43 protein-coding genes are annotated in these 45547 nt (G+C 47.3%); 10 read left to right on the top strand and 33 right to left on the bottom strand.

Annotated features, from left to right (window positions below; all coding sequences use genetic code 11):
- Positions 1-171: 171 nt before the first annotated feature.
- The 13 genes from flgN to flgB all read right to left on the bottom strand — a co-directional run bounded on the left by flgN (position 172) and on the right by flgB (position 11160).
- Entirely contained in the window at positions 172-648 is a 477-nt protein-coding gene (flgN, locus tag ACR2PX_RS11370) for a flagellar export chaperone FlgN (RefSeq protein WP_433999479.1), read from the bottom strand.
- A gap of 132 nt (positions 649-780) precedes the next feature.
- Complete coding sequence (gene flgM / locus ACR2PX_RS11365) at positions 781-1113, bottom strand: flagellar biosynthesis anti-sigma factor FlgM (protein ID WP_433999478.1); 333 nt, start codon at positions 1111-1113, stop codon at positions 781-783.
- Positions 1114-1231: 118 nt separating this feature from the next.
- Entirely contained in the window at positions 1232-2383 is a 1152-nt protein-coding gene (gene flgL / locus ACR2PX_RS11360) for a flagellar hook-associated protein FlgL (protein WP_433999477.1), read from the bottom strand.
- Positions 2384-2419: 36 nt separating this feature from the next.
- Positions 2420-4369, bottom strand: a complete 1950-nt coding sequence (gene flgK / locus ACR2PX_RS11355; RefSeq protein WP_433999476.1) for a flagellar hook-associated protein FlgK — start codon at positions 4367-4369, stop codon at positions 2420-2422.
- Between the two features lie 194 nt (positions 4370-4563).
- Positions 4564-4881 carry a rod-binding protein gene (locus ACR2PX_RS11350; protein WP_433999475.1) on the bottom strand — a complete coding sequence of 106 codons (318 nt, stop codon included), beginning with the start codon at positions 4879-4881 and terminating at the stop codon, positions 4564-4566.
- Between the two features lie 18 nt (positions 4882-4899).
- Entirely contained in the window at positions 4900-5982 is a 1083-nt protein-coding gene (locus tag ACR2PX_RS11345) for a flagellar basal body P-ring protein FlgI (RefSeq protein ID WP_433999474.1), read from the bottom strand.
- 8 nt (positions 5983-5990) lie between these two features.
- Positions 5991-6743, bottom strand: a complete 753-nt coding sequence (locus tag ACR2PX_RS11340; protein ID WP_433999473.1) for a flagellar basal body L-ring protein FlgH — start codon at positions 6741-6743, stop codon at positions 5991-5993.
- A 2-nt stretch (positions 6744-6745) separates the two neighbouring features.
- Positions 6746-7531 carry a flagellar basal-body rod protein FlgG gene (gene flgG / locus ACR2PX_RS11335; protein WP_433999472.1) on the bottom strand — a complete coding sequence of 262 codons (786 nt, stop codon included), beginning with the start codon at positions 7529-7531 and terminating at the stop codon, positions 6746-6748.
- A gap of 173 nt (positions 7532-7704) precedes the next feature.
- Entirely contained in the window at positions 7705-8445 is a 741-nt protein-coding gene (locus ACR2PX_RS11330; protein ID WP_433999471.1) for a flagellar basal body rod protein FlgF, read from the bottom strand.
- Positions 8445-9683 (bottom strand): flagellar hook protein FlgE, encoded by a 1239-nt coding sequence (gene flgE, locus ACR2PX_RS11325; RefSeq protein ID WP_433999470.1) that lies wholly within the window; start codon positions 9681-9683, stop codon positions 8445-8447. Before flgE ends, ACR2PX_RS11330 begins: the two co-directional genes overlap by 1 nt.
- Before the next feature lie 10 nt (positions 9684-9693).
- A complete protein-coding gene (locus tag ACR2PX_RS11320) occupies positions 9694-10344 on the bottom strand; it encodes a flagellar hook assembly protein FlgD (RefSeq protein WP_433999469.1) in 651 nt (216 codons plus the stop codon).
- Positions 10345-10348: 4 nt separating this feature from the next.
- Positions 10349-10774, bottom strand: a complete 426-nt coding sequence (gene flgC / locus ACR2PX_RS11315) for a flagellar basal body rod protein FlgC (protein ID WP_433999468.1) — start codon at positions 10772-10774, stop codon at positions 10349-10351.
- Positions 10775-10776: 2 nt separating this feature from the next.
- Positions 10777-11160 (bottom strand): flagellar basal body rod protein FlgB, encoded by a 384-nt coding sequence (gene flgB / locus ACR2PX_RS11310; protein ID WP_433999467.1) that lies wholly within the window; start codon positions 11158-11160, stop codon positions 10777-10779.
- A gap of 297 nt (positions 11161-11457) precedes the next feature.
- Here flgB and flgA point away from each other — a divergent pair, with 297 nt between their 5' ends.
- Positions 11458-12156, top strand: a complete 699-nt coding sequence (gene flgA, locus ACR2PX_RS11305) for a flagellar basal body P-ring formation chaperone FlgA (protein ID WP_433999466.1) — start codon at positions 11458-11460, stop codon at positions 12154-12156.
- Between the two features lie 261 nt (positions 12157-12417).
- Here the strand turns inward: flgA and ACR2PX_RS11300 are convergent, their stop codons facing one another.
- The 9 genes from ACR2PX_RS11300 to ACR2PX_RS11260 form a co-directional block, all read right to left on the bottom strand.
- Entirely contained in the window at positions 12418-13359 is a 942-nt protein-coding gene (locus tag ACR2PX_RS11300; RefSeq protein WP_433999465.1) for a flagellar motor protein MotB, read from the bottom strand.
- 44 nt (positions 13360-13403) lie between these two features.
- A complete protein-coding gene (gene motA, locus ACR2PX_RS11295) occupies positions 13404-14270 on the bottom strand; it encodes a flagellar motor stator protein MotA (protein WP_433999464.1) in 867 nt (288 codons plus the stop codon).
- A 3-nt stretch (positions 14271-14273) separates the two neighbouring features.
- Positions 14274-15071 (bottom strand): RNA polymerase sigma factor FliA, encoded by a 798-nt coding sequence (locus ACR2PX_RS11290; protein WP_433999463.1) that lies wholly within the window; start codon positions 15069-15071, stop codon positions 14274-14276.
- Between the two features lie 16 nt (positions 15072-15087).
- A complete protein-coding gene (locus ACR2PX_RS11285; RefSeq protein ID WP_433999462.1) occupies positions 15088-15585 on the bottom strand; it encodes a flagellar basal body-associated FliL family protein in 498 nt (165 codons plus the stop codon).
- A gap of 233 nt (positions 15586-15818) precedes the next feature.
- Positions 15819-17048 carry a flagellar hook-length control protein FliK gene (locus ACR2PX_RS11280; RefSeq protein WP_433999461.1) on the bottom strand — a complete coding sequence of 410 codons (1230 nt, stop codon included), beginning with the start codon at positions 17046-17048 and terminating at the stop codon, positions 15819-15821.
- A complete protein-coding gene (locus ACR2PX_RS11275; RefSeq protein WP_433999460.1) occupies positions 17048-17365 on the bottom strand; it encodes a hypothetical protein in 318 nt (105 codons plus the stop codon). Before ACR2PX_RS11275 ends, ACR2PX_RS11280 begins: the two co-directional genes overlap by 1 nt.
- Positions 17352-17759 carry a flagellar export chaperone FliS gene (gene fliS, locus ACR2PX_RS11270; protein WP_433999459.1) on the bottom strand — a complete coding sequence of 136 codons (408 nt, stop codon included), beginning with the start codon at positions 17757-17759 and terminating at the stop codon, positions 17352-17354. Before fliS ends, ACR2PX_RS11275 begins: the two co-directional genes overlap by 14 nt.
- A gap of 40 nt (positions 17760-17799) precedes the next feature.
- Positions 17800-19155 (bottom strand): flagellar filament capping protein FliD, encoded by a 1356-nt coding sequence (gene fliD, locus ACR2PX_RS11265; RefSeq protein ID WP_433999458.1) that lies wholly within the window; start codon positions 19153-19155, stop codon positions 17800-17802.
- A gap of 199 nt (positions 19156-19354) precedes the next feature.
- Positions 19355-20158: a flagellin gene (locus ACR2PX_RS11260; RefSeq protein WP_433999457.1), complete on the bottom strand. Its 804-nt coding sequence runs from the start codon at positions 20156-20158 to the stop codon at positions 19355-19357.
- Between the two features lie 278 nt (positions 20159-20436).
- Between ACR2PX_RS11260 and fliQ the strand changes: the two genes are divergently transcribed.
- Genes fliQ through flhB form a run of 3 tightly spaced genes read left to right on the top strand, consistent with a single transcriptional unit; the run spans position 20437 to position 22615 of the window.
- On the top strand, positions 20437-20706 hold the full coding sequence (gene fliQ, locus ACR2PX_RS11255; protein WP_433999456.1) for a flagellar biosynthesis protein FliQ: 270 nt from the start codon (positions 20437-20439) through the stop codon (positions 20704-20706).
- Positions 20706-21482, top strand: a complete 777-nt coding sequence (gene fliR / locus ACR2PX_RS11250; protein WP_433999455.1) for a flagellar biosynthetic protein FliR — start codon at positions 20706-20708, stop codon at positions 21480-21482. The genes fliQ and fliR overlap by 1 nt, the downstream gene beginning before the upstream one ends.
- Positions 21482-22615 (top strand): flagellar biosynthesis protein FlhB, encoded by a 1134-nt coding sequence (gene flhB, locus ACR2PX_RS11245; RefSeq protein WP_433999454.1) that lies wholly within the window; start codon positions 21482-21484, stop codon positions 22613-22615. The genes fliR and flhB overlap by 1 nt, the downstream gene beginning before the upstream one ends.
- Here the strand turns inward: flhB and ACR2PX_RS11240 are convergent, their stop codons facing one another.
- The 3 genes from ACR2PX_RS11240 to ACR2PX_RS11230 form a co-directional block, all read right to left on the bottom strand.
- Positions 22616-23821 carry a diguanylate cyclase domain-containing protein gene (locus tag ACR2PX_RS11240; RefSeq protein ID WP_433999453.1) on the bottom strand — a complete coding sequence of 402 codons (1206 nt, stop codon included), beginning with the start codon at positions 23819-23821 and terminating at the stop codon, positions 22616-22618.
- 123 nt (positions 23822-23944) lie between these two features.
- Positions 23945-24202 carry a hypothetical protein gene (locus ACR2PX_RS11235; protein ID WP_433999452.1) on the bottom strand — a complete coding sequence of 86 codons (258 nt, stop codon included), beginning with the start codon at positions 24200-24202 and terminating at the stop codon, positions 23945-23947.
- Positions 24199-25494, bottom strand: a complete 1296-nt coding sequence (locus ACR2PX_RS11230) for a motility associated factor glycosyltransferase family protein (protein ID WP_433999451.1) — start codon at positions 25492-25494, stop codon at positions 24199-24201. The genes ACR2PX_RS11235 and ACR2PX_RS11230 overlap by 4 nt, the downstream gene beginning before the upstream one ends.
- A 132-nt stretch (positions 25495-25626) precedes the next feature.
- Here ACR2PX_RS11230 and flhA point away from each other — a divergent pair, with 132 nt between their 5' ends.
- The 6 genes from flhA (at position 25627) to ACR2PX_RS11200 (ending at position 32747) form a co-directional block, all read left to right on the top strand.
- A complete protein-coding gene (flhA, locus tag ACR2PX_RS11225) occupies positions 25627-27750 on the top strand; it encodes a flagellar biosynthesis protein FlhA (protein ID WP_433999450.1) in 2124 nt (707 codons plus the stop codon).
- A 129-nt stretch (positions 27751-27879) separates the two neighbouring features.
- A complete protein-coding gene (gene fliM / locus ACR2PX_RS11220) occupies positions 27880-28860 on the top strand; it encodes a flagellar motor switch protein FliM (protein ID WP_433999449.1) in 981 nt (326 codons plus the stop codon).
- Entirely contained in the window at positions 28860-29270 is a 411-nt protein-coding gene (gene fliN / locus ACR2PX_RS11215; RefSeq protein ID WP_433999448.1) for a flagellar motor switch protein FliN, read from the top strand. Before fliM ends, fliN begins: the two co-directional genes overlap by 1 nt.
- A gap of 3 nt (positions 29271-29273) precedes the next feature.
- Positions 29274-29738 carry a flagellar biosynthetic protein FliO gene (fliO, locus tag ACR2PX_RS11210; protein WP_433999447.1) on the top strand — a complete coding sequence of 155 codons (465 nt, stop codon included), beginning with the start codon at positions 29274-29276 and terminating at the stop codon, positions 29736-29738.
- Positions 29735-30463 (top strand): flagellar type III secretion system pore protein FliP, encoded by a 729-nt coding sequence (fliP, locus tag ACR2PX_RS11205; RefSeq protein WP_433999446.1) that lies wholly within the window; start codon positions 29735-29737, stop codon positions 30461-30463. Before fliO ends, fliP begins: the two co-directional genes overlap by 4 nt.
- A gap of 496 nt (positions 30464-30959) precedes the next feature.
- On the top strand, positions 30960-32747 hold the full coding sequence (locus ACR2PX_RS11200) for an N-6 DNA methylase (protein ID WP_433999445.1): 1788 nt from the start codon (positions 30960-30962) through the stop codon (positions 32745-32747).
- Positions 32748-32750: 3 nt separating this feature from the next.
- Here the strand turns inward: ACR2PX_RS11200 and ACR2PX_RS11195 are convergent, their stop codons facing one another.
- From ACR2PX_RS11195 to ACR2PX_RS11160, 8 genes are all read right to left on the bottom strand, one after another.
- Positions 32751-34892, bottom strand: coding sequence for a neutral/alkaline non-lysosomal ceramidase N-terminal domain-containing protein (locus tag ACR2PX_RS11195; protein ID WP_433999444.1), 2142 nt, complete (start codon positions 34890-34892; stop codon positions 32751-32753).
- Positions 34893-35165: 273 nt separating this feature from the next.
- On the bottom strand, positions 35166-35510 hold the full coding sequence (locus tag ACR2PX_RS11190) for a hypothetical protein (RefSeq protein ID WP_433999443.1): 345 nt from the start codon (positions 35508-35510) through the stop codon (positions 35166-35168).
- A gap of 625 nt (positions 35511-36135) precedes the next feature.
- Positions 36136-36585, bottom strand: a complete 450-nt coding sequence (locus tag ACR2PX_RS11185; RefSeq protein WP_433999442.1) for a hypothetical protein — start codon at positions 36583-36585, stop codon at positions 36136-36138.
- A gap of 5 nt (positions 36586-36590) precedes the next feature.
- Positions 36591-37175 carry a type II toxin-antitoxin system MqsA family antitoxin gene (locus tag ACR2PX_RS11180; RefSeq protein WP_433999441.1) on the bottom strand — a complete coding sequence of 195 codons (585 nt, stop codon included), beginning with the start codon at positions 37173-37175 and terminating at the stop codon, positions 36591-36593.
- A gap of 13 nt (positions 37176-37188) precedes the next feature.
- Complete coding sequence (locus tag ACR2PX_RS11175) at positions 37189-37629, bottom strand: hypothetical protein (RefSeq protein ID WP_433999440.1); 441 nt, start codon at positions 37627-37629, stop codon at positions 37189-37191.
- An 84-nt stretch (positions 37630-37713) separates the two neighbouring features.
- Positions 37714-41412: a type I restriction endonuclease subunit R gene (locus tag ACR2PX_RS11170; RefSeq protein WP_433999439.1), complete on the bottom strand. Its 3699-nt coding sequence runs from the start codon at positions 41410-41412 to the stop codon at positions 37714-37716.
- A 13-nt stretch (positions 41413-41425) separates the two neighbouring features.
- Positions 41426-42769, bottom strand: coding sequence for a hypothetical protein (locus tag ACR2PX_RS11165; protein WP_433999438.1), 1344 nt, complete (start codon positions 42767-42769; stop codon positions 41426-41428).
- Entirely contained in the window at positions 42766-45120 is a 2355-nt protein-coding gene (locus tag ACR2PX_RS11160; RefSeq protein ID WP_433999437.1) for a type I restriction-modification system subunit M, read from the bottom strand. The genes ACR2PX_RS11165 and ACR2PX_RS11160 overlap by 4 nt, the downstream gene beginning before the upstream one ends.
- Positions 45121-45547 lie beyond the last annotated feature (427 nt).

Here is a 45547-nt window from a genome sequence, read left to right as displayed (position 1 = left end):
CATGGCAAGCTGGACATCAGAGCAAGGCGGAACGACGAGTAATAGCTAGCTATTGCGAGGAGTTCCAACGCAGGGCTGTTGTTCAGATTGCCAGCACAATAGCGTAGTTAGAATGTGCGATTGGTATAAGTTCAATCAATGCAGAGAAGAATGCCTGAAGGCTTGAAGCGTTCAGGCATTTAATCCCACCTGAGAACTTTTGACCGCCACAGGAATGCCTTCGGAGGAGTAGGTTGATAATCGATAGCAATGATCGTCGATCATACCAATCAAGCGCTGTGTAACCGTCCCCAAACGAGTCTGTACACGCCCGTTCAATTTGTTCAATTCCTGACAGTGACGAATACCTGATTCCAGTCTGGACCAACTGTCCAAACCGGTTTCTATTTCCTCTTCAGGCAACGTTGATAATAACTGCTTCATACCTGCCGTATCGTTGGAGAAACCCAGCTCATCGACCAGCTTTATTCTTAACTCGGTATTCTGCCGGATCTTGTTCAACAACCTGGACTGCTCCTTGATACTGAGCTCCAGTTTGGAAACATCTCGAGACAACAGTTGATAGTGTATCTGGCTGAGCAGATGCTCCAGCTCTATAAAGAAATGGCAGGCTTCACTGATGGTGTTGAGAACAAGGGCAGCACTCATAGGTCTTTTAACTCACTGTTTAGTGTGAAAAGTAGTTGTTTTCGCTCATGGCTGTTTTTCGCTCATTGCTGTTTTTCGCTCAAGGCTGTTTTTCGCTCAAGGCTGTTTATGATAAAAAATCAGGTACTGTCGCTACTGCTCTGGTTCGGAAGGATCCGGACTGTCCAGATCATGGTTGTGTAGCTCCAGCATTTTTTCCGCCAGCTTTTCCCTGTTTAGAGGCAATTTACCCTCCTTAATGGCCTGGCGAATCTCTTCTACCTTGATGACATCCACTTCCGGAGAGTCCATCAGTGCCTGCTGAAGATCATTCAGCAAAACGGCATCCGTACTCAACTCCAGTTGATCCAGATCGGTTGACTGCGTATTCCTGCTTTTGGTCGCAGCTTGAGTGCTTTTGGCTTTCTTTGCGCCCTTTACCTTACCAGAGCGGGAGCCACTGCCTACTCCGTTGATGTTCGACATGGATGGTTCCAAATGGAATCTTCATGACATAAAAATCGACTCTGAAGACGATTTCTTGACCCTGATCAGAATAACCATTGAGCCACCATGGCTGTTTATTGATGCGTTTCTGAAAAGCTCAACGGATGTAATTGAATAATGTCAGCCCCTGGATCATGGAATAGGATTGCTGACCGGCCTGAAGAACCACCTGTTGACGATTGAGGCGGCTGATAGCCTCGACATAGTCCAGGTCTTCAAGCTCCGACTTCAGGATATCGTTCATGAGCTTAAGATCTTCCAGACTGTCACTACTGTTATCCAAAGCATTCATTCGACCACCAATACTGGTTTGAACCTTACCCACTTTATCCATGGTGTTGTCGATGGCATGCAGCCAGCTGGCAAGCTCTGAAGGTCCTCCGGGGGCTTTAAGTGTGGCAGAAAGCTGTTCAAGCTCAGTAAAGGTATCTTCTGGAGTCAGTGAGATATTGAAGGCCCCTGCCGGCACTGCATCCAACTCCACAGTTGCCCCATTCAGAGTAATGGTTGATCCCGGAGTCCAGGGAGAAGTTGTATCTAGGGTGACATTGCCTGAATGATCGGTATAAGACACATCCAGATCGGTGCCGTTATAATCCAGAGTCACACTGGCATAGTGACCAAAGTTCTCCAGATTGGAAAGAGTGTAGCGATCCATATTGACGCTGCCGCTGTTAGTCGTACTGGCGAGACTGACATTGAAGAACAGATCGCGGGCAGTATCATTGGCGCTGACCGTGGTCGAGCTGTTGATATTGATCAGTCTCTGCTGATCATTCCCTCCATAGACATAACCGGGCCCAGAGCTTTGTATCGGCTTCGTTAAAGCATCGGTTCCTGAGAAAATATACTGGCCGTCGGCCTGCTGATAATTGGCCAGCCCTTTCAGTGCCTTGACCTGTTCATCCAACTCCAACGCGAGCGCAGTACGTTCGCCATCACCGTAGGTTGAATTACCCGCACTCACAACGATCTCGCGAACTCTCTGCAAAATGTTATTCATACTGTTGAGTGCAGTTTCTTCTTCTGACAGCCCGCGCTTCAGGGAGTTTATATTGCCCTTGTACTGATTGATTGCTGCCAGCTCCTGATCAATATGCAGAAGCTTAACCGCACTGATAGGATCATCTGAGGGTACCGACAACTTTTTGCCTGTACCCAGCTGATTCGACGTTACGGCCAATTGAGATGTGTTTCTCTGCATGTTTTGCAGCATCATATTGCTGAATTGCAGGCTACTGATTCTCATATCCTTTCATCCTTTACTGGCTCGCAGCTGTTTTCTTCAGAACATTCTCAGCAGAGCATCAAAGGTACTCTGAGCTATAGAAATCACTTTGGCATTGGCGCTGTATGCCTGTTGAAACCTCATAAGATCCACAGCTTCTTCGTCCAGGTTAACGCCACTGACAGCCCCTTTAGCCGCTTCAGCCTGCTGAAGCAGAGCCAGACTGGCAGAAGCTTCAGTTTTGGCTTGAGCAGTCAGAACGCCGACATACCCGACAATCTGTGTATAACTTTCAGACAGGCTCAGGTCACCCTGAAGAATATCCTTGTTCTGAAGCTCAAGTATCTTTTGCAGATTACCGTTATCTCCCGGACTGCCACTGTCAGAAAATGCCAGGCTTCTGGCACTCTCCATCACCACTTGCAGGTGAGCTGATCCTTCCTGTGTGGGTTGTAAAATAAAGCGGTCGCCAGCAGCCAGAGTGCCGTTATTCACCATAATCTTCAGACCATCAATCGTGATTCCGGTGTTCAGGTCTGTAGCATTTCCGACCCAGCTCTGGCCATCATTTTTGCGAATCAGGGTGTACTGATCGGGTGTCCCTGAGGTAATGCTCAAATCATAATCGCTGGTAGTGATCTGGCTGGTGTCACTGATTTCAACCAGCACCAGTCCAGAGCTACCTCCAGCTCTATTCAGTTCAACAGCGCGTGTTGCTGCAGGAGAGCCTGACAGGGGCAAAGATAAGCGATAACTGTCACCACTCTGCAAAGCGCCGTCATGGAGAGTAATTTCCAGCCCGTTAAATGAAAGGGTTCCACCCGATGCCAGGGTTGATCCGGCAGCAGGCACAGTAGTCACCACAGCATTGGATGCGTCATACACTGTAAAGGTGCCACCAGCCCCCACATCCAGCCGGTATTGCTGATCTTCAAGCAGACTGCTGTCAGCCACTGACATGCCCATAAGAGCATCACCAGACCCAGTGGTCTTCACGATACGATCTTTCTGAGACAACCAGTTAATGTCGTTGAACAGATAGTTGCCGGGTGTTCCTGAATTGCCGTCGAGATCCGTTCCCTGGGCCAGAGTTGTATTCATCTGATCACTCATCGCCAGAGCAACACGCCCCAGCTGATTCATGATATTCCCCAGTACGTCATTCTGATAACTCTGCAACCCGCCCATCAAACCACCCATGTTGTCGCCCAGCGACAGGGTCGAATTGGAGGTATTCAATAAAATTTCTGACTTTCTGGGATTGTTCGGGTTGGCCCGTACTTCCAGTTTGTTGGCCTGGTCACCTAACACCAATGGTTGACCGGATTGCAGGTAAATATTGACGGAACCATCTGGCTGTTCAAGAACGGTCACACCCACCAGTTCCGCCAGTTTGGTCACTGCCTGATCCCGCTCGTCCAGCAGACTGTTTGGCTGAGCATTGCCCGTTGCAGCACTCCGGATGCTGTCGTTCAATGCCGCGATACTGCTGGCCAGACTGTTCACCTGCTGGGCTGAAGTATCCATTTGTTTCAGTAATAACTGATTCTGCTTGTCGAGCTGTGCTGCAAGGTTGTTGAAGCGAGTCACCAGAGTCTGGGAAGTACTGATCACCTGTTGACGGGCCGACAAAGAGAGAGGTTCAGAAGAAGACGCATTGAGTGCATTGAAAAAGCTATTAATACCCTTAGCCAATGACGTACTTTCATTCCCCAGCAGCGTGTCCAGCTCGCTGAGGTACTCATTCATGATCTTTTTCTGACTGTTGATGGTCGTACTGTCCCATACCTGGCTGGTCAGGAAAGTATTGGCAATACGGGTAATATCACCTGCTACGACCCCAGCTCCCCGACTGATATAGCCTGGCAACGTAGTGGCCACAGGCAGCATTTGTACCCGCTGTCGACTGTACCCTTCGGTATTGGCGTTAGCCACGTTATTACTGGTGACATTAAGGGCGGCCTGAGAGGCGATAATGCCTGACTTGCCAATTTCCAGCAGGCTCATAAGACGACTCCTTGTTTTCTGGCCCTATTTTCTTGAAAAACATTTTGTCTGGCTCTCTTTACTTTTACCGTGAAAAACATTTTGCCCCATCGTTTTTCATGATGAGGGTGGCGCAAAACGTTTTTCTTTCGCTATGGGCATTTGAGGCTGAAACAAAATGTTTTCTATCGTTATAGGCATTCGTTCTCGTAGAGTTATCGACCTTGAGACCCACGGCTCAACTGCCTGATCATGACATCCGCTAATCCCAACCCACCATTGTCACTCAGGTCAGAAGCTAGCTGGGTGTCCATCATGGATTGAAATTGTTTTTCATTCTGACCACCCAGCAGGTTTTCATCACTGAAAGCCTCATTGGCCTCTCGCATTGTCTTCAGAAGCATATGCACAAAAACAGATTCAAAGGCTTCTGCCGCTTCTCTTATTGCTTCGGGTGTATCACCCTGACTTTTTATCTGGTTCAGCTTGCCCTGTTGCAACAAGGCATCCGATGACATCCCTGGAATATTCATACGCCCTCCAAATGGCATTTAAATAACGATCAACTCTGCCCTGAGTGCACCCGCTGCTTTCAGCGCCTGCAGAATCGACATAAGATCGGTAGGCGTAGCCCCCACACTATTAATAGCAGTCACGATCTCCTGCAAAGAAACACTGTCGGGCATAATGAAGGTCCGACCTTTCTGTTCTTCAATCTGCACGTCACTTTTATCGATTGCCGTGGTAGTGCCCTGGCCAAACGGATTGGGCTGGCTCACTTCGGTTGACTCCCGGACGGTCACCACCAGACTGCCATGACTGACGGCTGCGGGCAGTACACGAATATTCTGTCCCATCACAACGGTTCCGGTTCGTGAGTTAAAGATGACTCGTGCCGGTGGTGCTGATGGTTCAACCTGCATATCTTCCAGCATGGCCATATAGGTGACACGCTGATTCCTGTCTTTGGGGGCTTGCACCTCAACGGTTGAACCATTAACGGCACTGGCCACCTTGGGCCCAATGACCTTATTGATCGTGACGGCGATGGTCCGGGCTGTGGAAAAGCTTCTTTCACGCAAATTCAGAACAATAGGCCCGTGATTGAAACCGGAAGCAACGGTTCTTTCGACAATGGCTCCATTGGGAATAATGCCTGCGCTGGTACTGTTAATAGTCACTCTCGAACCACTGGCCCCACTGGCTGAAGCACCACCGACCAGAACATTCCCCTGGGCTATGGCATAGACCTCACCATCAATGCCCTTCAGAGAAGTCATCAATAAGGCTCCTCCCCTGATACTTTTAGCGTCTCCAATAGAAGACACTGTTACATTAATCTTCTGACCCGGACGGACAAAAGCAGGCAATTCAGCATGAACAGAAACTGCAGCAACATTATCCACAGAAGGCTCTTTGCTCAGAGTGATGCCAAACTCGCGCAACATGTTGACCAGTGATTGATTGGTAAATTCGGTACTGCCACTGTCCCCCGTTCCATCCAGTCCAACCACAAGCCCGTAGCCAATCAGCTGATTACTGCGCACGCCCTGAACATCAACAAGATCCAGCAAACGTTCTGCATGGACATTCCATGATGAAAGCAACAGGAGTATCAATAGAGTGCTTTTCATACACCCTCCTAGAATGGGAACCATGGGCTGTTGATAATCTTGGTACCCCAACCCGGCTCATGCACATCGGCATCACTGCCCACGCCAGAGTACGTAATTCGAGCCTGAGCTAACTTGGTAGAAGCCACTTCGTTATTGGTACTGATATCTTCTGGTCGCAGCATCCCGCTGACTCGCACAAATTCAGCTTCATTGTTCAGCTGTAACCACTTTTCACCCTGAACACGCAAAGCACCGTTTGGCAAAACCTGAACAACCTGAACGGCAATCTGACCTTCAGTCAGCTTGGAAGCTCTTTTCAGATTGGTGTTGCCATATGACTGTCGTGTGGGTGAGGCATTGAAAGCCAGGGATCGTCCTGATCCCAGAATACTGGCACCCGTTTTGCCAAAAATAGTGGGGTCATTGAAGGCTATGCTGCCGTTTTTATCGAGAGTGGTATTGGAGTCTTTCTTGATATCGAAGTTATCGCCGGCAATGTTGATGGTTAGAATATCCCCTACCCTGTAAGCCCTGCGGTCGGAGAATATCTGCACCGGATAGTTCGCCCGGTACAAGCTGCCGCTGATCCCCTCAGCTACCGGAGCCAGTTCAGGTATAGGTACCGGTACCACAGCAACCGGTTTAACAGCAGCAGGTTTAACCGGAGGAATACGCTCGTACTTTTGCTCTTTGTTAGGCAGACCCGTACAACCCTGCAAAAGCAACAGAGTGCCCAATGCCCATAGTGAAAGAGAAACCGTTTGCGCCAGTCTATTCATGATCAGAGTACCTGATTGGCATAGGACATCATTTCATCCGCTGCAGAGATAGCCTTGGAGTTCATCTCATAGGCCCGCTGTACAGATATCATGTTGACTAGCTCTTCTACGACACTGACGTTGGAAGATTCCAGCGTAAATTGTTTAACCTCTCCCAATCCTTCTGAGCCTGGCGCAGCTTCTACTTCTTCACCACTGGAAGCCGTCTGGACATAGAGATTGCCACCACGACTCGCAAGACCTGCCGGGTTAACAAAGGACACCAGATTAACCTGACCTATTTCTGTTGGGTCCACCTCTCCGGGCAAGGTCACCATGACAATGCCATCACGGCTTATTGTGAGATTTTGGGCTCCGTTGGGTACAGTAATTTCCGGCTCCAAAGGTAATCCTGCAGCCGTCACCATGGTGCCTTCAGTATTGAGATGGAATTGACCGTTACGGGTGTAAGCAGGAGAACCGTCCGGCATCAGGACTCTGAAAAAGCCATTGCCAACAATGGCCATATCCAGCGATTGATTGGTTGTTTGATAACTACCAGGAGTGAAGATTTTTTGAGTACCGGTAATTCTTACACCACTGCCCAGCTGAAGGCCCGAGGGCAACTCATTTTGCTGATCGGACAGTGCTCCCGGCTGGCGCTCGACATGATAGAAAAGATCTTCAAAACTGACCCTGTCACGCTTGAAACCAATGGTGCTGACGTTGGCCAGATTGTTTGAGATCACGGCCATCTGCTTATCCTGAGCACTCAGGCCGGTTTTACTGATCCATAGAGATGGGTTCATGGAAAATCCTTTTCCAGTTAGATTTTATACCCGTTACCCTTGAAAATGTGAGTAGGCGGCAAACGAGTGAAGCCCCATGAGCCTACACGTAGTAGGTGATTGGGGTGAACGAGTGCAGCCAACACCCTCACATTTTCAAGAGTGATGGGTATATTGATCGATAAGTCTACTGACTACTTCCCTCGCATCATTCGGTCACCGGCTGATGCCATTTCACTGGCGGTTTTCATGACCTTTACCTGCACCTCGAACTGTCGGCTCAAATGCATCATCTGAACCAGTTCCGAGACAGCACTGACATTACTGGCTTCGAGATAACCGGATTTGATCTGTACAGCCTCATCCACTTCAGCTTCTTCACCATTGAGGGTCCGGAACAAACCGTCTTCACTTTTACCGATCAGTCGGGACTCCGGATTGACCAGTTTGATTCTTCCTACTTCAACCGGTTGTGCGCCTTCACCACCGACTGGAATAATGGAAATACTGCCATCTATGCCAATATCCAATTGCTGATAGGGAGGAATATTAATAGGATCGCCCTCTCCCATCACAGGCAGTCCATGCTCAGTCAGCAGATTGCCATCGACGCTGACCTTCAAATGTCCTGCCCGGGTATAAGCTTCTTCTCCTGCCTCATCCTCTATAGCAATCCATCCGGAACCACTGATGGCTACATCCAGAACACGTCCAGTATGAGACAGGGTCCCGGGATTTAGACGACTACCGCCACCGGCGGTCGCCACCATATAGCGACTGTCATTTCCTTCACCAGCCATTTGTTTGGTGACGGCATAGCTAAAGTCCGACCGAAAGCCACCGGTATTAATATTTGCCAGATTGTTGGCATGGATGCGCTGGGCTGTCTGGGCATGTCTGGCACCACTCATGCCTATGTAGATAACCTTATCCATTAGATAATCTGCATCAGTGTCTGGGTGAGACTGCTGGAAGTTTCAATAGTTTTGGCATTGGCCTGATAATTTCTCTGGGCTTCAATTAACCTGACCAGCTCCCTGGAAAGATCCACGTTGGATTGCTCCAGCGCTGCCGACTGAAGATTACCCATAGAACCTTTGCCTGCAGCACCAAGCAATGGGCTACCCGAAGCAAAAGAGGCTGACCAGAGACTGTCACCGGAGGGGATGAGTCCATTGTCGTTTGGAAACGCTGCCAGAACAATCTGCCCCTGAACGGAACTTTGACCATTAGAATAAAGTGCTTTCAGCACCCCTTCCTTACTGACTTCCAGCCCTGTTAGTTGTCCGGGAGGGAAACCGTCCTGAGTCGCTTTGTTCACCGTAAAATCAGAACCCAGCTGGCTGAAAGACCCCAGATCAAGATTCATGGTCATATCAGCAACCCCCACCAAAGAAGCATTGGTAGCTTCGGGTATCCCAATGTTGAATGTTCCTCCGGACAACAACTGCCCACTGGAATCAAATGTGATGGTCTGGCTCCCGATAGGTGTACCGCCTGCATCATTGATGGTGGCATTATCGAACTGGAAGTTGGCTGTCCACTGATTGGGTGTAGCATCTTTTACAAAGTACATACTCAAGGTATGTGGGTTGCCCTGACTGTCATAAACATTGAAAGCCATGGTCGAGTTGTAACTGTTGGGATCAGAAGGGTTAAACGTACCCACAGACGGCACTGTATTTCTGGAATCCAGATTGGCAGCCCCCACAACATTGGTCGTTGCAGTAGCGGGAAGCTCGCTCTGAGCGATCTTAAGATCAGCCAGAGTACCAGGCAGAATATTACCCGTAGCATCAGCTGCATAACCCTGAAGGTTCAGTCCCTGGTTGTTCACTACATTTTTTTCAGCATCCAGTGCAAAATAGCCCGCCCGGGTAAAGGATTTCTCACCATTCTGATCAACGACAAAATAGCCGTTGCCCGTAATCATCATATCCAGACTGTTCTCAGTATTAATCCGGTCTCCCTGGGAAAACTGCTGGGCGGTATTCGCCAGTTGAACCCCGGTGCCTTTACTGGCACTGCCTCCCACTGAAGATGCGTAAAGATCGGCAAACTCAGTTCTGGAACCCTTAAAGCCTACTGTATTGGAGTTGGCAATGTTATTACTGATCACGTCCAGATCCTGTCTGGCTGCGTTCAGTCCACTCAATCCTATTCCAAATGACATATCTGTTCCCTCAGTTGCCTATTTTCCTGATTGACGACAATGGCAGATCGCCTATGCCCGCCAGAGATACGGTTGATTCCTCGCCATTGCCCGGTATTGTCACACTGTCTACTTTTGCAGCCAGACTGATGGACACGTTATAACGTTCACCATTTACCAGCGCAGTTGCTGTCAATGTATAGGTTCCGGTTTGCAGGGCATTGGTTGAGAAGTCAATGTTGCCAGCGGCAGAAGCTCCCAATTCAACCTGATCGACCAGCTGATTGCCGGCACCGTAAATATTCAGTGTCAGTGCTTCACTGTTGGCCAGTAGCTTCACCTCACCGGTGATTTTTCCATCGTCCTGAACCGACATCGAATTACTCTGAACCATCACATTTTCGCCGACCAGAGCCTTGGCATTGAGTGATTGTGATAACTGCAAAGAGTTGGTTAATCCTGAAATCTGTTTATTGATCGACTCCAGATTTTCAACACTGGTTATCTGGGCCAGCTGAGTTGTGAACTCGGAACTGTCCTGAGGATTGAGGGGATCCTGATTTTCTATCTGGGCCAGCAATAGCGTAAGAAACTGACTTTTATCCAGAGCATCGTTGCTTGCTGTACTCTGGGCTCCGTTAACGGCTGTCTGTTGCGACTGGCCTATTCCCTGTATAGACATGATCTCAAGCTCCCAGTGATAACATGCGCTGCTGTAACTGCTTGGCAGTCGTCATCACTTCCATGCTGGTTTGAAATGAGCGAGAAGCTGACAACATGTCAGCCATTTCTTCGATAACACTAATGCTTGGGTAGTAGACATACCCGGTATCGTCAGCCAGTGGATGTTCAGGCTCATACTGTCTGACAGCTTCTGAAGCCTGACGTATCACTGAGTCAACCTCTACCTTGGCAACAGGCGCAGTTCCTCCTCCTTCTGTAAGAACTTCGTCGTACACAGTTCTGAACACCGGCTTCAGAGCCTTGAATACTGCATCCGGAGAAGAAGCCGCTGTGCTGGCATTGGCGATATTACTGGCTACAGCATTCAGCCTGATACTTTGGGAAGTCAGTGAAGAGCTCACAATTCCATAGATATTTTCCAGTGACATGATCAGACCCTTCCGTTGATGGCCAACTCAAGGCCCTTTAGTTTTTTATTAAGGAAAGTCAGACTTGCCTGAAACTGAATCGAGTTCTGGGTAAATTCCCCTTGTTCAACATGCAGTTCGACCGTATTACCATCAGAAGACTTCTGAAAAGGAATTCTGTAGAGCAGGCTGGACTCGGAGCCGTCCGGGCCCAGCGGCATATGAAGATTGTCGGTATTGAGTTTGCCCGTTAATTCACCTTTCAGAACGTCATCAAACTGGATGTCCCGGGCAAGGAATTTTGGTGTATCTACGTTCGCAAGATTGCCTGCCAGAATCTGGGCTCTTGTCGAGCGAAACGCCATAGCCTGAGGATGAATCCCCAGGGCCTGTTCAAAGCTGATCATGGTTCAGTCCCTTGAGCCAATGATTTCCTGTCAGCAGTCAGTAACTGCTCCAGGAGTCCGCATCAAGAATATATAGCGAATAGCATGCCAACTTTTAGAATTCTGATTTTAAAGCCTTATTCTGTCGATTCTCTCTGGTTTCAGATACTCCAAAGGGTTAACCTGAAAGAAAAAAATACAGGGAGAAAAGCGGAAAATCTCTTCCTCTGTGACCGGGAGTTTTCCGGATGTAACCGGTAGCTGGAAAGGATTTTCCTCTGATATGTTATGAAAAGGCACTGGTTCTGGCTTGGATTAATGGCACTGTGTCCAGTCCTGGCTTTCTCACCCCTCAGCCATGGTTCTGACCTGACTTCAGAAGATCAGATCCTTCAAGCTGTTGATCGTTTTCTGGAACAACAGGTAAAGACTTACTCAAAAAGCCTGGATTCCAGTCAATACACTATTCAACTGAAACCACCACCCGGACTAAACCGGCTTTCTCTATGCAGTACGACACCTTCAGTGTCTCTGGTTAACTCGTCAAAAAAACCACTGGGAAATGTCAGTACCAAGGTCAGCTGTAAGCAGGGATCATCCTGGAACACGCTGATAAAAGCAGAAATATCAGTCTATCTTCCCGTTGTTGTTAGCGGTGTGGCTCTGGAAAGAAATGAACATATCTTCTCGGAACAACTCCTGTTGAGAGATAGGGATATAGCCAGGTTAAAACAAGGCTACTTCACTGATATAGAGTCCGTAGCTGGACAGAAAACCAAAAGATCCATCTCTCAGGATAAAGTGATCACCCGGCGCCTGTTAAAAGCCGCAGACCTGGTCAGCAAGGGCGATAAAGTCACTATTATTGCCGGATCGGCTGGCTTCCAGGTCGCCATGCCCGGTATTGCTCTGCAAAAAGGTCAGAAATACGACCAAATTAGTGTACGAAATCTGAAGTCTGGCAAAGTGGTGGTCGCCAGGGTCGTTGAGAAGGGAAAAGTGAAGACGGATTATTAGACTGGCGCTCTGTTCTGGCTGATGGCTTTGTTCTGGCTGATGGCTTTGTTCTGGCTGATGGCTCTGTTCTGGCTGATGGCTCTGTTCTGGCTGATGGCTCTATTCTGGCTGATGGCTCTGTTCTGGCTGATGGCTCTATTCTGGCTGATGGCTCTGTTCTGGCTGATGGCTTTGTTCTGGCTGATGGCTTTGTTCTGGCTGATGGCTTTGTTCTGGCTGATGGCTTTGTTCTGGCTGATGGCTTTGTTCTGGCTGATGGCTCTATTCTGGCTGATACACCTCAGGCAACTGATTGGCTTCAGCTTTGCTTTTTGCTTCTTTAACGGCGCTGCTGCCTACCGGATGATCTTTATCATGGCGTTCGTCCACAGGAGCAAACATTTCGACCATCTGGTGCTCGGTCACTTCATTCAACAACAGGATTTCAATTCGACGATTGGCTCCGCTTTCGGGTTCACCAACAATACGTGACACCCTGTCTGCCATACCCACAACAAACAGAACCTGTTGATCCGGTACACCGCCATGAACCAGTGTTCTTCTGGCTACCTGTGCACGACCGCTAGAAAGCTCCCAGTTTGAGTAATCATCACGGGCATAAGCTACTGAATCCGTATGTCCGCTGACCATCAGGGGGCGTTTTGCTCTGGCAATGATCGGTGCAATAGCCAGTAAAAGATCTTCATAGAAAGGAGTAATAGCTGAACTGCCACTGCGAAACATGTCGCCTTTATCGCTGTCCAGAATGACGATTCTCAAGCCCTCTGGCAACATTTCCAGGTGAATATAGTCGTAGAACTCTTTCTCTTTCTTCAAACCAATAATCAAACTCTGGAGTTCGTCCATAAAGGGTTTGAAGTCAGGGTTTTTGTTCTGGGTAGTGGCATTACCATCGCCAATAATTTCGGGCCCTTCACGGCCCTTCATCGCAAGGCCTTCACCTTGTATGTTCATGATGGTCTGCTTACCACCAAAATCGATTGGGCTGAGACTGCTCTTATGACGAAACGCTCCGGGGTCTGCAAAATAAGCGGCAATAGCCGCCTTCTGATCATCATCGGCAACATTCAATAACCAAAGCACCAGAAAGAGCGCCATCATGGCCAAGGCAAAGTCAGCCAGTGCGACTTTCCATCCTCCTCCATGATGGCCTCCGTGCCCATGAAGGACACGCTTGATCACAATGGTCTTGTTTTCACTCACAGGGCTTTACCTTATGACAGTGAGCATTCCCAAAAAGTCTTGAATCAGGGCTGCGCCTTCTTTTCACTGATAATACCTTCCATCTCAGTGAACGAAGGTCGATTTTCCCCAAACAACATCTTTCGACCCGCATCAATAGAAATTTCTGGTGGGGTACCGCCATGATGGCTGACAATAGCGGTTTTAATCAGCTCATAGGCCTTCATTTCATACTTGATTGAGTGTTCGATCGCTGCAGCCAGAGGTCCCACTACACCATAACCAAGAAAAACCCCCATAAATGTCCCAACCAGAGCCGCCGCAATATGGGTACCAATCTGTCCTGCCGGCCCATCCAGAGATTGCATGGTAATAACAATTCCGAGCACTGCCGCCATAATGCCAAACCCCGGTAAAGCATCAGCCGTTGTCTGGAGAGCCTGCACCGGGCGTGTCATTTCTACTTCATGGTTGTGCATTTCTTCTTCAATCAGCCCTTCCAGTTCATGGGTTTCAATGGCTTCAACCAGAACCAGACGAAGATTATCAACAATGAAGTTTTGTACATGAGGCGTGCTTGCTATACGAGGATAAGCATTAAATAACTTACTCTCGGCGGGGTTTTCGATATGTTCTTCAAGATTTTTTCTTCCGCCCTGTCGGCGCAGCATGACAAAAATAGCATTAAGCAGGTGCATCAGCTCATCGTAATAAACTTTATTGAAACCCGTGCCAGCAAAGACATATTTGGTATGCCTGCCAATGGCTCGAAGCACCTGAGGAGGGTTTGCAATGACCAGGGCCCCAAAAGCACCACCCACAATGATCAAGATCTCATAGGGCTGCCAGAGCGCCAGCATTTTCCCATGGGCCAACACATAGCCACCGAATATACTGGCCAAAAGGACTATCAATCCAAACAGAATGAGCACTGATCAAACCTCCTTGTCTTTGCCAGCCTGTAGAATGGCTTTCAACTGCAATAAAGCCTGTCGGTGCAGCTGACAGACTCTGGCTTCTGTGACTTCAAGCACCTGAGCGACTTCCTTCATATTAAGCTCATGCTCATAGTAAAGATTCAGTAGCAATTGCTCCCGCTCGGATAATTGCCCCAGAGCCGAAGCTAAAATACTACTGTCCAGCCCTCTGTCTTCCTGATTTTCAGACTGCTGATCAGAAATCCCATCACTGCCCGCTATCAAATCTTCAAAACTGACAATATGACTAATATTGCCTTCAATCAGCATCTGCTGATAATCCTGAAGTTCTATACTTAGCTCTTCAGCCACTTCTCTTTCTCTGGGGGAGCGACCTAAACGGCCTTCCAGAGTTTTTATGGCCTTGCGAATATTCCTACTGTCTTCTCTGAACGACCTTGGTCGTCCATCAATCGCTCTCAACTGATCAATCATAGCTCCGCGAATTCTCAGCTGAGCAAACTTTCTGAACCCGGCCAAACCCCGGCCATCGTATCTTCTGGCAGCTTCCAGTAAGCCCATCAGCCCGGACTGGATAAGATCATCCAGAGAAACCGTGCTGCCTGTCATCCCCATTAAATGCAATGCTATTTTTTTTACCAGACTGGTATGACTATGAACCAGCTCTTTGACATCAAACTGCTGTGCCTGGGTGTAGGCCATTGCGCCTCCGCCTTGCACAGCGGAAATTCCTGACTGCTTCTGACCTGAGCCAGAATACGGATTCCTTCCGGCGGCTGGGTATGAGTCAGGCATCGCCATTACTTCCCGGTTATTGAACCACCAAATCAGTAATCAACAGGTCATCCAGAACTACAGAAGACAGTTCTGCCAACAGCAACTCATTGATTCGTTCTATGGTGTTATGGCGAATTTGATCCGTAGCTTCCTTGGCCGTGGCTTCTTTGTAGGTCATCTGGCTGAGATAGTTGACGATGGCGTTTCGAATCAGCGGGACATAGGTTTTCAGTATTTCAACAGCACCTTCATCACGACTCATCAGAGTCAACTTGATCTGCATGTAACGGGGCCGTCCCTGCGTCTGAAGGCTGATAACAAAGGGTTCCAGCGTGACAAATTTAGGCACTTCAGGCTTTATAACTTCTTCCGTTGTTTCAGCAGACTCTGTTTGAGAGCCCATGAAATACCAGGCCGCGAAGCCACCTCCCCCCAAAATGATCAGAAATAACAAAACAATGATAATAATCAGTGATTTGCCAGAGCTTTTCTCAGGGTTTTCAGCCCCACCTTCTATTTCTTCGTCAGCCATAACGTTGCCTTGCCAGCATTAAACAGCCATGAGCCAAAAAATCGGCTCCCCCCGAACCATGAAATTAACTACAGAGCCTGTACCAGCTGAATTTTCACGGTATTAAATGTCCTTGGAAAAAGGAAACAGCCATGAGCGAAGAAAAACTTTTTTGCGTCACTTTCAAACATAAAAATCGACTTAGCAAAATGTTTTTCACGGTAGAAACAGCGTTCAGCAGCAGAGGTCGGTGATCAGGCAAAAGTATCCAGAAACCCTGTGGATACAGTCGTGTAGGGGCCTGATGTCAAGTTGCTGCTTTCATCAGTACTCTCATCGACCATGAGGGTTGAAACTGAAGCAGCGGCAGAGGTGTGGGATTCATCCTTTTGTCTATCGGATTCCCTTTCGGCAGAAACGTCGACATTGACCAGATCCAGATCATGACCCGCCATGGCCATTCTCAGACGATCGATTTGTTGCAGAATCAGTTCCCGGACCGCATTGCCAGAAGCCTGAAAGTTCACAGATACCTTATCACCATCAATATTCAGCAATAATTCAAGCTTGCCCAACTCGGGTGGATCAAGACGAATGACGGCTGTTTTCTGATCCTGGTTTGCCAACCAGGCCAGTCGACTGCCCATGGCATTGGGAAAATCCTGAAACTCTTTAAGACGCATTGTCATGGAAGGCTGTCCATCGACCTGCGAAGCAACGGGAACATGAAAAGATTTCGTCTCTGCTGACTGAGCAGGAGCTTGGGCTATTGAATTGATGTTGGTTGTTGAAGCGTTCTGACTGTTCGATATCGGCTGCTGAGACTCAGTTTTACCATTCGTTTCCAGTCTGGGTGTGGCCTCTATTACTTTAAAGTCTCGTGCTGCCAACTCAGGTTTAAGTTCCCTGCTTTCAGGATAAGATTCAACGCTGGGAAATGTCTTCCCGGCCAAAGCCGAATGTTCTTTTAATACCCTGGTTTCTTCATGTCTGACCAGTGGTGGTTGCTCCAATAACTTCCCGGTTTCTGCTTTCGACCCTGCCGGTTCTGCAGCTATACCAGAAATAGAGCCCGTTTCTGATGACTTTGGTAGCAGCTTTTGTAATGCGCTTGCGACTGGCTGAGCTGGGAAGTTCTGAGCCAAAGCCTGAAGATTGGGGGGCCCTTGATAAGGATCAGGTTTCGGACGTATATCAGCTAATTCCGGTGGCAGGTGATGAGACGCTTTAAGATCAAACTTTAATGGTTCTGGCAGGTCCGTTTCTCTAAGTTGAGCGGCCCCTTCAGTACCATTCGTTTGTTGATCTGATAACAAGCTCAACAAAACACCGAATGAATTCTCGCTTTCCGAAGGACTACCAGAAGCATTTGAAGGCTGAACGGTCAGGTTGGGTAAAGGCTGTCCACCAGGCTGAACCGTCAGATTCTCACCCACGGATAGAGGCAGAAAATTAGCAATATCCAACACCGGTAGACTTTCCATCAGCCTCGACTCTTGTCACTTTGCTGATAGCTATCAATAGCTTCCTGACGGCGTTTACTGGCCATTAACTGTTCCTGTATATGATCTCGTTCAAGCTGGCAGGCTGATATCATTTCCTGATAAAGCGTTTGCAGATCTTCGAGCAACCGCTTGACCTCTTCAGAGGGTGCAGAACCGCTTTCCAGGGCATCTTCTATTGCTTGACGAGCTTCACTATCCAAAGCATCGAGCGTTGTCCAATCCTTGTTCCGAGTAGCTTCACCCAGGTTATGAATAGATTCCTGAAGCTTTTCTTTTACAATGTCAGGGTTTTTCATCAGGAACCTCTGAACCATCTGAGATGGCATCCCAGGCTGACTTAATATCTCCCATCAGCCGAATAACCTCTTCCAGCTTATCGGTATTGTCCTCTGCATTGGCCTGAATCAAACACTGCATGCAGTACTGATAGAGCGCACGAAGGTTTGCAGAAATTTCGCCACCGGCCTGCATGTCAATCGAGCTATTAAGAGTGATGAGAATATCGAGGGCTTTATCAATGCACTGAGCTTTTTCACGACGCTGTTTTCGCTCCATAAAGCCCCGAGCTTGATGAAGATCTTTCATCAAAGCACTGAAAAGTAACTGAACCAGTCTCTGTGGAGTTGCAACTTCAGCAGCGATGCCTCCCTGAACCTTGCTATAGGCATTCACTGCAGCTGAATTTGCCATATGGAATTCCTGCGACGATGATTACTCCAGTCTATATCGTTTAGTTATTATTATTGTTTAAGCCCGCCAGATTATTGGTTAGATATTGACTGGTAGCATTCAGCTGGCCGACCAGTGTTTCCATCGCCAGAAATCGATTTCGCAGGAATTGTTCAAAGGTTTCCATTCGAGCATTAAGAGCGGATCTTTCGTCATCAAGCTTCGTGAGGTTCTTGTTGAGGGTATCCATTCGATCCTTAAAGATACCGTCGCTCTTGTTATAGGCATCCAACAGGTTTTCCAGTTTGCCCGCTATGCCAGAGCCTCCAGAAAAAAAGCTGGAAAGTTCACTGAAGTTGTTATTTACCGTATCCGACAACTGGCTGGATGAAATTGACAGAGTTCCATCCGACTGGGTTTTGATACCCAGATCAGCCAGCATTTTGATATCACCCGTTCCCGGATTGTCGCTGATGATTCTACGGAGCTGACTTTGCAGAGATCTGACGGTAGCGTCTCCTACCAACGCAGCAGCATCTTGTCCTGGCTGATATAAGCTGAGCTCGTTGACTTTGTTAATCAGGGCATTGTAGGCATCTACAAATTCTTTGATGGCATCCTCTGCCACGGAAGGGTTTTCAGCTATCTGAAGAGTAACGGAACCAGAAGTCACCTTTTTCACGTCGATAGTGACACCGTCAATCAAATTCTCGAAGCTATTATCCGCTGACTTGATAATGATCTGCCCGGCCCCTTCACCCAGGACAATTTCAGCATCGCGAGCTGGGCTGAGCTCTGAAATACCCGTAGTCAACGCTTTATCACTGCCACCTAAAGTCAAAGCACTGCTATCCACACTGACACTGTTTGCAGCTCCGGATTTATTACTGGTCAGCAACAGCCTTTTTCCGCTGCCGTCATTAATTATGGTGGCTTGTACGCCCGGGTTATCGGAAGCCGAATTGATAGCGTCTTTGATGCCTGTGAGCGTATTGTTACTGCTATCCAGCGTAATATTAAAGCTTTCACTGCCCAGATTGACCTGCAAGCTGCCGGCACCAAAGGTATCTGCGTCCTGAAAAGTGTCTGTGACAATACTGTGACTGCTGGCCAGTGCATTAACCTGAAGCTGATAAGTACCTTTGACGGATGCGCTGCCTGCTATAACCGTCATGGCGTCAGCATCAGAAAGGGTAGTGGTTCTGGCCTGAAAAGAATCAGTACTGTTTAACTTGGCAACAGCACTCTGGAAGGTATCAATGGCGCCCTGGATAGATCCCAACGCCGTCAGCTCTACATTATAAGCGTTTCGGGAGCGGGTGATCTGAGACTCTTTTGGCGCTCGTTCTGCCTGAACCAAACTAGACACCATGGCATTAACATCCAGACCCGAATTAAAACCACTGACTGTAAACATGAATCCACTCCCACTTTTTGAATAAGTCCCGCTCTGGCTTTATCGACCTCTCCTCATACCCCTGTAACTGCTTCTGCGTGACTCTAGCTCCTGTATCCATAAAGTCGTGCCTTAATGGGAGAAACTCATCCCTGCCCATAAAAAAGGAGGCGCCAGGCGCCTCCTTACTACTGGTACTAAAAAATCTAAACTCCAGAACTTATCTGAGCAGAGACAGAACGTTCTGAGGTACCTGGTTAGCCTGAGCAAGAACAGCTGTACCAGCCTGTTGCATGATCTGGTACTTGGTCAGATTGGCTGTTTCAGTAGCAAAGTCTGTATCCAGGATACGGCTACGTGAAGCAGACATGTTCTCACGAATATTGGACAGGTTATTGATCGTAGAAGTCAGACGGTTCTGGGCAGCACCCAGGCCGGCTCTCTGGCCATCAATAGAAGCTATATCCGTATCAATCTGCCCAAGAGCAGTAGTGGCACCGGTCACTGTAGCGATACTGCCACTCGCAGTGATACTCACAGCAGTCAGCGCAATAGTTACACCAGTACCATTGGTGTAGTTAACAGCAGCTGTGAAGTTTTGAGTAGCGTTCAGAAGAGTCTGACCGTTGAACTCAGTGGTAGAGCTGATACGAGTGATTTCACTTTGCAGCGCTGTGAATTCAGCATTCAGAGACGTACGGTCAGCAGTAGCATAGGTACCGTTGGCAGCCTGCAGAGCCAGCTCACGCATACGCTGCAATGAGTTGGTAATTTCCTGCATGGCACCTTCAGCAGTCTGAGCCAGAGAGATACCGTCGTTAGCGTTTTTGATGGCGACTGACAGACCGCGAATCTGAGTAGTCATCTTATTAGAAATTTGCAGGCCAGCAGCATCATCCTTGGCGCTGTTGATACGAAGACCTGAAGACAAACGTTGCATAGATGTCTGCAGCATGCTCTGACTGGTAGTCAGGTTACGCTGAGCGTTCATGGATGCAATGTTGGAGTTTACTGACATTACCATGTTGGTTTCTCCATCCGATGGATTTATTCATTATTCACAGCGCTTTCCCATAGCTATAGGCATCTGGCTGCTTACTGCGAAAATTTTCGCTGCTGACCGACTTTCAATGGGTCACGACGCTCAGGAGGTGGCCACCTGATTTCGATTCAACAGAACACTTCACTCGGAGAAACAGAGGCAGGACTTAAATGTTTTAAAGAATAAAATGAGATAAAAAATTGATTTAATAATCATTATTACCTTTAAATAGGTAAACAAGCCTTTTCCAGGAGCACACTATGACCCCCGAGGTGGTCGTTGATCTGCTCAGGCAAGCGCTGTACCTGGTGGTTCTCATGGTTTCAGTCATTATCCTGCCCAGCCTGCTGGTCGGGTTGATTGTCAGCATTTTTCAGGCTGCCACCCAGATCAATGAACAAACACTCAGCTTCCTGCCGAGACTCCTGGCCACATTGTTAGCCCTGGGATTGGGTGGACACTGGTTGATCCGGGAATTTATGGATCTGTTTGTCAACCTGTATACATCGATACCCGAGCTACTGTTCTGATGATCAACCTCTCGACAGCGGAATTGTCGGTATGGGTAGGTCAGTTCATGTGGCCTTTTATTCGAATCAGCACTCTGTTCATGTTTATGCCAGTCATTGGCGCTGCTTCCGTTCCCGCCAGAGTCCGTTTGGTCATGGGTTTGGCGATCGCCTTTCTGATCATGAATATCATTCCTCAAGTACCTGCCGTAGAGCCCTTTTCGATACAAGCACTGAGCATCATGCTTCACGAACTGGCCATTGGCCTGACCGGAGCCCTGCTTTTGAGTATTTTCATGGCAACATTCACGACCGCCGGGCAGATGATGTCAATGCAGATGGGGTTAGGTATGGCGGTGATGGTTGACCCCGTCAACGGCGTTAATATCCCTATTCTTGCCCAGTTTTTTCAATTGCTGGCTTTTCTTATGTTCCTGAGCCTGAATGGTCATCTGATCGTCATTGAACTGCTGATCAACAGTTTCTACCTGCTGCCTGTCAGTGCTGATCTCAGCTTTTCTGACAGCCTTGATCAGCTGATCAAGCTTGGAGCTTGGATGTTCAGCAGTGCCCTGCTGATTTCGTTGCCAGCCATCACCGCCATGATGGTTGTTAACTTTACCTTTGGGGTCATGAACCGGGCTGCACCTCAGCTGAATATATTTTCCCTGGGCTTTCCCATGTCCATGCTCTGTGGGCTACTTGCCCTGCTTATGAGCGTTGCCAACATTTCCGGCATCTACCTGCAACTCACTGAAGAGATCATGGCACTGTTGAAAGCCATGTGGGGGCAGTAGTGGCGGAAGATCCCAATGGCATGGAGCGCTCGGAAGACCCCACCCCGAAACGCCTTCAGGATGCCCGCAAAAAAGGTCAGGTGGCCCGATCAAAGGAACTCGTGACCGTTGCTCTGTTTCTGGCGGGAGTGGGAGGCATCATGCTTTCCGGGTCTTATATGGCAGAAACTCTGGGAGACGTTGCCCGTTCGGGTTTCTCTTTTTCTCCTGACGCACTGAAAAACATAGAAAATCTGCCCGGTATGCTGGCTAGCCAGGTAGTTTATGGATTCAGCAGCCTTATTCCCTTCTTCAGCTTGACGATTCTGTCGATCATAGTGGCCTCTTTGGTCATGGGTGGCTGGCTTTTCAGCGGTGAGCCCATCATGCCCAAACTGGAAAAGATCAGCCTGATCAAGGGGCTGGGCAGGATGTTTTCGAAAAAATCGATGATCGAATTACTGAAGTCGATTTTAAAAATCGTGCTGGTCGGCGGTGTAATGATTATCTCTGTCAGCTATTTCTATCGTGAAATACTGGCGCTCAGCCTGCTTCCGGTTCAACAGGCGATCCTCCATAGCGCTCTTATCCTGGGGCAAGCCATTATCAGCCTTTCTATTGCTCTGGTGATCATCTCTCTGATCGACATTCCCTTCCAGATTTGGGATCACAAACAACAACTGAAAATGACCCGTCAGGAAGTTAAGGATGAGATGAAGGATACGGAAGGTAACCCTGAGTTGAAAAGCCGGGTCAAGGAACTGCAAAAAGAAGTCGCTAATCGAAGAATGCTCGAGGCCATACCGGACTCAGACATTATCATCACCAATCCCACCCATTACGCCGTTGCCCTGAAATACGATGCCAATAAAGCAAAAGCCCCCTTTGTCGTTGCCAGAGGTGTCGATCATATGGCATTAAAAATTTGTGAGATTGCCAGGGCTCACAACCGAACGGTGCTGCAATCTCCAGCTCTTACCCGGGCTATCTATCACTCCACCCAATTAAATCAGGAAGTGGCTACTGATCTCTATCTGGCAGTGGCTCAATTGCTTGCCTATGTGCATCGACTGAATGAATACAGGGCTGGCAGAAACAGTGTTTATCCAGAAAAACCCGGAGAGCCTGAAATCCCTGAGTACCTCAGGAAATAATCAGTCTGCATAGGTATAGCGATTTTTACCCGCTTCCTTCGATTGATACATGGCCTGATCAGCCAGTGTGACCAGTTCATCCGGATCAGAGACTGAACCGTCGTTAAATGCAATCCCTATACTGAGCCCAACACTGAGGCCTTGACCTTGAAACTGAACCGGCTGAGCTATGGATACCAGTAGCCAGTCACAGAGCCGACTGATTGAATCCCTGCCCTCGAACCGATCTATAAGAATGGCAAACTCATCCCCCCCTAACCGATAGGCAAGTCCCATATTACGGGCTGCACTCCTCATTCGTTCTGACACAACTTCAAGAATTTTGTCACCTGCAGCATGGCCAAAGGAATCATTCACTCCCTTAAATCCATCAAGATCGACATAGAGCAGATAGCAAGGGGACTGATGCTGAACCAAAGCCGACAGAGCAGCCTGAAAAGCAAACTTATTCTCCAGTTTGGTCATCTGATCGACTAATGCCAGATCCCGCAGAGAGTCCTCTGATTTCTTACGATTAAAGAAGAACAGGAACAATATGACGGAAAGAAAGAAGACCAGTCCAAGGCCTGCCGAAACCGTTTTGGCAATCTCATGTCCTTTTTTCTGAGCAGCGCTCAGAGAAACCCGGGTTTTGAATATTGCTCTGATGTCACCAACCCGCCAATCTTTCTTAATAGATTGAGGGTGTGCATTATGGCAGCCGGTACAAGCACTGGAAGTCATTGCCTGAGGAAGAGCAACGTTGACCCACTCCATCCCTTCCATCACTTCTCTTTTCAGATAGTAGGGCTTTTCATTCCTGCTCAAAGCAGCCCAAGCTTCACGATCAAAGTTCGAAACCTCCCGCTCTCTGCCTTCAAATGGGTAGGGACTGTAAATCGAGAAATGATCTGAAAGATCACCGTAAGCCTGGCCAAGCTCAACAATAAAGGTAAAGGGAACAGGGAGTTGTTTACTGTCAGCCATAGGTTGAGTACCCAGATGAAAGTCATCAGAAGTACTGATTTTGGTCGCCACCTGCTGATCATAAAAATCGATCAGAACACGCGCTTTCTCTACTTCTTTCTGGGCATTGAGAATAGCTTGATGTTCAGCATAGGATTTCAGGGTTTTAGGCGTGTAAATAATCAGGCTAATAACAAGAACAAGCAGCAGAAGCAGCGAAAAAAACAATGGGGCGTAGTTACTTTTTTTAAATAAAGACATCTGGAAAGCAGTTCGCAAAATGAGGTTATCCCCCTCATCGGCATCCCTTCCCGGTTAATCAGTCGACTCTTGTCAGTTTTTCTATTGGTTTGTCATCTCAATAACATTTCAGGAGACAACCTGTCATTCGGGATAAAGTCCAGTCAACTCATATTCCAGAAAATCAGCCATCCCCAGCCAGTCATGTTTCTCCTGAGCCTGATAAGCTTTCGTCATCAATTCCTGCAACCAGATAGCGTCATCTTCTTTCAACTGTTTTGCTGCCTTGAAGGTTTCGTCCATGATAATTGGCAGACAGGCATTAGCATCAGCCAGATTCCCTACTCTCATCATGTGAGCCACTACCACCAGTTTTTCCTTTGGGGTCATCCAGTCTTTCATGTCATAACTCCTGATTTGTAATACACCGCCCCTTCGATGTGAGCCCCTTCAAGACTTGAATTGAAGAAACTGACAGATGGGTGCAACCGGATATAACGTTCAACGCCTACCAGATAACTGATTAGATTGGGCTGGGAGGCTACTTTTTCTCCATGACCGTTTAGCACCCAGTGCTGAGCCTTATCAGAATGTGGCGTCAGGGTTCCGTTTTCCCAATGAGCATGAGACAAACCTCCCGGATAGGAAAAGTCAGCTCCAAACAGTGAAACACTTTTTGCTCCCATCTTAACCGCCAGATCGATGGCAGGATGTATCACACTGCCGTGTGTATACAGATCCCCTCTTGGGTAATCCTGTTTGATGGTGTCGAATACATCAGAAAGGGAGTAGGCACAAAACCTGGGGCCCTGCCAGCGTTCCAGTGCTTCATGGGTGATCAGGGGAAAGTAAATCAAAGGAATCGAACCACTTCGATCAGATCCCAAACGCTCGGCTGTCATGTGAAAATCAATACTGATCACCATATCCGGACGAATGCCATGCTCTATCAGAGGCGTAAAGGCCGTATCCACTGCAATCATCAAGGGAGGGTTATCAGATTCCTGCATCCTCAGCAGGTATTCATAGTTGGACTCAAGTGTAGGACCACTGCCGATAACACAGGCATTGCGTCCTTTGGCCGTATCAAACCATTCGACCACATCCTGATCTTGCTCAATCAATGGGGTGTTCTCTGAAAATCGCTGGATGAACTCAGGATTATCCTTATCAAATGGCCGGTTCATAAACTCTTCAGTACTGTCATTCCAAAGCTGGTTTCTGGACGTAATATTCACTTCTGACGCCAATACCAAGTCAGAGGGTATGGCGAAGTAAGGTTTCTCTACGTCTCTGAAAACGGCCGCACTGGCAAGATCAACTCTCGGATCTTCCAGCCAGTGAGTTTGATCGGAGAAATGCAAAACCAGACTGAATACGGCTTCGTTCATGATTCGAACATGAAGTTCATTCATCTGACTTCTCTTGAGCAGTTCATCCTGAACATCACCCAGACCTGTGCCATAAAGAAAGGCAATACGACTCTCTTCAGGAATCATGGCAGCCTGCAACATGGCTTCCTGTAAACGATGGTGTCTACTGGACAACTGTATGTTATTGACACTGATGGTCTGGTTGGCGCCAGTCACCAGACGAGCATCCAGCAACTCAATATCCTGACGTCGTATGACTTCTGCTAATTCCGGCCAGCGTTCTTCAATGATTTGGATATTTTTCTCGAAGAGATCCGACATACTGTTTTCTCATTCAGGCCGTTTGCCATTGAAGTTTCCATCGACTGATCCCCCTGATCATAAAGGCTGACTTTCCATAGGCGTTTCATACTGTTAACGTTGAAGAAATCACTTCTGGCAACGGATACTCCCATGGATCGGGGATTTCTGGACACACTGAGTCAATCCTTAAACAAGGACAGCCTGAAAAGAATCGCCAGCGGTTATCTGGGCATTCCCCTGATCGTACTGATCACTATCGGTATGGTGACACTGCCCATTCCAGCCTTCATGCTGGATATGCTCTTCACATTCAACATCGCTCTTTCCCTATTGGTATTGCTGGTCAGTATCTACACTCTCCGGCCACTGGATTTTGCTGTTTTTCCCACCATTCTTCTGGTCACCACGTTATTGCGTCTGGCTTTGAACGTTGCCTCTACCCGTGTAGTACTGCTTCAAGGTCATGAAGGCAGCGGGGCTGCCGGCAAAGTCATTCAGGCTTTCGGTGAAGTGGTGATTGGTAACAACTACGTTGTCGGTCTGGTGGTCTTCTTTATCCTGATCATCATCAACTTTGTTGTCGTAACTAAAGGTGCCGGACGTATTTCAGAAGTTTCTGCCAGATTCACCCTGGATGCCTTGCCCGGCAAGCAAATGGCCATTGATGCGGATCTTAACGCTGGATTAATCGATCAGACAGAAGCCCATAACCGCCGTGAGATTGTACGACGAGAGGCTGATTTTTACGGTTCTATGGACGGTGCCGGAAAGTTTGTACGTGGAGATGCTGTTGCAGGTCTGCTGATACTGGCCATCAATATCATTGGTGGACTCTGTATTGGCATCATGCTTCATAATCTCAGCTTTAGTGATGCCTTTTCTATTTACGCTCTGCTCACTATTGGTGATGGTCTGGTCGCACAGATTCCTTCTCTGTTGCTGTCCACTGCTGCCGCCATCATCGTTACCCGGGTATCGGAATCTGCCGATGTGGGTAACCAGATTTCTGATCAGATGTTCTCTTCACCCAAAGCTTTGTCAGTCACAGCCACCATTATTATTGTTATGGGGCTGGTGCCTGGCATGCCTCATCTTGCCTTTTTATCCCTCGGAGGGGCTGTAGGTGTCATGGCATGGTGGGCCTACAAAAAGAATCAAATGGCACAAGATCAGGAAACGTCAGAAGATCAGGAACAAAAAGCAGATACCACAGAAGCAGGTCAACTCACCTGGGACGATGTCCCACCGGTTGACCCGCTGGGCCTGGAGCTTGGCTATCGACTGATCACTCTGGTCGATGACAAGCAGGGTGGAAAGTTGCTGACCCAGGTAAAGGGCATTCGAAAAAACCTTTCTAACAAACTGGGCTTTCTGATTCCCAGTGTGCATATCAGAGATGACCTGGGATTAAAGCCCAGTGCCTATCGAATTTCACTGATGGGAGTGGAATCAGCAGAAGGTGAGTTGGAGCCCGATAAGTTACTCGCCATCAACCCCGGTGAAGTCTTTGGTGAGTTGACCGGAATGCCCACTCACGACCCCGCTTATGGTCTGGAAGCCACATGGATCACGGAAGACCTTCAGGATGACGCCATTTCACTGGGGTATACCGTTGTAGATCCTTCAACCGTCATTGCCACACATATCAGTAAAGTCGTTGAGGAAAATGCCAGTGAGCTGTTGGGTCACGATGAAGTTCAACAGCTTCTGGATAACCTGACCCAGCAGTCTTCCAAACTGTCTGAAGAGTTAGTCCCTAAAAAATTATCCACCAGCCAGGTAATGAGAGTTCTCAGAGAATTACTGCTGGAAGATGTTCCAGTCAGTGACTTCAAAACCATCGCCAGTACGCTGCTAGAAGCCACAGAAAGACACAGCCACCCACAAATGCTGGCCGGTGAGGTCAGAGCGGCGCTGAAAAGAACCATTGTTCACAACCTTGTAGGCAATGAACAGACTATTCCAGTGGTCACTCTGGATGAAAAACTGGAACAGGTCATGATGCAGGCCTGGCAACAGGCACAACAAAACACCCAGTTTTCACCGGATACTCTTCCTCTGGAACCCGGCATTTCAGAGCAGTTGCAAACTCACTTACCAGAAGTCACCCGTCAACTAATGGCCGAGGGTAAACCCGCTATTTTACTGGTGTCAGCCCAACTGAGACCGATGATGGCACGCTACGCAAGACTCTGTACCGAAGGCATGAAAGTACTGTCTTTCAATGAGGTTCCTGAGCACAAAGATATTACTATCGTGGGTAAAGTAGGCTGACTTCTCAGGAAAAGGGGCTTGCTCTTCAAGCTTTCCCACGAATATGATAAGAGTTAACAGGAAGGTGTATGGATATACCCCGATCTTTCTTAAGCAGTCTGGATCGAGTACGCGCGAGCAGGAGGCTGCGTGAAAAAATCTGTTCCGCAAGACGTCTTAAATTTATTGGTTAACAACTCCCGGAAGACGAACGACAAAGTCTCCAACGGGGATAGTTATGCCAATGTTCAGTCATATGATCTGACCAACCCCGATTACAAGATCCATGATCTTCTACCCACTCTGGAGTTGATTTACCGCCGCTTCGCCCAAAACTTTCGACACAGTCTTTATAACCTTCTACACACCGGTATCGAAGCAAAGTTTGAACGGGTTGATTCCCAGAAATATGGGGATTACATCAACGAGAATCGTTCAGCTGAAGTCCAGCATCTGTTCAGGGTGCAATCGCTGAAATGCTCCGGCTTCTTTGCCCTTGATACCAAGCTGGTCAGCGCCATGGTCGAGTTATTCTTTGGCGGACCCGGAGACAGCTCCGATGAAGGTGACAGGGAAATGACCCAGACTGAACTGAGAATGGTCAGGCGCTTTCTGAAATCGGCCATAGAGAATCTCCAGCAGTCCTGGGAAACCATTCTTCCTTTCAGAGTCCGATTGCCTGAATACGACTCTAATCCGGTATCGACGATTTTTACCAGCGATGCTGAGTTGATTCTGGTGAGTCGGTTCAGACTTAAACTGGCAAACAGGGAAGGACACCTTCACATTATTTTACCCTACCGGGCTCTGGAACCGGTGAGAGAAAAGCTGCATACCTTTAAGTTCACTGAGCAGGATCCGGAGTGGCGGCAAAATCTGCGCAACAGCATTCTGATGGCTCCCGTTGAAATGAGTGCCACGCTCTGCAATGTACAGTTATCCCTTGAGCAGGTGTTGAAGCTTCAGGTAGGCGACATTATTCAGGCCGATATGCCCAAGCTGGTTTCCGTCAAAATAGCCGGCATTCCCTGCCTGCAGGCCAGTGTATGCCGAGATGACGATATGCTGGCTTTGAAAGTGTCCCGTAAGGTGAATTCAAAGATTGCGCTCCAGAATAAAGAGGAAGTGTAATGAGTGATCAGGACGATCAGGAACCCCAGGAAGGTGCAACTCCCGAAGAGCAGGGTGCTCAGGAAGAAACCACCAAAGACAGTGCTTCAATCATTGAGGAAGCCGTCAGTGGTTCCGTCGAAAGTGATGATGATGAAAGCCATGAAAAAAGTCCCGATCTCGGACTGATTCTGGACATTCCAGTGACATTGTCACTGGAGTTGGGCAGCACGCAAATCAGCATTGCTGACCTGCTACGCCTCAATAAAGGATCCGTTGTAGAACTGGAAAAAGAAGCCTCGGAGCCACTGGATGTTAAGGTCAATGGAACTCTGATTGCGTACGCAGAAGTGGTTGTTATCAATGACCGATACGGCATTCGACTGACAGACGTCGTCAGTGAATCTGAACGTATCAAGAAATTGTCTTAATCCATGAAAAATGTTCTTTCTGTCCTTCAATGCCTTTTACTGCCCAAAGGCATAACAGTTTTGCTGCAAAGGCTTTGGCCTGTTTATCTATTGGGTTATTCAACCATTGCCGCAGCAGAAGCTGAAACAAACAAAGCCGCCGACCTGAGCCTGACACAGGTCGTTGCTCCACTGTTCTTTGTGATTTTACTGATATTTGCACTGGCCTGGATTGTGAAAAAATTGAATATTGGTACACCCGCAATCGGCCAGGGCATAAAAGTCGTTTCCAGCATTCCCGTTTCAAGTCAGGCAAGAGTTTGTCTGATTCGGGTAGGTGACAAAGATATCTTGCTGGGTGTTACCAATCAGCAAGTTAATCTGATTCATACTTTTGATGAATCCCCGTTGCCACCTGAGAGCAAGGAGCACCAACAAGATTTTGCCAATCAGTTCAGAAACCTGTTGAAAGGCGGAAGCTCGAAGTGAGCCGTTATTTTTTATTTTCTCTTCTGTTGATACCAGCCTTTTCTCTGGCAGAACCTTCTGGATTTCCGGTTCTGACCATTACTGATACCGAGGGCGGTCAGGAGTACAGCGCCACTCTGCAAATTCTGGTGCTGATGACCCTGATCGGGTTTATTCCTTCAGCCTTGATGATGCTGACCAGCTTTACCCGAATCATTATTGTTCTGGCCATTCTTCGGCAAGCTATGGGTTTACAGCAATCCCCTCCCACTCAGGTTCTCATAGGAATAGCTCTGGCTCTGACACTGCTGATCATGTCTCCCATATTTGGCAAGATTTACCATCAGGCAATAACGCCTTACATGAACGAAGAAATGACCATGATGCAGACCCTCAAGACTGCTTCAGAGCCTATTCGAACATTTATGCTGAATCAGACCAGAGAAACGGACCTTTCACTGTTTATGCGAATCGGTAATGAAGAAGGAATTCCGCCTGAAGAGGTCAGCTTTTCCATACTGGTGCCTTCTTTTGTCACCAGTGAACTGAAAACTGCCTTTCAAATCGGTTTTATTATATTTATCCCATTCCTGGTTATTGATCTGGTGGTCGCCAGTGTCTTGATGGCTATGGGTATGATCATGCTTTCCCCTCAGATGATTTCTCTTCCTTTCAAATTGATGTTGTTTGTTCTGGTCGATGGCTGGGTACTGACTATGGGCACATTGGCATCCAGTTTTGGCTGAAGCTTTTCTAATTTGCAACTTTCTGACATCATCGATGACTCAACTGAGCAAACTGAATCATTAAAGGATTAATGTATGAATCAAAATCTCTATGGAGCATCAGGATTCACATTTGGTGTCCTCACCTATCTGGCTCTGGCCTTCATTATCAGCACTTAACATTCAAAGACTTCTACCACAGTCAGCAAAAGGACTTCATTTCATGAACACGACTAAACCTCTAAAAGGTCTTTCTCTTTCTTTGCTTTTCATTTCAGGCAGTATTTTTGGGTCATATATCTTTTACCTGTTCGCCCAATAATGTGATGTTTCTTCTTTAAGTTCTTCACATCTAATCAAGTTCTGATTCAGATAATCAACTTCTGATTATCTGAATCAGAAAAGAACGATTTTCTTCAAAGCTTGATTCATCTGGTAATGCTCTGACAAAAACGATAACTTTCTAATTACGCCTTTTTAATATCAGGGCATTTCGCCATAGTTCCAGGGAGGAGTTATGAGCCGTGACATCATCAAGCAACTCGCCAAAAAAAAGTGGTCTGGGAAGAGCTGGTTCCCCGACGCTCTGATCACTGTTGGACAAATACTGGTCTGGCAAAAACTGACCGATGAGGAATGGCTGGAAGAATCACTCCGGTTCGACTCAAACGATGCTTTATTTTCCAAAGGACTCATCACAGAGAAACTGACCAGGCTGCAAAAAGAAGCGCCGGAGCACAGTCGAGATGCTTTCAAACACTCAGAGACGTTTATTCACACAATTCCAGAATCCAGTCTGGAAGAACTGATCTCTCTCCTTTCAGTAGCCTGGTATCAAAAACTGATTGAGCATGAACAGGCTGCTCCCTCGCTACTTGAAGCGTTGACAGGACACGAGATACATCCCTTTTACCTATCAGACAATTTTGTGGAGCTTTTGACAGGACTGGCCCGCCTGAAAGATGAAGACGAAGTCTATTACCCTTTTGAAGCCTCCACTGCCTTGATTCTGAAAGCTCAAAAGCTCTCTGTACAAGGGTTCTTTGAAACACCTTCTGATTCTCCACTGGCAGCAATTTGCAATGTCTTACTCAACAGCCCGGTGGAGCTGAAATACAATGACCCATTGATCACCCCGCAATGGACGGAACCCGGCACACTCAAACTTTTTGATTCCAGTATCGTCTTGTTGCCCGATGAGCAATTACTGGATGCCGATGCAGTAACGGACCTCTATGACCGATACCCTGAGAGCTGCCTGAATCAGGAGCTTCTGGCCCTGTTTCATACGTTGTCACAAACCCGGGGAAGAACTGTTGCGGTGATATCTCAGACTTTTCTTCAGAAAAGTACTCAAAAAGAGCAGATCTTCAAACAAAAGCTCATACAGAACAGACACCTCAAAACAGTTATCGCACTGCCTGCAGATCTTCCACTACCAGGAAAATCCCCCTCGGCACTGTTAGTTTTTGATCAACAGCAATCTTTTGATACCGTTACTCTGATCGATGCAAACCATGACTTTTTCAAATCCAGAGCATTGCCGCCAGCAAAAGGGTCTCGGCTCAGAAATATCAGCGCTCTGATTGAACAAAGTGAAAGCTATTCCAATGACCGTTTTGCCCGACAGATCTCTTACGACGATATCATTGCTAACCATTACAACCTTCAGGTTTCTCGCTACGTCCTTCCCCACTATCAACTGAAGCTGAATAAGCTGATAGAAAAACTGGAAACCTCACCCTTGGCAGATCTTGCTGAATTAATTCGGGGGCAGGCAATCCGGCATCAGGATTCGATGAATGGAGAGTCCTTTATCGAAGTGTTGCCCGGAGATATTAATGAAGCAGGAGAGATAGAGAAACCTGAAAAAAATATCAGAACCGCAGACCACTTGAAGAGAGCTCGGCAACAATTGCTTAAAGCGGGTGATATCCTGCTTGTTGTGAAAGGACAGGTTGGGAAAGTAGGGATTGTTCCTGCTCTGTGCGGTCATAACTGGGTGGCCAGCCAGGCCTTTATTATTGTCCGCATGAAGTCCAATACTCCTATTCAAAATCCCGTCGTATTATTCAGATATCTCTGCTCCCCCCTGGGAAAAGCACTGATCAACCGTCTAAAAACGGGAGGCAAAGTACCTCTTTTGCACACGGAAGATATTCACAGTCTTCCCATCCCTTCGATCAATGATCAGGATCAACAGAAGGCGCTCGCCTCCCACAATGATATCAAGCAAGCCTATGCAGAGATCCGTTTTCTGAGAGATAAGGCGGTCAATATTAATAAAAAACTCTGGTCTCTATAGAGTTTAATATTTCATACAAGATCGGTTTCTTTCGGACACAGGCCCCATATAAACAGAGTGAGAAAGATGCAGATGGGGGTTCTGATTATAACAACGAGCAGAGTAATGAAATTCGTCTGATGTCGACTGGTAGCGTTTTTTTACCCCAACCTGGCTGACCGTGTAGTACTCCCCTTGCAGGACCATGCGATACACTCCTTCATCGTCGTACCTATCAGGTGTCCATTCAACAGACGCAATACCTGACTTCCAGTTAAACTGGGTCGTCCAATCATCATCTGTTGCTACCGTCTCCCAGCAACCTGTCCAGTCATTTTTCTTCTGCACATAAAAAAAACTATCGAGATCCATACCCGACCGAGGGTGCGATGCAATATATCGAAGCTTAATGGATTGGCCGGAATTAATGTTTACTGGCACATCAGAAATGATTCTGCCATAAGGCTGATCCTCCTTTTCCAGGATATCTTCTACACGAACATCATCGTACAGATAACTCAAATCCAGCGGTTCTGCTTCATCTGTGGACGCTAACTCTTCACCACTCAATTGCCTGGAAAGACTGGAAAAAATCTGCATCATGGCACTGTGCTCCCAAGGACCATATAACGTAGATGCACCCTCATAATGCTGTTTAGAGAATTCCTCTGCCGTTGTCAGGTAACTGGCATAGTCATTGGAGTAACCTGCAATCACAGTTTGTCTTGGTGGGATGCCTGAAAGTTGTGACAGCCTGTTCCGAAGCCTTCTTCCCGCCATCACTGTGGGTTCAACAGGCAATGCTGCAATCTGGAAATTGCCTATCCGAGCCAGCATGAGTGGCAATACTTCAGGAACCCAAGGCTGATTTATAACTTCTCGATGCATATTGCCAGGAGGCAACCAGTCATTGAGATAATGGTATTTTTTGTCCCTTCCCAGAGACAGGATAACGGGCTTCGGCTTCTGGCATTTCAGATCATCTTCTGAGGGAGAAGTCAGAAAATCAGTCGCTATTTTAACCAGCCATCTTTCAGAGTTTCTTCCTTCATAGGCACCCAGTGCCAGCCTTATTAGAAAAGGAGGCCTGCCATCTTCTGTGCCAGCAGCAAAGCCATACCCCATAGAGGGATGGCAGGTTTTTACAGGCTCTTTCAGTCCTGTAAAGTTTGCTTGAACTTCATAGTTCGAAAAGTCTACCCAATTCTGAACCGAAGTAATCTCTCCAAATACCTCTCTACCTTTTCCAAGGTAAATTTCCAGAGCTTTCATAAACTGTCTGTGACCAATTTCTCTGGCATTTTCATCGGGTGTATTGCCTGGTCCCGTTCCATCAAGGTTCAGGTTAGGCGTCATATCGCCTGCATTGGTTTGAGGAAAAGCGGCAACAAATGAACCCACTCCCCAGTTGTATTTTGCATAGCGCTCAAAGGCCCAACTGGCATAGCCTTTGTTGTCGCTGCTTAGCAAGAGATTACTGCTGGGAAAAGAGACAGCATGGGTGGCAAACCAGGTAATCGCCCCTAAAGGTCTTCCATTTCGTATAAATCTGAGCTGCTGAACAGATTGATCAATAGAATCGCGCTGGCCGGCATCCACATTATTTTCATAGGCAGGCAAGGAACGATTACGACTGGCATTATCTAATAATCCGGTCTTCATCCAGACTTCTGAGGGTGCAAGATCTTCATGGGCCAGCGTGATAGCCTGAACAATGCCCGAGACCATTTTTTCAAAAGCCCGGTCATCGAAAATTCCATAAGGCATATTGTAGAGAAAGTGATGGGACTGACCCGCTACGGCACTGTGCGTATGAGTAGCCGTTATGATGATATTATGGCGGTTATAAAGAGTGCCAAACTGTTGCTCAAGCCTGTTAAGGACCGCCTGATAAATACTGGCGAAGACAGCTCCGGCATCGATGACCACAATGACAAGACTATTTTCTGATTCACTCTGTCTTACGACAAAGGTCCGAGCCCACTGGCGATCATTGATTCCGGCACTGATCTGACTGCTTTCGGCATAACACATCATACCACTGCCAACGGCTGGGCCCGTAATATCAACTTTACTGACCCCGACCCAATAAAAAGCACTGACCCAGGTTGCAGAGAAAAGAAGTATCAGAAAGGCACTGCAACGATGAAAAGTAAGCCTGTGCATAAATGCTCCCATCACTTCAGGAAAAGAAGTATAGGTGGGTCCAGGGCTAGTGTGACTTTAGAAACACGCTTTTGGGGACAATTTTCCAGAAAAACCACAGCAAAGACACAGTTATCCAACAAGTTATCCACAGGATACAGGCTGTTCTGGAGGAAGGGATTTTACGCGGTTGCCGGTGACAATAGATTCCCTGTCTAATACGGTCCTTCAAGGAGAGGCGGAACAGAAATAATCTTTTTTCGCCAAGCAAAAAAGATTATTTCTGTTGTACCGTTATTGCTTTATCATCATGCTGACCAATTGCATCATTTGCATTTCTGTCTGGCAGATTCTCTGAAGATCTTCCTGAGTCTGAATAGTCATATCACCCAGTCGATCATTCATTTCATCCTGTCCATGCCACTTTTCAGCTGCCATATCTTCCGGGTAAGCAGACACCAGCTTGTCATGAAGCCCTTGCTGCTTTTCCCAAAGTACACTCAACATAATGATTAGAATGGGAGGAGCCTGCCCTGTAAGTGATCGAAGCTTGATATAGGTCCAGTACAACTGAGCAATTCGAAAAGTGCTGTTGCGTAGACACAAAAGGGCTAGATAAGCTTCTTCTTGATCAGTCATGAAGTGTCTCCTCAGTCCTTAAGAGCACCCAGAACTCGTCATTAGAAGACTTACTGCAGTCTTCAGGCTTGAGCAATACTGCGGATGACGATCATTCCCTGACAGCCATAAGCTGGAAATACTGCCTGGAACCAATCGTACAAATCATTGAGAACGTTACGACTGTATTTCCATAATAAATAGCCATTCAGAAAGTGACCCACAAAGTCACTGTAACATGCTCTTCACAAATGCCCATAGTGAAAGCACACTGTTTTCGTCAGGCAAAAGAACCCGAAGGAAAAAATATCAATAATCGGATAAAAATGTCCCCTTCAAAAAAAGTTATCCACTTTTCCACAAAAAACCTGATCAACCCCCTGAATGAACTGTGGATAAGTGTAAAATAGCCTTTAGTTTCGGCTTCAAACCAAGGTTGATTATTTTTTAACCAACCTTGGTTTAAAGCTTCCTGAGTTCGAACTATGATCTTTTTGAAAACGACCGTCATAAGAGTAAAAGGCTGGGGATAGCATGAGAGCTGTTGGGCGGCCAAAACCATCAAGACCGACATGATACACACTCAATAGTTTCAGGAAAGCGAGCAAAGGCAGCGTTACTGTGATGGGCCTATCAAGAAAAGTGGTTACCCCTCATGCTCCCCACTCTGAAACCTGAGTGTAGGTAACACAAGGGCTCCGTAAAACGACCTGGCTGTCAGCTGAGTAACGACCTCACGGATAGCACCTACCACTACAGTAGGTCCATTGACACACATAATCGCTTCACGCTTATCAATATCAAATACGGGTTGAAGCTCGATCCAGGCTTGAGCTTCTACATCGACAGTGTACGGGGCTTTTTTACCCTGCTCGTTGGCAATTGAAACTCTCACTGTGACTAGATAGTTTCGTGGATCTTCTTCTTCCCCTTCTTTACAACCGACTTCCAAGGTTGTCTCGATTTTAACATCTTTAAAATCAAAACCAGGAGCCCATATTTTTTCATCCGCTGGAAAATCACAGGGCTCAACAAGCACCTTGCTAAACAAGAGCTGTCGGGTTTGGAGCGGTGACAGGCTTACATCGGTGCTCATAAGAATTAACCTGCTATCTGAAGAGAATCCGTTGAAGATACACTGATTTGCTCGATATTTGTTACTACGGGTTTGGATCTGGCTTTGAACAAGACCACACTATCATCCTTTCGAGTCAGAGAGTTCTCAATCAAATCAAAAGAAGCTTTTCGTGCTTTCTGACAAACATCCATCTCACCTGCCTGTTGTGCCAGCCAGATAAACGCTTCTGGAACCGCTTGTGCAACGCGCAACAGTTTATCCATAGGCTCAGATTGAATCACATCATCAGCTTCGTATTTGGAGAATGCAACAGGGCCACCACCAAAGATCCTGGCAGCTTGAGCTTGGGTAATATCCCAACGTTTACGCTGCTCTCTGACTTCTTCGCCAGACAGGAAACCGTCGATCTGTTTTTTGAAAGACAACATCACCTGTTTATTTTTACGGCTTTGTTCTGCATCACCTTGCTCACTGCCGCATGCATCGCAGACTGAGTAATACAAAGGCATCATGGTTTTTTCACCTTTGTATTCTATTTCTCGCTCTCTGGAAGTTTCGTGGATCTGTCCTTCTTCACATATTGGGCAAGTTTTCATATTTGTACTCATTTTTCAGCTCCCATTATGAGGAAAGATGGCACGAGATGATAAAAACCAGTGCGCCACTCTTAGCAATTGCAAACTTCAGGTAATATTCGCTTTCAAGTTCTCTATGGGCATTGTCATTCCACTCATACAGTGCCAGCCTGTAACTATCACAAGCAGCCCAGGGCCCACCAGGCTTTTGCTGACACCACTGAGAGTTCAGAAAGCGTCCATTTGAAATAGCTTGATTGATGAGTGTGATGGCCCCATCAGTCGTTAAATCCAGATCCTGGAGGTCTTCACCTGCATCCGCCGTCCATGTAACTGCCCCTTTTTGTTCAAGGGCTGCTTTCACTTTTGCGACTGAATATATAGGCCCACCCCTGATAATGCGCACTTCAGCATCACTACCTGGCGGATTACCTTCATAACCGCTGACATTTACAGTATTTACCATTATGGTAAGTTCCTCAAGCAAGCATAGCCTACCTTTTTGAAATACCCTGTCAAATTTTTATTACCATTATGGTAAGTTGATTTTCCTGGAGATATCCAGAGCCCCCTATGACTTAGCTTTTTTGCGGAGCTCTTCTTCCAAAGCAGGGCTGAGTATGATCATTGGCTCTTCGTCATTTCTCATCGCTTGAGAAACCTTTTCAATATCACCTCTGATGCGTAAAACACCGTCCGATATTTTGGGGTATTTTTCTAGAAACTTCATGATCCCCATACCAACAAGATAACAACTGACAGCTATTTCCAGGACAAGGCTACCAGGCGTTGCCGATTTGAGTGCCCATACCACGCCTTCAGTCTCAGACTCCGGTGAATACTCAGGTATTTCCAAAGCTTCGAAATTCTTTTGCAAGGTGGAAATCACCGAAAAATACTCTGTCAGAATATCCGCACTGACCACACCAATGCTTCTCAGTCGTTGAGACTGATTCACAAAACTGAGACTGGCAAAATTCTCTTCGTAGGGTCTGTCCAAGCGAAGCTTCAGCATAGCTAAAGGTTTGATATTGTCATGCTGTTGAATGTCTTCGTAGAAAAAGAAAGGCTTATCACCCATCATCACCGCTGCCGTTCCGTATGTGCCATGAGCTTCGGCCACTCTTTTTTCGGTTATCGTTTTAGCAATATCAAAATAAGGTTCATTCTTTTTATAATGAATAGCCAACTGTGACTCTATGGCCTTCTTCCCGTTATCCTGATGCAAAGAGAGTACCTGCCCCACGGTATTCAACAGGGTTAATTTGAAATCGTCGTCATTGACAAACAGTCGATAAAAATCCAGGTCGTTTTTTCGTTGCGACCTCACCGCCTTTCCAATCATCTCATTTCGGGCCAGAGCTCGGTTCTGTTCATCACGATTGTTGAGTACCTGATTCTGGTAGTGCGGGTTTTGCTCCACCTGATCGGCAATGTTGCGAATCTTGACTTTCAGCTCTTCCGGCGTCCCTTCCCAGCCCGAAAAATGACGATCATTGAAGCGCTCTACAATCACATCCAGCAGTTCTTTTTCTTCCTCCCCGTGGTAGCCGCGCTGATTAGGGTTTTGGGGCGCAACGACTGTTTCGCTGTCATCCAGTTCTATGCGCTCGTTGAGTTTCACCCTCGCCATGGCGTAGGTGTTCATATCAACGCTTTCCAGCAGTCTTTTCAGGTCTTCATCTTCCGGTGACTTAACCTTGAGCTTGGGAATCAGAAACAGCAGATACCAGTGCAACATCTCCCACTGCACATTATTAAAGGGCATGATGCAGGCAAGCTGAGCATAGACCTTCACAAACTGCTTGGCCTTGATCTTGAAATCGATCTTGCGCTTGTCGGCTTTCTCTTCATCACCAGATTCATCACCGAGCTCCGCTCCAATCTGGTCAAAACGATCAGCGGCAACGTCAGCAATGGGGTGCAGCTCTTCATCGGGTCGGCTATCCCAAAACAGCTGATTAAACTGCTCAACCTCTTCCCATTCATAGACACCGGTATTGTCCAGCCCTTCTTTCCAGTCGTGAAGTGCATTCACATCCGTCGCTTCTTCCAAGACCGTGCTGGTATAAAATTCATCAAAGGCTGCCTTGATTTCGGTTGTGGTATTAGCGAAATCCAGCACAAAAGTGTCGTTCTTATCCATCTTAGGGTTGCAGCGATTCAAACGGGAAAGGGTCTGTACCGCCTGAACGGTTTGCAGCTTTCTGTCCACATACATAGTGTGCAGAAGAGGTTCATCAAAGCCGGTGGTGTACTTTTTGGCAACCACCAGAATCCGGTAGTCGTTCGATTTAAACTTATCGGGAATATCCTTACCGGCAAAGCCGTTTACTGACTCTTCGGTATGTTCAAAACCTTCCTTCTCTGAGAACGCGACAATCGCGCCAAAGGGCATATGGGCTTCTTTCAGCAGACGGGTAATGACCTGATAATACTCATAAGCCCGTTCAATGCTGGAGGCTACCACCATAGCCTTGGCTTTGCCCTTGAGCTTTCTTCCCTTCACCACACTTTCGATAAAGTGGTTCACCATCACCGTGGCTTTTTTCTCGATGGTTTCAGGGCGGCTTTCTACATACGCTTTAAGCTTGGACTGCGCCTTTTTGCTGTTAAATTTTGGGTTCTCTTGCACCGACTTCTGAACTTCATAGAAGCTCTGGTAGGTGGTGTAGTTCTGCAACACATCGAGGATGAAATTTTCCTCAATGGCCTGTTTCATGGAGTACAGATGAAAAGGGTAGAACTTGCCGTCGTCGGGTGACTTGCGGCCAAACTTCTCCAGCGTGGCTTGTTTGGGCGTAGCGGTAAAGGCGAAGAAAGACGCATTGTCGCTCATCTTGCGACCTTCCATGGCCTTCAGAATTTTGTCCTGCATGGCATCTTCGGTCTGGTCGTCTTCCATGCCGAGAGACATATTTAGTTTATCGGCGCTTTTACCCGACTGGGAAGAGTGCGCCTCATCAATAATCACCGCAAAACGTTTGTCCGACAGATCGCAAATCCCCTCTACAATAAAGGGGAACTTCTGGATGGTGGTGATAATCAGCCGCTTGCCTTGCACCAGATGTGCCTTGAGCTGTGCAGCATTGTTGGCCACCGCCACAATGTTTTTCACTTCAGAGAACTGTCGGATATTATTCCGAAGCTGCTGATCCAGAATCTTCCGGTCTGTTACCACAATGACCGAGTCAAACACATTCACCTGTCCGGCCGGGTTATAGAGTTCGATCAGCTGAAACGCCAACCAGGTGATGGAATTAGACTTACCGGAACCCGCCGAATGCTGGATAAGGTAACTCTGGCCAGCCCCATGGGTTTTGGCATGAGCCAACGCACAACGAACCACATCCATCTGATGATAACGGGGGAAGAACAGGGTTTTTCTGGTTTTCCCTTTACTGTCTTTTTCCTCCACCATTTTGGCGAAGTGCTCAATAATCTGCACCAGTGAGAGGGGCTCCAGCACTTCCTTCCACAGGTAGGCTGTTTTATAGCCTTTGGGATTAACAGGGTTGCCTTTACCATAGCTTCCAAGAGAATCCCCAAGCGAGCCAACGCCTTTATTAAAGGGCAAAAAGTAAGTGCTCTTGCCGTTGACCTGAGTGGTCATAAAGACTTCGTCGGTATCCACCGCAAAATGCACCAGACATTGCCCAAAACGGAACAGCGTGGTTTTCGGGTCACGGGTTTCCCGGTACTGCTTCATGGCGTTGTGAACGGTTTGGTGGGTCTGGGGCTTTTTTAATTCGAATGTAGCCAGCGCCAGACCATTGACAAACAGCACCATATCCACCGACTTGTGAGGCTCCGTTTCAGAATAATGCACCTGTCGGGTAATCGAGAAGATGTTCTGTTCAAACAGGGTTTTCTGGTTCGGGTTCAGGCTGTTATAAATCCCCTTACGCAACAATTGAAGGTGGGCGTCGTTTATCTGTAATCCCTTCTTCAGTACTGTGACCACACCATCCTTTCGGATTTTATTGCTCAGCCGATCCAGTACCAGCTGTTCCCAGTTGGGCAGGTTTTTCAGCTTGGTCAGCTCTTCCGGTTGCGTGGCGTGCAAAAACTGCCAGAACAGGGTTTTGTCGATGGCAAAGCGTTTGTCGAAATCCGCAGGATTGCCTGCTACGTAGCCTTGCCCCTGTTGCTTTGCCTGTCCGTAAGCTGCCGATGGTTGCGCCGCTGCCCCACGGGTTTCACGACAGTCGCCGGTCAGGGCGATCTCTATGGCTTGTTCCAGTGCGTCTTCGCCGGTATTGCTGACCATGTGGACTCCTTTCCTAGACTTTGATTTTTCCGGTGGTGGTGTAGGTGATCAGGGTTTGCTTGAATTCTTTAAGCGCTTCAATTTCTTTTTGTGCAGCATCTATAGTTTCCATAACCGCAGAGCATTGCTCATTAAGGTGTTGAGTAAGGTCATCGCACTCTTGCTTTGTAGGAGGTATTGGAATCCACCAAGATTTAATATGATCTTGCGACACTTTAACCATTGTGTGGCTTGATCCTCTTGCAGATACCTTTATCTGATGACGCACAGATGATGCCTGAAGTACATAGACCAGGTAGCTGTGAGAAACCTTAGTCTGATCGTATGTAAGCCTATAAACCAAATCAGGCATCATTACCCCCTTATCTGGTTCTTCTGCAACATAAGCAACATCAGCCACTAGCTCAGGAGTATTTCCTCTGGTCATCAGAAGATCTCCACGCTTTATTTCATATGCAGCTTCAAACTCTTGAGGGCTTATCTCTTTGTCTTCTCCATTGATATATTTTCCTTTTTTTATTGCGCTTAGCTTTACTACAGAAAACCCAGAATACAATTCCAAGTTCTTGATCGAAGGGCTAGTTCCCTGTTCAATTTTCTTTAAGATTCGTCTATTTGCAATAACATTCCAATGCTCAGGAATCTCCCCAATCCAAGCCACACCACTGTCTTTCATTTTGACATTGGAATTTAGTCCCTTAGTGACAGTCCTGTTAATCAGAATGGTTTTCTGCTCGTTCAGTAGCCGGGTCAGTTCCTGCTTTTTAGCAATGACTGCATCGATCTCATCGGTTTTGTGGTCGAGAAAATCGACAATTCGAGAAACATCATGCTCTGGTGGAGTGGGAGAGTATATGGTTCTAAAATGCTCATATCGCAGACTATTCATATCATCACACAGTCCATAGGAATGCCTATTAGCTTCTGCAATGAATTGTTTGGTGCGATATAGGTAATGGAAATATCGCGAATACAGCCTGTTCCTCGTATTCAAAATAATATAAGCAGGACTAACAATCCCATCATATTTGGATTCACCAATCGCACCTTGCCACATACGCATTTTGTTGTAAGCCAAATCGCCCTTTCGGACGACTTTGTACTTTGACTTATCCTCATTTGAGGAGTCTTTCTTCGTCGTTATTTTCGACTGTTTGATAACACCTCGTTTGATAGTGACAGCCAACAACTCCATACTTGGTTGATTGACTTCTTTTCTCTCATCAAACAATCCGAGGTTACGAGAGACTGACCAGTGCTCAGGAATTGCACCCAACCACTCTACGCCAGATTCTTTATACGCATCATATTTCGGAAATTGAAGAGAAGCCTCCAACACTACTGTTTGTTCGCTCATGGCTGCTCCCCAAAACTTACCAGCTTCTTCAACAAGCCTTCCGTTTCACTCTCCAGTCGCAGAATATCCCCCGTCACAGCTTCCAGAGAGCGCAGAGGCTTATGCTGGTAAAAGTATTTGTTAAAGCTGATTTCACAACCAATGAGGGTTTTATCCAGCGCTAACCAGGCGTCATCTACATGGGGCCGCACTTCATCAATAAAATACTGGTGAACATCCTCGTGTAGAGGGACGTTTTCGGTGTCACGGAGTTCGGAATCCGGTTCGTACTCTCTGTACTTTCCAGCTTCCTTCCTGTTTCCGCTCAGAGCTGCCCAATAACCAAAATCTTGCAGACAGCCGGTTTTCACTTCAAAGCTTTCTGCCAGTTCATAAGCATCCTCTTTAGTGAGCGTGTGAGTCTTTTTTATCACCGGTTTGGCCTTTTCATCCCGCCAGCTGACAGCATTGAGAATCTGGTTTTTTTCACCGGCTGAAAGTTTAAAGCCAAGGGCTTTTACGAAGTTGTTAAAGTCATTTTTGAAGGCATTGAAATCATCGGTCTGTTTCTGCCCCATTTTTTCCATAATTTGCCGGGCGTGCTGCATCAGCTTATTCTGGTCATCCCAGGTTTTTTGGGCCAGCAGTTTGTCCCGGTTCTTTCTGGTGAGGCTGTCGCCCTGATCTTCAAAGTGCTGGATAATGGCTTTGCGGTGCTCTTTCAGGGCTTTCTTGTCATAAATAGCATCGCCGTACTGCTGATACATCCACGCCATTTCATCCTGCAAGGCAGCAACAAAACGCAACCCGTTCACACGTTCTTCAGTGAACTGTGCAGACTTACGCAGGGGACGCTCTACGGTAACCTTGTAGTACCCGAAGTCACTGTTGTTGAACACTTTGGCAATCTCGCTCTGATCCGTATCGGCCATGTCGTGATAGAGCCTGGTCAACTCGTTAATGTGCTCGTCGGTCAGCTCGCAGTTTTTCTCACCAAGATTCTTACGGAGCTTTCGGTACATGTCCTGGGCATTGAGCAGCTGTACTTTACCTTTACGGTGCTGTGGTTTGTTGTTGTTCAGAATCCAGATATAGGTAGTGATGCCGGTGTTATAAAACAGGTTGTTGGGCAGCTGGATAATGGCTTCGAGAAAATCATTTTCGACGATATAGCGGCGGATATTACTTTCCCCTCCACCAGCCTGACCCGTAAACAGGGAGGAACCGTTATGAACCGAGGCAATGCGAGAGCCTACACCGTTTTCTTTGGCCGACTTCATTTTGTCCACCATTTCCATCAGAAACAGAAGCTGGCCGTCTGAGGAGGATGGGTAGGCTTTCTGAAAGCTGTGTACGCCTTTGTAATCGGGCAGGTTTACCTCAAAACGAGGCTGAAGAATATCCTTACCCTCAACGACAAATTTCTGCTCGGTAGACCAGCTCTTACCATAAGGCGGATTGGAGAGCATAAAGTCAAAGCGAGTCCCTTCAAAGTCGTTGCCAGCAATAGTGGAGCCAAACTTAATGTTATCCGGGTTATTGCCCTTGATCATCATATCGGACTTACAAATAGCGTAAGTCTCGCCGTTGATCTCCTTGCCATAGAGATGAACAGCAGAACTGGAAGCAATATCCCCTTTAGGGTTCGTAATAAAGTTCTGGGATTCGGTGAGCATACCGCCAGAACCACAGGCGGGATCGTAGATAGTCATCACCGGAGGGAGCTCGTCTTTCACTTCCAGAAACAGGAAATGGGTCATCAGCTTGATCACTTCACGGGGAGTAAAGTGTTCTCCGGCTTCTTCGTTGTTCTCTTCATTAAACCGGCGAATAAGGTTTTCAAACACGTACCCCATACCCAGGTTGGTGAGTGGCGGCAAGTTACGCCCTTCTGCGTCTTTGCCTGGTTGGGGCGTCAGGTTGATATCCGGCGATAAGAATTTCTCAATCACATCGTGCAGTTTATTGGCACTGGCCAGTTTTTTAATATGGTTGTACAGGTCAAACTTCTCGATGATCTCTTTAACGTTATCGGAGAAACTATCCAGATAATGTTTGAAATTATTTTCCAGTTGCGAAGGGTTGCCGGTTAAGTCTTTCAGGCTAACATCGGCAATGTTGTAGAACACATAGCCAGAGGCTTCCCGCAAGGCGTCCGGGTCCTGATCCGGCAGGCCGAACTCTGCCATCTGGAAAGCGACCTCTTCTTTCACCTGTTCTTTCGTCTCTTCCAGCAGACAATCCAGACGACGCAGGACAAACATGGGCAAAATCACGTCACGGTACTTACCCCGAACGTACACATCCCGCAGACAGTCGTCGGCTATTGACCAGATAAAACTTACGATTTTGTTGTGAACAGAGTGATCCATGTGGAGCAGAAACCTGTGTGATGGGCGAGGGCCAACGAGATGAAATAATATTGAGGCTTATTGTACGTGGGTGAAAAAACCTTCGCCAGTGAGGAAAAAACAGGCATTACACTCACTTCAATAGCAGTGACAGAAATAAGTGGACTGTTCTAATATCCTGACAGACTACGCTTCAGTATCATTCCTTCAAATTATCCGCTGCCTTCCACCTTAATCCCCAAGATGCTATTCAACACTTATAGAACAAAGACTTAAGAATCGCTTCATTTAGATCAATATGCTTGTCGAGGAAAATGCTGTTACTCGATTCTGCAGTTTTTCTCACTTGACAATCAGGCTGCATCCAATAATTCAAATTTCCCAGCATGAGATTTGAGTGATTCCGTAGGCTCCCGTTTACCAAGATCTCGCCCCGCCATATGCCTAC

The organism is Endozoicomonas sp. (assembly GCF_051008435.1).
Taxonomy (GTDB): Bacteria; Pseudomonadota; Gammaproteobacteria; order Pseudomonadales; family Endozoicomonadaceae; genus Endozoicomonas_A.
Note: the sequence above shows the minus strand (reverse complement) of the source record. Positions and strands in the feature narration are given on the sequence as shown.

Excerpts from the sequence above, each read along its gene's own strand:
- ACR2PX_RS11185 (WP_433999442.1), bottom strand. The coding sequence starts at position 36,585 with ATGAGCACCGATGTAAGCCTGTCACCGCTCCAAACCCGACAGCTCTTG.
- flgE (WP_433999470.1), bottom strand. The coding sequence starts at position 9,683 with ATGTCATTTGGAATAGGATTGAGTGGACTGAACGCAGCCAGACAGGAT.
- ACR2PX_RS11160 (WP_433999437.1), bottom strand. The coding sequence starts at position 45,120 with ATGGATCACTCTGTTCACAACAAAATCGTAAGTTTTATCTGGTCAATA.
- ACR2PX_RS11165 (WP_433999438.1), bottom strand. The coding sequence starts at position 42,769 with ATGAGCGAACAAACAGTAGTGTTGGAGGCTTCTCTTCAATTTCCGAAA.
- fliD (WP_433999458.1), bottom strand. The coding sequence starts at position 19,155 with ATGTTTACAGTCAGTGGTTTTAATTCGGGTCTGGATGTTAATGCCATG.
- ACR2PX_RS11330 (WP_433999471.1), bottom strand. The coding sequence starts at position 8,445 with ATGGATAAGGTTATCTACATAGGCATGAGTGGTGCCAGACATGCCCAG.
- flgL (WP_433999477.1), bottom strand. The coding sequence starts at position 2,383 with ATGAGAATCAGTAGCCTGCAATTCAGCAATATGATGCTGCAAAACATG.
- flgM (WP_433999478.1), bottom strand. The coding sequence starts at position 1,113 with ATGTCGAACATCAACGGAGTAGGCAGTGGCTCCCGCTCTGGTAAGGTA.
- fliR (WP_433999455.1), top strand. The coding sequence starts at position 20,706 with ATGATCAACCTCTCGACAGCGGAATTGTCGGTATGGGTAGGTCAGTTC.
- ACR2PX_RS11350 (WP_433999475.1), bottom strand. The coding sequence starts at position 4,881 with ATGAATATTCCAGGGATGTCATCGGATGCCTTGTTGCAACAGGGCAAG.
- ACR2PX_RS11260 (WP_433999457.1), bottom strand. The coding sequence starts at position 20,158 with ATGGTAATGTCAGTAAACTCCAACATTGCATCCATGAACGCTCAGCGT.
- fliN (WP_433999448.1), top strand. The coding sequence starts at position 28,860 with ATGAGTGATCAGGACGATCAGGAACCCCAGGAAGGTGCAACTCCCGAA.
- ACR2PX_RS11200 (WP_433999445.1), top strand. The coding sequence starts at position 30,960 with ATGAGCCGTGACATCATCAAGCAACTCGCCAAAAAAAAGTGGTCTGGG.
- ACR2PX_RS11240 (WP_433999453.1), bottom strand. The coding sequence starts at position 23,821 with ATGTCTTTATTTAAAAAAAGTAACTACGCCCCATTGTTTTTTTCGCTG.
- ACR2PX_RS11170 (WP_433999439.1), bottom strand. The coding sequence starts at position 41,412 with ATGGTCAGCAATACCGGCGAAGACGCACTGGAACAAGCCATAGAGATC.
- flgK (WP_433999476.1), bottom strand. The coding sequence starts at position 4,369 with ATGAGCCTGCTGGAAATTGGCAAGTCAGGCATTATCGCCTCTCAGGCC.
- fliQ (WP_433999456.1), top strand. The coding sequence starts at position 20,437 with ATGACCCCCGAGGTGGTCGTTGATCTGCTCAGGCAAGCGCTGTACCTG.
- flhA (WP_433999450.1), top strand. The coding sequence starts at position 25,627 with ATGGATCGGGGATTTCTGGACACACTGAGTCAATCCTTAAACAAGGAC.
- flgG (WP_433999472.1), bottom strand. The coding sequence starts at position 7,531 with ATGAACCCATCTCTATGGATCAGTAAAACCGGCCTGAGTGCTCAGGAT.
- flgC (WP_433999468.1), bottom strand. The coding sequence starts at position 10,774 with ATGTCACTGGAAAATATCTATGGAATTGTGAGCTCTTCACTGACTTCC.
- ACR2PX_RS11190 (WP_433999443.1), bottom strand. The coding sequence starts at position 35,510 with ATGACTGATCAAGAAGAAGCTTATCTAGCCCTTTTGTGTCTACGCAAC.
- ACR2PX_RS11280 (WP_433999461.1), bottom strand. The coding sequence starts at position 17,048 with ATGGAAAGTCTACCGGTGTTGGATATTGCTAATTTTCTGCCTCTATCC.
- ACR2PX_RS11275 (WP_433999460.1), bottom strand. The coding sequence starts at position 17,365 with ATGAAAAACCCTGACATTGTAAAAGAAAAGCTTCAGGAATCTATTCAT.
- ACR2PX_RS11340 (WP_433999473.1), bottom strand. The coding sequence starts at position 6,743 with ATGAATAGACTGGCGCAAACGGTTTCTCTTTCACTATGGGCATTGGGC.
- ACR2PX_RS11290 (WP_433999463.1), bottom strand. The coding sequence starts at position 15,071 with ATGCCTGACTCATACCCAGCCGCCGGAAGGAATCCGTATTCTGGCTCA.
- ACR2PX_RS11195 (WP_433999444.1), bottom strand. The coding sequence starts at position 34,892 with ATGCACAGGCTTACTTTTCATCGTTGCAGTGCCTTTCTGATACTTCTT.
- ACR2PX_RS11230 (WP_433999451.1), bottom strand. The coding sequence starts at position 25,494 with ATGTCGGATCTCTTCGAGAAAAATATCCAAATCATTGAAGAACGCTGG.
- ACR2PX_RS11345 (WP_433999474.1), bottom strand. The coding sequence starts at position 5,982 with ATGAAAAGCACTCTATTGATACTCCTGTTGCTTTCATCATGGAATGTC.
- flgN (WP_433999479.1), bottom strand. The coding sequence starts at position 648 with ATGAGTGCTGCCCTTGTTCTCAACACCATCAGTGAAGCCTGCCATTTC.
- ACR2PX_RS11320 (WP_433999469.1), bottom strand. The coding sequence starts at position 10,344 with ATGTCTATACAGGGAATAGGCCAGTCGCAACAGACAGCCGTTAACGGA.
- fliS (WP_433999459.1), bottom strand. The coding sequence starts at position 17,759 with ATGGCAAATTCAGCTGCAGTGAATGCCTATAGCAAGGTTCAGGGAGGC.
- ACR2PX_RS11180 (WP_433999441.1), bottom strand. The coding sequence starts at position 37,175 with ATGAGTACAAATATGAAAACTTGCCCAATATGTGAAGAAGGACAGATC.
- ACR2PX_RS11235 (WP_433999452.1), bottom strand. The coding sequence starts at position 24,202 with ATGAAAGACTGGATGACCCCAAAGGAAAAACTGGTGGTAGTGGCTCAC.
- fliO (WP_433999447.1), top strand. The coding sequence starts at position 29,274 with ATGAAAAATGTTCTTTCTGTCCTTCAATGCCTTTTACTGCCCAAAGGC.
- flgA (WP_433999466.1), top strand. The coding sequence starts at position 11,458 with ATGGCACTGTGTCCAGTCCTGGCTTTCTCACCCCTCAGCCATGGTTCT.
- ACR2PX_RS11285 (WP_433999462.1), bottom strand. The coding sequence starts at position 15,585 with ATGGCTGACGAAGAAATAGAAGGTGGGGCTGAAAACCCTGAGAAAAGC.
- flgB (WP_433999467.1), bottom strand. The coding sequence starts at position 11,160 with ATGATCAGCTTTGAACAGGCCCTGGGGATTCATCCTCAGGCTATGGCG.